The sequence below is a fragment of the Corallococcus sp. CA049B genome, assembly GCF_003611685.1.
In the GTDB taxonomy this organism is placed as follows: Bacteria; Myxococcota; Myxococcia; order Myxococcales; family Myxococcaceae; genus Corallococcus; species Corallococcus coralloides.
This window is the reverse complement of the sequence record NZ_RAWC01000027.1, coordinates 1-56,853: the sequence shown is the minus strand read 5'-3', so window position 1 is coordinate 56,853 and position 56,853 is coordinate 1. Positions and strand designations below refer to the sequence as shown.

At 70.1% G+C, this 56,853-nt stretch carries 47 protein-coding genes, 2 tRNA genes and 1 pseudogene (1 of these 50 only partly in view); 31 read left to right on the top strand and 19 right to left on the bottom strand.

Going from position 1 to position 56,853, the window contains the following annotated elements; translation table 11 throughout:
- On the bottom strand, positions 1–126 hold the 5' end (the start) of the coding sequence (locus tag D7W82_RS09210; RefSeq protein ID WP_120587885.1) for a hypothetical protein. Its footprint begins 216 nt before the window's first position; only the first 126 of its 342 coding nucleotides appear in the window; it begins with the start codon at positions 124–126; its stop codon lies off the left edge, out of view.
- Between the two features lie 449 nt (positions 127–575).
- Positions 576–902 (bottom strand): thioredoxin, encoded by a 327-nt coding sequence (gene trxA, locus D7W82_RS09205; RefSeq protein WP_014398183.1) that lies wholly within the window; start codon positions 900–902, stop codon positions 576–578.
- 175 nt (positions 903–1,077) lie between these two features.
- Between trxA and D7W82_RS09200 the strand changes: the two genes are divergently transcribed.
- The 7 genes from D7W82_RS09200 to D7W82_RS09170 all read left to right on the top strand — a co-directional run bounded on the left by D7W82_RS09200 (position 1,078) and on the right by D7W82_RS09170 (position 9,037).
- Positions 1,078–1,440, top strand: coding sequence for a hypothetical protein (locus D7W82_RS09200; protein WP_014398182.1), 363 nt, complete (start codon positions 1,078–1,080; stop codon positions 1,438–1,440).
- A 55-nt stretch (positions 1,441–1,495) separates the two neighbouring features.
- On the top strand, positions 1,496–2,308 hold the full coding sequence (locus tag D7W82_RS09195; protein WP_120617972.1) for an inner membrane protein YpjD: 813 nt from the start codon (positions 1,496–1,498) through the stop codon (positions 2,306–2,308).
- A gap of 2 nt (positions 2,309–2,310) precedes the next feature.
- A complete protein-coding gene (gene hemA / locus D7W82_RS09190; RefSeq protein WP_120617971.1) occupies positions 2,311–3,654 on the top strand; it encodes a glutamyl-tRNA reductase in 1,344 nt (447 codons plus the stop codon).
- A complete protein-coding gene (gene hemC / locus D7W82_RS09185) occupies positions 3,651–4,592 on the top strand; it encodes a hydroxymethylbilane synthase (RefSeq protein ID WP_120617970.1) in 942 nt (313 codons plus the stop codon). Before hemA ends, hemC begins: the two co-directional genes overlap by 4 nt.
- An 11-nt stretch (positions 4,593–4,603) precedes the next feature.
- Positions 4,604–5,365 (top strand): uroporphyrinogen-III synthase, encoded by a 762-nt coding sequence (locus D7W82_RS09180; protein WP_120617969.1) that lies wholly within the window; start codon positions 4,604–4,606, stop codon positions 5,363–5,365.
- 73 nt (positions 5,366–5,438) lie between these two features.
- The gene (locus D7W82_RS09175; RefSeq protein WP_120617968.1) at positions 5,439–7,202 is read left to right on the top strand and encodes an MYXO-CTERM sorting domain-containing protein; all 1,764 of its coding nucleotides are present in this window, start codon (positions 5,439–5,441) and stop codon (positions 7,200–7,202) included.
- Between the two features lie 77 nt (positions 7,203–7,279).
- On the top strand, positions 7,280–9,037 hold the full coding sequence (locus D7W82_RS09170; RefSeq protein ID WP_233587395.1) for a GspE/PulE family protein: 1,758 nt from the start codon (positions 7,280–7,282) through the stop codon (positions 9,035–9,037).
- A gap of 67 nt (positions 9,038–9,104) precedes the next feature.
- On the opposite strand, the gene D7W82_RS09165 is transcribed toward D7W82_RS09170, so the two are convergent.
- From D7W82_RS09165 to D7W82_RS09155, 3 genes are all read right to left on the bottom strand, one after another.
- Complete coding sequence (locus tag D7W82_RS09165; protein ID WP_171423498.1) at positions 9,105–10,637, bottom strand: hypothetical protein; 1,533 nt, start codon at positions 10,635–10,637, stop codon at positions 9,105–9,107.
- A gap of 101 nt (positions 10,638–10,738) precedes the next feature.
- Positions 10,739–12,721 carry a hypothetical protein gene (locus tag D7W82_RS09160; protein ID WP_120617965.1) on the bottom strand — a complete coding sequence of 661 codons (1,983 nt, stop codon included), beginning with the start codon at positions 12,719–12,721 and terminating at the stop codon, positions 10,739–10,741.
- Entirely contained in the window at positions 12,721–15,015 is a 2,295-nt protein-coding gene (locus D7W82_RS09155; RefSeq protein ID WP_233587393.1) for a bifunctional UDP-sugar hydrolase/5'-nucleotidase, read from the bottom strand. Before D7W82_RS09155 ends, D7W82_RS09160 begins: the two co-directional genes overlap by 1 nt.
- Positions 15,016–15,247: 232 nt before the next feature.
- On the opposite strand from D7W82_RS09155, the gene D7W82_RS09150 reads away from it, so the two are divergent.
- The 7 genes from D7W82_RS09150 to D7W82_RS09120 all read left to right on the top strand — a co-directional run bounded on the left by D7W82_RS09150 (position 15,248) and on the right by D7W82_RS09120 (position 23,921).
- A complete protein-coding gene (locus tag D7W82_RS09150) occupies positions 15,248–15,928 on the top strand; it encodes an NUDIX hydrolase (protein WP_120617963.1) in 681 nt (226 codons plus the stop codon).
- Between the two features lie 84 nt (positions 15,929–16,012).
- Positions 16,013–17,485, top strand: a complete 1,473-nt coding sequence (locus D7W82_RS09145) for an MFS transporter (RefSeq protein WP_120617962.1) — start codon at positions 16,013–16,015, stop codon at positions 17,483–17,485.
- Between the two features lie 101 nt (positions 17,486–17,586).
- Positions 17,587–19,161 carry a hypothetical protein gene (locus D7W82_RS09140; protein WP_120617961.1) on the top strand — a complete coding sequence of 525 codons (1,575 nt, stop codon included), beginning with the start codon at positions 17,587–17,589 and terminating at the stop codon, positions 19,159–19,161.
- Between the two features lie 45 nt (positions 19,162–19,206).
- Positions 19,207–19,974, top strand: a complete 768-nt coding sequence (locus D7W82_RS09135) for a hypothetical protein (protein WP_120617982.1) — start codon at positions 19,207–19,209, stop codon at positions 19,972–19,974.
- 131 nt (positions 19,975–20,105) lie between these two features.
- Positions 20,106–21,233, top strand: coding sequence for a pyruvate dehydrogenase (acetyl-transferring) E1 component subunit alpha (pdhA, locus tag D7W82_RS09130; protein ID WP_120617960.1), 1,128 nt, complete (start codon positions 20,106–20,108; stop codon positions 21,231–21,233).
- A gap of 54 nt (positions 21,234–21,287) precedes the next feature.
- Positions 21,288–22,274 carry a pyruvate dehydrogenase complex E1 component subunit beta gene (locus D7W82_RS09125; protein ID WP_014398167.1) on the top strand — a complete coding sequence of 329 codons (987 nt, stop codon included), beginning with the start codon at positions 21,288–21,290 and terminating at the stop codon, positions 22,272–22,274.
- Between the two features lie 6 nt (positions 22,275–22,280).
- Entirely contained in the window at positions 22,281–23,921 is a 1,641-nt protein-coding gene (locus D7W82_RS09120; RefSeq protein ID WP_120617959.1) for a pyruvate dehydrogenase complex dihydrolipoamide acetyltransferase, read from the top strand.
- 64 nt (positions 23,922–23,985) lie between these two features.
- On the opposite strand, the gene D7W82_RS09115 is transcribed toward D7W82_RS09120, so the two are convergent.
- A complete protein-coding gene (locus D7W82_RS09115) occupies positions 23,986–24,192 on the bottom strand; it encodes a hypothetical protein (protein WP_120617958.1) in 207 nt (68 codons plus the stop codon).
- A gap of 195 nt (positions 24,193–24,387) precedes the next feature.
- Here D7W82_RS09115 and D7W82_RS09110 point away from each other — a divergent pair, with 195 nt between their 5' ends.
- Together D7W82_RS09110 and D7W82_RS09105 are read left to right on the top strand one after the other, a co-directional pair.
- The gene (locus D7W82_RS09110) at positions 24,388–24,648 is read left to right on the top strand and encodes a DUF2795 domain-containing protein (RefSeq protein ID WP_233587392.1); all 261 of its coding nucleotides are present in this window, start codon (positions 24,388–24,390) and stop codon (positions 24,646–24,648) included.
- Positions 24,649–24,783: 135 nt separating this feature from the next.
- A complete protein-coding gene (locus D7W82_RS09105; protein ID WP_120617956.1) occupies positions 24,784–25,941 on the top strand; it encodes a sensor histidine kinase in 1,158 nt (385 codons plus the stop codon).
- On the opposite strand, the gene D7W82_RS09100 is transcribed toward D7W82_RS09105, so the two are convergent.
- On the bottom strand, positions 25,919–26,488 hold the full coding sequence (locus tag D7W82_RS09100; RefSeq protein WP_233587391.1) for a hypothetical protein: 570 nt from the start codon (positions 26,486–26,488) through the stop codon (positions 25,919–25,921). The genes D7W82_RS09105 and D7W82_RS09100 overlap by 23 nt on opposite strands.
- 72 nt (positions 26,489–26,560) lie before the next feature.
- Between D7W82_RS09100 and D7W82_RS09095 the strand changes: the two genes are divergently transcribed.
- Positions 26,561–27,529: a response regulator gene (locus D7W82_RS09095; RefSeq protein WP_171423492.1), complete on the top strand. Its 969-nt coding sequence runs from the start codon at positions 26,561–26,563 to the stop codon at positions 27,527–27,529.
- 133 nt (positions 27,530–27,662) lie between these two features.
- Here D7W82_RS09095 and D7W82_RS09090 read toward each other — a convergent pair.
- From D7W82_RS09090 to gltX, 4 genes are all read right to left on the bottom strand, one after another.
- Positions 27,663–27,734: transfer RNA gene (locus tag D7W82_RS09090), tRNA-Glu, on the bottom strand.
- Positions 27,735–27,814: 80 nt separating this feature from the next.
- Positions 27,815–27,885: transfer RNA gene (locus D7W82_RS09085), tRNA-Gln, on the bottom strand.
- A 68-nt stretch (positions 27,886–27,953) separates the two neighbouring features.
- Positions 27,954–28,364 carry a hypothetical protein gene (locus D7W82_RS09080; RefSeq protein ID WP_014398160.1) on the bottom strand — a complete coding sequence of 137 codons (411 nt, stop codon included), beginning with the start codon at positions 28,362–28,364 and terminating at the stop codon, positions 27,954–27,956.
- 46 nt (positions 28,365–28,410) lie between these two features.
- Positions 28,411–29,862 (bottom strand): glutamate--tRNA ligase, encoded by a 1,452-nt coding sequence (gltX, locus tag D7W82_RS09075; RefSeq protein WP_120617953.1) that lies wholly within the window; start codon positions 29,860–29,862, stop codon positions 28,411–28,413.
- 88 nt (positions 29,863–29,950) lie between these two features.
- Here gltX and D7W82_RS09070 point away from each other — a divergent pair, with 88 nt between their 5' ends.
- The 4 genes from D7W82_RS09070 to D7W82_RS09055 are packed head-to-tail and all read left to right on the top strand — an operon-like array spanning position 29,951 to position 33,122.
- A complete protein-coding gene (locus D7W82_RS09070; protein WP_120617952.1) occupies positions 29,951–30,532 on the top strand; it encodes a hypothetical protein in 582 nt (193 codons plus the stop codon).
- On the top strand, positions 30,532–31,431 hold the full coding sequence (locus D7W82_RS09065) for a myxosortase-dependent metalloprotease, MXAN_2677/MXAN_2678 family (protein ID WP_120617951.1): 900 nt from the start codon (positions 30,532–30,534) through the stop codon (positions 31,429–31,431). The genes D7W82_RS09070 and D7W82_RS09065 overlap by 1 nt, the downstream gene beginning before the upstream one ends.
- Positions 31,428–32,393, top strand: coding sequence for a myxosortase-dependent metalloprotease, MXAN_2677/MXAN_2678 family (locus D7W82_RS09060; protein ID WP_120617950.1), 966 nt, complete (start codon positions 31,428–31,430; stop codon positions 32,391–32,393). The genes D7W82_RS09065 and D7W82_RS09060 overlap by 4 nt, the downstream gene beginning before the upstream one ends.
- A 9-nt stretch (positions 32,394–32,402) precedes the next feature.
- Positions 32,403–33,122 (top strand): HAD family phosphatase, encoded by a 720-nt coding sequence (locus D7W82_RS09055; protein ID WP_120617949.1) that lies wholly within the window; start codon positions 32,403–32,405, stop codon positions 33,120–33,122.
- Between the two features lie 37 nt (positions 33,123–33,159).
- Here D7W82_RS09055 and D7W82_RS09050 read toward each other — a convergent pair whose 3' ends face one another.
- Positions 33,160–35,223 carry a TonB family protein gene (locus D7W82_RS09050; RefSeq protein WP_120617948.1) on the bottom strand — a complete coding sequence of 688 codons (2,064 nt, stop codon included), beginning with the start codon at positions 35,221–35,223 and terminating at the stop codon, positions 33,160–33,162.
- Between the two features lie 248 nt (positions 35,224–35,471).
- Between D7W82_RS09050 and D7W82_RS09045 the strand changes: the two genes are divergently transcribed.
- The 6 genes from D7W82_RS09045 to D7W82_RS09020 are packed head-to-tail and all read left to right on the top strand — an operon-like array spanning position 35,472 to position 42,709.
- Positions 35,472–36,035, top strand: coding sequence for a chemotaxis protein CheW (locus tag D7W82_RS09045; protein ID WP_120617947.1), 564 nt, complete (start codon positions 35,472–35,474; stop codon positions 36,033–36,035).
- Positions 36,032–37,507, top strand: a complete 1,476-nt coding sequence (locus D7W82_RS09040) for a protein-glutamate O-methyltransferase CheR (protein WP_120617946.1) — start codon at positions 36,032–36,034, stop codon at positions 37,505–37,507. Before D7W82_RS09045 ends, D7W82_RS09040 begins: the two co-directional genes overlap by 4 nt.
- Before the next feature lie 39 nt (positions 37,508–37,546).
- Positions 37,547–39,154 carry a methyl-accepting chemotaxis protein gene (locus tag D7W82_RS09035; protein WP_120617945.1) on the top strand — a complete coding sequence of 536 codons (1,608 nt, stop codon included), beginning with the start codon at positions 37,547–37,549 and terminating at the stop codon, positions 39,152–39,154.
- On the top strand, positions 39,151–39,564 hold the full coding sequence (locus tag D7W82_RS09030) for a two-component system response regulator (protein WP_014398150.1): 414 nt from the start codon (positions 39,151–39,153) through the stop codon (positions 39,562–39,564). The genes D7W82_RS09035 and D7W82_RS09030 overlap by 4 nt, the downstream gene beginning before the upstream one ends.
- 9 nt (positions 39,565–39,573) lie before the next feature.
- Positions 39,574–40,155 carry a chemotaxis protein CheW gene (locus D7W82_RS09025; RefSeq protein ID WP_014398149.1) on the top strand — a complete coding sequence of 194 codons (582 nt, stop codon included), beginning with the start codon at positions 39,574–39,576 and terminating at the stop codon, positions 40,153–40,155.
- Positions 40,156–40,171: 16 nt separating this feature from the next.
- A complete protein-coding gene (locus tag D7W82_RS09020) occupies positions 40,172–42,709 on the top strand; it encodes a response regulator (RefSeq protein WP_120617944.1) in 2,538 nt (845 codons plus the stop codon).
- A 92-nt stretch (positions 42,710–42,801) separates the two neighbouring features.
- On the opposite strand, the gene D7W82_RS09015 is transcribed toward D7W82_RS09020, so the two are convergent.
- From D7W82_RS09015 to D7W82_RS09005, 3 genes are all read right to left on the bottom strand, one after another.
- Positions 42,802–43,008 carry a hypothetical protein gene (locus D7W82_RS09015; protein ID WP_120574963.1) on the bottom strand — a complete coding sequence of 69 codons (207 nt, stop codon included), beginning with the start codon at positions 43,006–43,008 and terminating at the stop codon, positions 42,802–42,804.
- A complete protein-coding gene (locus tag D7W82_RS09010; RefSeq protein WP_120617943.1) occupies positions 43,005–43,631 on the bottom strand; it encodes a hypothetical protein in 627 nt (208 codons plus the stop codon). Before D7W82_RS09010 ends, D7W82_RS09015 begins: the two co-directional genes overlap by 4 nt.
- Positions 43,632–43,738: 107 nt before the next feature.
- Entirely contained in the window at positions 43,739–44,683 is a 945-nt protein-coding gene (locus D7W82_RS09005) for a histidine kinase dimerization/phospho-acceptor domain-containing protein (RefSeq protein ID WP_233587390.1), read from the bottom strand.
- Positions 44,684–44,963: 280 nt separating this feature from the next.
- Between D7W82_RS09005 and D7W82_RS09000 the strand changes: the two genes are divergently transcribed.
- The 3 genes from D7W82_RS09000 (at position 44,964) to D7W82_RS08990 (ending at position 50,273) form a co-directional block, all read left to right on the top strand.
- Complete coding sequence (locus tag D7W82_RS09000; RefSeq protein ID WP_199727713.1) at positions 44,964–47,039, top strand: alginate lyase family protein; 2,076 nt, start codon at positions 44,964–44,966, stop codon at positions 47,037–47,039.
- Positions 47,040–47,111: 72 nt separating this feature from the next.
- Positions 47,112–48,431: a nucleotide sugar dehydrogenase gene (locus D7W82_RS08995; protein WP_120617979.1), complete on the top strand. Its 1,320-nt coding sequence runs from the start codon at positions 47,112–47,114 to the stop codon at positions 48,429–48,431.
- A gap of 153 nt (positions 48,432–48,584) precedes the next feature.
- Positions 48,585–50,273: a TldD/PmbA family protein gene (locus D7W82_RS08990; RefSeq protein ID WP_120617978.1), complete on the top strand. Its 1,689-nt coding sequence runs from the start codon at positions 48,585–48,587 to the stop codon at positions 50,271–50,273.
- Here the strand turns inward: D7W82_RS08990 and D7W82_RS08985 are convergent.
- From D7W82_RS08985 to D7W82_RS08975, 3 genes are read right to left on the bottom strand one after another with little or no spacing between them, the layout of a single operon-like run.
- Positions 50,270–53,362 carry an alpha amylase C-terminal domain-containing protein gene (locus D7W82_RS08985; RefSeq protein ID WP_120617942.1) on the bottom strand — a complete coding sequence of 1,031 codons (3,093 nt, stop codon included), beginning with the start codon at positions 53,360–53,362 and terminating at the stop codon, positions 50,270–50,272. The genes D7W82_RS08990 and D7W82_RS08985 overlap by 4 nt on opposite strands.
- 38 nt (positions 53,363–53,400) lie before the next feature.
- Positions 53,401–54,378 carry a hypothetical protein gene (locus tag D7W82_RS08980; protein ID WP_120617941.1) on the bottom strand — a complete coding sequence of 326 codons (978 nt, stop codon included), beginning with the start codon at positions 54,376–54,378 and terminating at the stop codon, positions 53,401–53,403.
- Between the two features lie 11 nt (positions 54,379–54,389).
- Positions 54,390–55,325, bottom strand: a complete 936-nt coding sequence (locus D7W82_RS08975; RefSeq protein WP_120617940.1) for a metalloenzyme — start codon at positions 55,323–55,325, stop codon at positions 54,390–54,392.
- 32 nt (positions 55,326–55,357) lie between these two features.
- On the opposite strand from D7W82_RS08975, the gene D7W82_RS08970 reads away from it, so the two are divergent.
- Positions 55,358–56,443, top strand: coding sequence for a DUF4388 domain-containing protein (locus D7W82_RS08970; protein WP_120617939.1), 1,086 nt, complete (start codon positions 55,358–55,360; stop codon positions 56,441–56,443).
- Between the two features lie 40 nt (positions 56,444–56,483).
- Here the strand turns inward: D7W82_RS08970 and D7W82_RS08965 are convergent.
- A pseudogene (locus D7W82_RS08965) lies at positions 56,484–56,853 on the bottom strand (GTP-binding protein); the annotation flags it as partial.

Genomic DNA, 56,853 nt, shown 5'->3' with positions numbered 1-56,853 from the left:
CGGCATCCCCGTGTTCAGCGCGCGCAGCATGCCGCGGCCGATGGCATCACCCAGGGCCTCCGCCCACGACGTCAGGGCAGGGGTCAGCGGTGCTTGCGAGATCAATTCTTTACGAAGGCGTGCCATGAAAACTCCTGTAGAAACTCGCCAATCAAGACAGGCGTGTACTCGCGACTTGTGTCTGTTGTGGCGAACTCTGTCAACAAGACATGTTGGGGTCGTGTTTGACTCGTAATGCAATTTCAATGTCTGTTGAACAAAACATGACGGGAGGATCGTCCAGCCGTCCCGGGTGGGCGTTTGTCTCAAGGGCAGAGAAATGTCTGCGTCAGGGGGCGCAGTGCACCCGGTACGTGAAAGCCCTTACCGTCGCGGTGAGTTGTCTTTCTACAGACAGAGCGAACCGCCAGCCATGTCACGCCCGGGTGTCTGGTTGGGAGCGGATAAGCAGCGTCCCCTCTCACCCGGCGCGAACCCTGGCGATGAAGGCCAGGGGCACCATGGGTGGGAGGGGACGAGGGAGACGGACGTCAAAGCGGGCCCGTCACCGGGAGCACCTGGGGGAACACCTGGGCTCAGAGATTCTTCCGGACCACGTCCTCGATGCGCGACTTCGGCACCGCGCCGACAATCTGGTCCACGACCTTGCCGCCCTTGAAGAGCAACAGGGTGGGGATGGAGCGGATGCCATACTTCTGGGGCGTGTCCTGGTTCGCGTCGATGTCCATCTTCGCGAACGTCACCTGGCCCTTGTACTGGGCGGACAGCGCCTCCACGGAGGGCGCGATGGCGCGGCAGGGCGCGCACCAGGTGGCCCAGAAGTCCACGAGCACGGGTTGTTGCGAATCCAGGACCTGCTTCTGGAAGTCCGAATCACCGATGTTGATCACGTCGCCAGCCATGTCGTCACCTCGTGTCTACTGCTTGAGTAGGATACGTCCTGGAGCTTCGCGCCCGGCGGGTGCCTCGGGGGGCGGGAAGGCCGGGCCTCTTCCGGTGGAACGGATGCCGCATCTGCCCGGAGGTTGCACCCCATTTCCGGCCCGCCCGGCATGAGGGTGGTGTAGTCTGTGGGGCGTGACGAAGCTCTTCCTGTCCCAGGCCCAGCTCGAAGAATGGGCGCTGGAGGACAAAGCAGACCTGCGCGAGGGCCGCCTGGTGGTCGCCGCCGAGGGTGGGAGCGCCTGGCCGCTCACGCCCGCCGTCCACGTGGTGCAGCTGGTGTCGGGGGAGGACACGCACCAGCTGGTGTCCCGGGTGAAGACCGAGGAACAGCTCGGCCGGCTGGGGGCTGAGCAGATGGCCGACTCCATCCTGGTCGGGGACTCCGCATACGAAGTGGTTCCGGGTTATGTGGCGGAGGTGGGGGCGCCCGCCCCCGAGCGCAAGCCCAATTCGGAGACCGACCTGCTGGCGGCCTTCATTCTCAATAAAATGTAAAATGAGCTGAGGCAGGACTGAATGCCTCCTCGGCCGGGGTTATGAGCCTGCCTCCATGAGCCATACGCTCGTCTCGCTCGCCTGCCACGCCTACGGCCTGGCCGCGCTCGTCTACCTCGCCTTCCTGGTCCGCCAGTCCCAGGTGCTCGCCGTCACCGGCCGGGTGCTGGTGGGGAGCGGGCTGCTGATGCATTGCGTTGCGCTCATCGAACTGCTGAGCGCCCAGGGGGGCCGGTTGGTGGGCCCCGCGCAGGGCATGTCCACCTTCGCCTTCCTGCTGCTGGCGCTGTTCCTGGCGCTGGACGTGCGCTACCGCAAGCCCGTCATCGGCGCGTTCCTCACGCCCCTGGCGGTGGCGGTGCTGCTCATCGGCATGTTGATGCATGGCGGGTCCACGCCGCTGCCGGAGGCGGTGCGCCAGCCGCTGTTGCCGGTGCACGTCACCATCGCGCTGCTCGGGCTGACGGCCTTCGGCGTCGCGGCGGGGGTGGGCGTGATGTACCTGCTGATGGAGCGGGAGGTGAAGGCCAAGCACTTCGGGCTGCTCTTCTCCCGGCTGCCGTCCCTGGAGTTCCTGGACACGCTGAACCGGCGGCTCGTCGTGTGGGGCTTCATCGCGCTGTCGCTCACGCTGGCGACCGGCGCCCTGTTCACCACCACGCTGCGGGGGCTCGCCTGGGCGCTTGAAGCCAAGCACGTGGCGACCTTCGTCGCCTGGGGTGTCTTCGCCGCGCTCGTCAACGCGCGCATCTTCGCCGGCTGGCGCGGCCGGCGGGTGGCGCTGCTCACCATGGCCGGCTTCTGCCTGGTGCTGGTCTCCTTCCTGTCGTCCTACGATCTGTCCGCCGCTGGCCCGGGGATGCCGTAGCCATGGAATTCATCTGTATTGGCGTGTCACACCGCTCCGCGCCCCTGGGCGTCCGTGAGCGGCTGGCATTGCCCGAAGCCCGGCAGACGGAAGTGTTGCAGCGGCTGGCGCAGGCGCCCGTGGAGGCGCTCTGGGTGTCCACGTGCAACCGCGTGGAGGTGTACCTGGCGGCCCCCAGCGCGGACCTGGCGCGGGAGCGCGCGCGGGAGACGCTGCACTCGCTGGGCGGCGCGGAGGCGCTGGAGCACCTGTACGAGCACCAGGGCGAGGCGGCGCTCGTGCACCTGTTCCGGGTGGCGTCCAGCCTGGACTCCATGGTGCTGGGCGAGGCGCAGATTCTCGGGCAGGTGAAGGACGCCTTCGAGCGCGGCCAGGGCGCGGGCGCGGTGCGCGGGGAGTTGACGCGCGCGTGCGCGGCGGCGTTCGGCTGCGCCAAGCGCGTGCGCACGGAGACGGCGGTGGGCCGCGCGGCGACGTCCATGGCGTCCGCGGCGGTGCAGCTGGCGAGCAAGGTGTTCGACGGGCTCAAGGACAAGACCGTCCTGGTGGTGGGCGCGGGAGAGATGGGCGAGCTGGCGGCGCGGCACCTGAAGAACGCGGGCGCCGGGAAGCTCATCGTGACCAACCGCACGCTCGCCCGCGCGGAAGGACTGGTGGCGGAGGTGGGCGGCGTGGCGAGGCCCTACGAGGAGCTCTTCACGCTGCTCGCTGGCGCGGACGTGGTGGTGACGAGCACGGCGTCGCCGGTGCCCATCTTCACGCGCGACAACGTGGGCGCGCTGGGCAAGGCGCGCAAGGGCCGGCCGCTGTTCATGGTGGACCTGGCGGTGCCGCGAGACATCGACCCGGCGGTGGGGACGCTGGACTGGGTGCACGCGTACGACGTGGACGACATCCAGAAGTTCGTCGCGGACAACACCGCCGCGCGCGCGGAAGAGGCGCACAAGGCGGGCGGGCTGGTGGCGCAGGAGGTGGCGCGCTTCGCCCGGGAGCGCGCGCTGCGCGACGGCATGCCCGTGCTGGCGCGCCTGCGTCAGCGCGCGGAGGCCATCGCCCGCGCGGAGGTGGAGCGCACGCTGCTGGGGCTGGGCGACGGGCTCACCGACAAGCAGAAGAAGAGCATCGAAGCCATGGGGCGAGCCATCGTGAACAAGCTGTTGCATGAGCCCACCGCGCGCCTGCGCGCCGTGGGGCCACAGGGCGAAGGCAACCGGCTGGCTGGCGCCGCCGCGGAGCTGTTCGGCCTCACGGAGGCGGAGGCCGCCGCCATCGCTCCGGAGGAATCCGCCGCCCCCCCGCAGCAGGACGCGCGCAACACCGTGGTGGCCACCGGGAGCCGGCGATGAAGACGGTGCGCATCGCGACGCGGGAGAGCCCGCTGGCGCTGTGGCAGGCGAATCACGTGGCCTCGCTCCTCACCGAGCGCAACCCCGGCCTGGAGGTCACCCTGGTGAAGATGACCACCGAGGGCGACCGCTTCCTGTCCGCGCCGCTGTCCCAGGTGGGCGGCAAGGGCCTGTTCGTGAAGGAGATTGAGCAGGCGCTGCTGGATGGCCGCGCGGACGTGGCGGTGCACAGCCTCAAGGACATGACGTCGGTGTTTCCGGACGGGCTCATCCTGGCGGCGGTGCCGGCGCGCGAGGACCCACGCGACGCGTTCTGCAGCCCGGACGGGCACACGCTGGCGATGCTGCCCGCGGGCGCGAAGGTGGGCACGTCGTCGCTCCGGCGCAGCTGCATCCTGCGCGCGCGCCGGCCGGACCTGGAGATCGTCTCCCTGCGCGGCAACGTGCAGTCGCGCCTGCAGAAGACGCGCGACCTGCGGCTCGCGGGCGCCATGCTCGCGGCGGCGGGGCTCAAGCGCCTGGGATTGGACCACCACATCACCCAGGTGGTGCCGGTGGCGGAGAGCCTGCCGGCGGTGGGGCAGGGCGTGCTGGCCATCCAGTGCCGCGAGGCGGACGCGGACGTGCGCGCGCTGCTCCAGCCCCTGGAGGACGCCCTCACGCGCAACGCCGTGCGGGCCGAGCGCGCCTTCCTGGCGAAGCTGGAGGGCGGCTGCACCGTGCCCCTGGCCGGTCACGCCACGGTGGAGGACGGCCAGGTGTACCTGCGCGGCCTGGTGGGCCGGCCGGACGGTTCGCGGGTGGTGCGGGGCGAGGTGAAGGGCCCCGTACCGGAAGCGGAGCGGCTGGGCGAGGCGCTCGCGGATGAGCTCCTGTCGCGCGGGGCGGGAGACATCCTGCGCGATTTCGGCCGCCGCGAAGGCGCTCCCCGCGCCTAGAGTGCCAGCCCGTGGACCGGCGACTGGATGGCATCCGAATCTTGGTGACGCGCCCCCGTGAGCGGGCCGAGGAGCTGTGCTTCCTCCTGGAGGACGAGGGCGCGGAGGTCCTCAGCCTGCCGCTGTTGGAGCTGCATCCGCCGGAGGACCCGCGCCCGCTCGCGTCCGCCGCCGAGCACGTGCAGCGCTACCACTGGGTGGTGTTCGCCAGCCCCTCCGCAGTGGAGGCCTTCCTGGAGGCCCTGCGGCTCGCGGGCACCTTGGACCGGCTGTCGCGCGTGAAGCTGGCCGCCGTGGGGCCGCGCACCGCGAGGGCCGTGGAGGGCTACGGCCTGAAGGTGGAGGCCGAACCCCACGAGGGCACCGGCGCCGCGCTCTTCACCGCCCTGCGCGACGTGCTGGGGCCGGAGGACGACGTGCTCCTGCCCGCGGCGGAGGAGGGGCGGCGGGAGCTGGAGGACGGCCTGCGCGACCTGGGCGTGCGCGTCACCCGCGTGACGGCCTACCGCAGCGCGCCGGCCCCCGTCGAGCCGGAGGCGCTGGCCCAACTGGCCGCGTCCCCGCCCCAGGTGGTGCTCTTCGCGTCGCCGCGCACCGCGGAGGCCTTCGTGGAGGGGGTGGGCCGTGAGCCGCTGGCCTCCGCGAAGGTGGTGGCCATTGGCCCCACCACGGCGACCGCGCTGACACAGCTGGGCATCCCCGTGGCCGCCGTCGCGGAGCGCCCCACGCCCGAGGCGCTGGTGGATGCCACCGTTCGCGCCGTTCACGGGTAGACTGTCCGCCCGGTGACGTCCGGGCGCCCAGGCGGCGCGCCCCGTGCGGACGTGACGTGAAGAGGTGCGGGTGATGAAGCGTGGGACGCAGCGGAGTGTCTTCCTCCTTGGACTGCTGGCGCTGGCCGCGACGGCGCACGCCCAGGATCAGCTGGGCTACCAGTACCTGGACCACTGGGTGCTCAACAACAGCCAGGACCCGTTCCCGTACTACGTGGACGCGCGCAACACCCAGCCCGGGGGCAATGACCTGTCCCTGGTGGAAGACGCGGTGAAGAAGGCCTTCCAGGCCTGGCAGGACGTGGACTGCGCGTGGCCCGCCTTCACGTACAAGGGCCGCTCCAACATCGTCCCCATCCCGAACGTGAATGACCGGCTGGACGGCTTCAGCGTCGCCGCCGTCTGGGTCACGGATCCGAACAGCACCGAGTTCTCGGACGTGCTCAACGCCAGCAACAGCGTGGTGGCCGCGGTGCCGCTGACGCACGGCGGCCTCGTCTACCAGTGCGACATCTTCCTCAACGCCGTGAGCTACAAGTTCACCACGCTCTCCCCCACGCCGGCGGGCTTCATCGACATCCAGTCGGCGGTGATGCGCGGGGTGGGCCAGTGCCTGGGCCTGGGCAGCACGTACTTCTACTCGGACGCGGTGATGTACATCACGCTGGACACCGGCACCCAGCGCCGCGCCCTGACGTCGTATGACCGGGGCGCGTTCTGCCAGCGCTATCCCCAGACGGGCGCGGTGGGCTCGCCCTGTGACACCGCCGCGTGCGGCGCGGGGCTCACCTGCGTCACCGCCCAGTCCACCACCAGCGGCGTCTCGCAGAAGATCTGCTCCAAGCCGTGCCCGGTCGGTACGCCCGGGGCCTGCCCGGACCCCTACCAGTGCCGCGCGTCCACCCTCATCCCCGGCTCGCAGTTCGCCTGTCTGCCGGAGGCCTTCGGGTCGACCACGAAGGTGGGCAACCCCTGCTCGAGCGCCAGCACCTGCGGCGCGCCGGAGTCGCGCTGCCTCACGGAGGCGGACAAGACCACCGCCTTCCCTGGGTGGACGGACGGCTACTGCACGGAGTCCTGCATCGCGAACGCGGACTGCCCCATCGGCTCCACGTGCACCACCGTGGGCGCCGTGGGCAAGCGCTGTCTGAAGAACTGCCGCCCGGGCAAGGGCGACTGTCGCGAGGGCTATACCTGCAACACGCTGCCCGACAACGGAGGCGACGTGTGCGTCGCTGACTGCGCCACCAACAGCGACTGCGGCAGCAACCATGCCTGCCGCTCGTGCGACCACGCCTGCATCCAGCAGAAGACGGGCACGCGCACCGTCGGCGACCCGTGCCTCCAGGACTCGGAGTGCGGCACCAACCAGACCTGCCTCAAGCTCAACGGCAACCCGCAGGGCGTGTGCACGGAGCCGTGCTCGGTGTCCACCTGCTCGTGCAGCCCCGGCAGCACCTGCCGCCCGGCGGGCACCGGCGAGGACCGCTTCTGCTTCCGCGACTGCGGCGCGAACACCTGCGCCTCGCCGCTCCAGTGCGTGCCGTTCGCGGAAGGGACCGCCTGCATCGCCGCCTGCCGCAGCAACCAGGACTGCCCCAATGGCCTGTACTGCGGCAATGGCGGCCAGTGCTACGACCCGTATGCCCAGACGGACGGCGGCACCTGCACCCTGTGCAGTGATGGTGGCACGCCGCCGCCCCCGCCGGTGGACGGTGGGGGTGGCTCGACGAACGACCCCGGCGGCTGCGGCTGCCAGAGCGGCCCCTCCTCCGCGGCATTCCTCGTGGGGCTCGGGGTGTTGCTCCTGGCCACCCGCAGAAGGAGGAACGTGTGACCCAGGCGGCTCCCCCCGGAAGCAGCGGCCCCTCTCGCGGCGCCACGGACTTCACCCTGGGCTTCCTCCTGGAGGCCATGGTCGCCCAGCGCCTGCTGACACCCCAGCAGGCGCAGGAGGTGCTGGCGCGGGAGCCCGCCGCGCGCGCCCGCGTCCTCAAGGCGCAGGGCGGGACGGGCAAGGACGCGGCCCGGTATGACGTGTCGCCCGTGGAGGTGGTCGCGGCCTTCCAGATTCCGGCGCCGGGGGGGCGGGGCGTGCTGGACGAGGACCGCGTCACGGAGGCCGCCGCGCGCGCCGCGGGGCTGGCCTACCGGAAGCTGGATCCGCTGAAGATGGACATGGCGCTGGCCACCCGCACGGTGTCCCGGCCCTACGCGCAGAAGCACGTGCTGCTGCCCCTGGAGCGCACCGAACAGGGGCGGCTGCGCGTGGCGGTGGCCAACCCCTTCGACCGCGAGCTCTTCGAGTCCTTCCACCGCCTCACCGGCGAGCCGGTGGAGCCCGTGCTGTCCGCGAAGACGGACATCCTCCGCTCCATCGCGGACATCTACGGCTTCAAGAAGACGCTGGCCAAGGCCGCGGACGACTTTGGCGGCGCGAACGCGCAGATCGCCAACTTCGAGCAGCTGGTGTCGCTCAGCGGCACGCAGGAGCTGGAGGCGTCAGACAGGCCGGTGGTGCAGGCGGTGGACTACCTCTTGCGCTACGCCTTCGACAATCGCGCGTCGGACATCCACATCGAGCCCAAGCGCGCCACCGCCGTGGTGCGCCTGCGCATCGACGGTGTGCTGCACCCCGTCTACACGCTGCCCGCGCAGGTGCACCCGCCCGTCGTGTCGCGCGTGAAGATGCTGGCGCGCATCGACATTTCAGAGAAGCGCCGCCCCCAGGACGGCCGCATCAAGACGGAGCGCGACGGCCGCGAGGTGGAGCTCCGCGTCTCCACGCTGCCCACCGCCTTCGGGGAGAAGGTGGTCATCCGTATCTTCGACCCGGAGACGCTGGTGCAGGACATCGCCCAGCTGGGCTTCGACCCGGACGAGAAGGGCCACTTCGAGTCGTGGATTGATCAACCCCACGGCCTCATCCTGGTGACGGGCCCCACGGGCAGCGGCAAGACGACGACGCTCTACTCCGCGCTCAAGGCGGTGGCGGGACCGGACGTCAACGTCACCACGATTGAAGACCCCATCGAAATGGTGTGGGACACCTTCAACCAGGTGCAGGTGCAGCCCAAGGTGGGCCTGGATTTCGCGGGGGCGCTGCGCCACATCCTGCGCCAGGACCCGGACGTCATCATGGTGGGCGAAATCCGCGACGCGGAGACGGCGGAGAACGCCATCCAGGCCGCGCTCACCGGCCACCTGGTGCTCTCCACGCTGCACACCAACGACGCGCTGGGCGCGGTGGCGCGCATGAAGGACCTGGGCGTGCCGGCCTTCCTCCTGGCGCAGAGCCTGCTGGGCGTCATGGCCCAGCGCCTCTTGCGCCGCGTCTGCGTGCACTGCGCGGAGGAGGCGGTGCTCACGCCGGACGAGCTGCTGGCCCTGGAGGTGCCGCTGCCGCTGCTGCCCGGCGGCGTGAAGCTGTCCAAGGGCGCGGGGTGCGTGCGCTGCCGAGGCACCGGCTTCTCCGGCCGCACCGGCGTCTTCGAAATCGTCTCCACCAACCGCGAGGTGCGCGAGCTCATTGCCCGCGAGGCGCCCTACGAGCACCTGGCGCAGGCGGCGCGCCGCGGTGGCATGCGCACGCTGCGCGAGGCCGCCGTGCGCAAGCTGGCGCAGGGCCTCACCGCCTTCGACGAGGTGGTGCGGATGACCTCCGCCTTCTAGAAACACGAAGGGCCCGCCGTGAAGCACGGCGGGCCCCGCGAAGCTGCCCGAAGAGGGCAGGGCGGCTTTAGAAGCGCGCCTGCAGCAGCGTGTTGAAGCCCAGCGCGTGCGGCTTCTCGAAGTTCGGCTGCGCGATGCCCGTCACGTCGTCCTCGAACGTGGTCCGGTTGGTGTCGTACGTGTAGTAGACCTCACCCACGGCCGCGACCGTCTCCGACAGATCCCACCGGAAGGTGGCCTTGGCGGACCAGATGAGCTCCGCCTCGCAGGCGCTGGTGCCGCCGCAGGTGCTGGGCAGGATGCTCAGCTGGTTGGCGTCACGCACCACGACCGTGCGCGTGCCGGTGAGGCTGGGGGGCGGGTTGCTGCCGCCCACGAGCGGAACCGGGCTGCGGAAGGACGCCGGCTGCTGCGCGCCGATGATGAAGCCCGGCGTCAGGTGCAGCCGCTCGATGTTGTAGTCCACGCCCACCGCGCCGAAGACTTCAGGCTTCAGCACCGTGCCCGTGGGGAAGTCCTGGAACGGGGGGAAGCCCGGCACGTCGAACTGGATGAAGGACAGGCTGCGCACCAGCGCCAGCGCGTTGAAGCGGAACCGGTTCAGCTTCGCGCGGCCCTGGAAGGCGAGCGCCACGGCCCCCTGGGGCTTGGTGGCGCCGAACTTGTCCGGGTCCTGCAGGGTCTGCGTGAGGTAGCTGCCCTCCAGAGAGAGGGAGTACGACAGGCCACCCGGGTACTGCTCCGGCGCGAAGAAGCGCTGGTAGATTTCCGGGTCGTTCTTGTAGAGTCGGAAGTCCACGCTCGTGCCCACCGGCACGCCCACGTGGTAGACGACCTGGCCGGACACGCCGGCCGAGTTGACGCCCGCCTCGATGGACTGGTTCGCCAGTCCCGGGACGATGCCCTTCTGGAAGTAGCCGCCGCCGGCCTCCACGCGCAGCGTCTCCAGGATGTCCCAGCCCGCGCCGGCCATCACGCCGTAGAGCGTCTCCTGCTCCAGGATGAGGTCGTTGAGCACCAGCGCCGTCTTGCCGCCCACGTACGCGTACCAGCGGTCGCGCGTCACCTGGAACTTGGCGCCCGGCACACCCGTCGCGGAGGCGCGGTTGGTGAAGATGGAGCTGCCGCCCCAGGAGATGCGGTACGCGTAGCCCAGACGGAAGCGGTCCGCGGACACCGGGAAGCCGGTGAGCGAGATGCCTTCCTTCTCACCCCAGCCCGGCGGCTGGTAGTTCAGGCGCACGTAGCTGGAGTTGTCGAAGATGTCGACACCGCCGGACGGGCGCTCCAGCACCAGCAGCGTGAGGGCCGCCTCCGTGGTGAGGCCCTCGAAGAACGCCGGCATGCGCTTGTAGAGCACGACGTTCGACAGCGACTCGAAGCCGGAGAACCGGGTGTTGAAGTTGTCGTAGAACTGCGTGTTCTGGTTGCCCGCGCCAAAGCGCGCGTTCGGGCTGTTGGGAGTGGTTTCTCCCGCGCCCGCCAGCACGTTGTCGTCCGCGAAGACGAACGACAAACGGGTGTCCACGAAGTCCCCGGCCCAAGCGGGCGCGGAAAGGGTTGTCAGGCCCGCCAGGGCCAGCGTCTGCAACGTTTTCAAATTCCCTCCAGGAAGCGGTCCGGGGGAGACCGCTCCTCCCAGCGCCCCGGCATACCGCCGGGGCGCGCAATGCGACTGCTCAAATCAAAGGTGAATGGCGACTACGGGCACGGCTTGATGGGCTTCGGGCACTCCATCCCGGGCCCGGGATAACAGCACAGGTCGTCCTGGTCTCTCGGCAGGACGTTCCAGCGCGGACGCGCCGGACCCACGTGCTTCAGGTGACCCACGACGTCGAAGGTGGCCGCCCGCAGCTGCTTGCACTGGAGCGCCTTCGCCGCGTCGGCGTCGTTCTCGTTGCAGTCCGGGTTCAGGTCCGGAACCGCGTCCTTGATCTGCAGGCTGATGCGCGAGCGCGTGTCCGGCGCGACCTTGCACGCGGCATTGGCCGTGGCGGCGGCGTCGCGCACCAGCGCGACCGTCACCTCGGAGCCCTTCAGGGTGTACTCGTAGCGGGTGTTCGCCGCGATGAGCGTGTCCGTCTGGTCCGCCGTCACGCTCACCGGGCCGAAGCGCGCGTGCACCGGCTGGTCGCAGATGATGGTCATCCGGTAGCCCTGGGGCAGCGCCTTGTCCGGCCGCACGGGCGTGGTGCCCACATTGACGTTCATGATGCGGTTGGGGACGGACTCGTCCATGCCCATGGACGCGGGACCGGTGGCGTTCATCTCCACCACGAACTGACCGAAGCTCGTGTACGTCGTCTTCTCCGCGCAGATGGTGCCGGCGTACTCGCCAATGCCCAGCGTGCAATCGATGACGCACTGGCGCTCCGGGAGGTCCGGATCATCCGGCGGCTCCTCGAAGCAGTTCTTCCACGTGCGCGCCGCGCCGCTGCCCGACGGGCAGAACATGGGCATGTCGTTGTTGCCGTTGGCGTCGCAGTTGCGGAACACCTTGGGGAACTTCACCCGGCGCAGCTTCACCAGCGAAGACTCCAGGCTCTCCATCTTGTAGTTCTTGTAGCTGTAGCCGCACAGGATGTCGTCCAGGTACGGCGAGCCGCTGTAGCCGCACAGCCGGCCGTTGACCTCCACGGGCGGCACCTGGTCCAGGTACTTGTTCCACTGGTCCTGCGGCAAGAGGCGCACGTTCTCCCGCAGCGTCCACGCGGGGAAGCTCATCTGCGTGGTGTTGGTGAACTCCGCCACCGTGCCGGACAGCGTCCAGAGCAGGTCGCCCGAGTCCAGCCCCTCCGGGAAGGAGTAGTTGTAGATGTAGATGCTGTTGAAGCGGCCCGGGTTGAAGCCGTCCGGCTCCGCGGTCTGGATGTTCGCGCCCGTGACGCTCTTCTCCGCCACGCGGCAGGCCGTCATGTCCGTGACGTAGAAGCCGCTGGAGTCCGTGCCCGTCACCAGCAGCATCATCTGCTTGCCGTTGTTGGGGTCGGACGGGTCGCAGTTCTGCGTCAGCGGCTCGCCGGACTCCGGGTTGCGGCCCACGCGCATGAACTGCTTGACGAAGACGCTCGTCTCCGAGCCGCCCTCGGGCAGGTTGATGGTGGAGAGGGCGGGCTCCTCGAACCGGATGCCCGGGGACAGGCCGGTCGCGAGGGTGCGCGTGGCCGGCTCCTGGGGCAGCTGGGACAGGTCGCCCACGACGCCGCCGTCCGCGTAGACGAGCTCCAGGTCCTGGTCCTGCACCCAGACGTGCGTCTCGCCGTACAGGTGGGCCACGCGCACGCTGCCGCTGCCCTTGCCGTTGGTGAGCTGCGTCCAGCGCTGGCCGTACTCACCGGTGAGGTCGCCCGGGATGACCCGGAAGGACACCGGCCCGTTGAAGGACGTCATCTCTCCGCCCGTGCCGTCCAGCGCGGTGATGGACAGACCGATGTCCACGTCCGCGCGGGGCAGGGTGTAGGGGCAGTCCGTGGTGCCGCGCACCTCCAGCGGCACCGCGGCCTGGTCGTTGCCGTACTTCGCGGCGCAGGCGTTCACCACCGGCAGCAGCGTCGCGGCGGTCCCCCCGGTGGTGATGCTCGTCACCTCCACGCGGAAGGAGGTGAGTCCGGTGGGCGCCTCGGACTCCTTCGTGTAGCAGCCGGCCGCCAGGGCCAGCGTGGACAGCAGGAAGAGTCGCTTCATCACTTCACCCTCCGCCCGATGCGGCCATCCTCGATGGCGCTCGCGATGGGCATGGCTGTGGGCTTCTCACAGAACGAACGCAGCTGGCTCGTCACGTTGCCGCAGGTGGGGTTGCCCCCCGTCAGCAGGTCCCGGCAGGTGCAGCGGCCGGTGTAGGGGCCCTGCGGCAGCGCGCACTGCTCCAGGGCCGCCTGCTTCGTCGTGTCCGGCAGACCGCACCGGGCCATGGCCGCCGGCTGCTCGCTGGCGTCGTCGGTCACCTTGAGCAGGTCCCGGCACGAGCAGCTGCCCACGGTCTTGTCGAGCCCTTCCTCGAAGGCCTTGGACACCTTGCAGGAGTTCAGCGTCTTCTCATCCACCGTCCACTGGCCGTTGACCAGCGAGCCGCAGCGCGTGCCGTTGCTGGACGTCTCCCGGCCGTTGAGCAGGTCGTCGCAGTTGCAGAAGCCCTGCATGTAGCCGATGAGCGAGTCGCGCAGGCTGATGCCCGTCTCGATGCGCGTGGTGTTGCGCTTGAGCACCGTGAAGCCGGAGCCGCCCTTGGCGATGTAGTCGTTCACCGCGACCTTGTAGGTGCCGTTGGTGTCCAGCGGCTTGCCGTTGATCTCGATGTCGATGCCCGGGTGCGCCCAGCAGCGCGAACCCGCGGTGTCCTCCAGGCACTGCCAGGGCGCGTGGCCCTCGCGGCCCTCCTGGGGGCAGTCCGTGGCCACCGTGGCCGGGGTGCACGCGACGCGCAGGTCGTTGAGCTGCACCTGGGCGCAGTCCATGGTGAAGCGGGCGCCGGAGATCTGCGCCTGGCTCACGCACCCGCGCTCCGCGGAGCGCTCGGTGACGAAGTCGAACATCTCCTGCATCTCCACGCCGGACAGGTACATGATGTTGATGGTGTTCTCGAAGGGGAACACGTTGAACATCGCCTCCTGCGTCACCACGCCCGCGTAGAGGTTGTCGCGGATGCCCAGGGAGTTGGTGAGCGCCATCTCCGCCTCCACGCGGTTGCGCTTGCGCATGGAGTCCGCGGCGATGTTGCCCAGCGGGCTGTCACCGCCGTTGGAGTTGTTGCGCCGCTGCACGTCGAGGGGGGCGTAGGAGAAGATGGAGGTGAGCTGCAGCTTCACGTCCATGCCCAGCAGGTACGGGATGAGCAGGTCCGTCGCCTGCGCGTCCTCCTGACGGCCGCACTCCGCGATGGCCTCGCGCACGCCCGGCGCGTTGATGAACTCGCCCGGGTCCCAGAAGATGTTGTCGTCGAAGCGGTACTTGCGCATCGCCTCGTTGCACCAGAGGCCGTCCACCGGGAACGCGTGGTAGTCCTGGCTGACGACCTCGGCGCCCTCGGCCTCGCCCCGCTGGTTCGGCATCTTCACGACCAGCTCCAGGCGGCCCACGTACTTGGCGAACGCGCCCGAGTGCGACAGCACGACCTTGCGGCCGGAGGGGTCCGTCACCAGCTGCGGCGGGTTGAGCACCACGTGCAGGTGGCCGCCCAAAATCACGTCCATGCCGCTGACGCCCGCGATGTGCACGCGCACCACCGACTTGTCGTTGCCTTCCGGCCCGAACCACTCCAGCACCTTCCACGCGTCGTGCGAGCGGTTGATGTAGGGCTTCGCGCGGCCGTACTCATAGTAGGCCTCGTAGCCCTGGATGAGGTCCTGGTCCTCGGTGAGGCCCAGGTGGCTGACGATGACAATCAGGTCCGTCACCGGGCGCAAGAGCTCCACGTAGCCGCGCGCCGCCTCGTTCTGCTCCAGCGGCGTCACCTGCAGGCTGTTGCCGCCCTCCACGATGGAGTTGAGCGAGGAGATGTTCGCCATGCCGATGACGCCCACCCGCAGGCCCTTCACCGTCCGGATGGTGTAGGGGCTGGTCACCATGGAGGCGCCGTTGGTGCCGGTCGTCTTCGGGTCGTCCCAGTAGTAGTTGGCGGCCAGCAGCGGGAAGTTGGCGAAGTTGCGCGCCTTCTGGACGAAGTTGAGGGCGCCCGCGTCGAACTCGTGGTTGCCCACCACGGCGGCGTCCAGACGGGACTCGGAGAGGAAGCGGAACTCCGCCTCGCCCGTGTTCACGTTGAAGATGGGCGCGCCCTGGAAGCAGTCACCGGAGTCCAGGTGCAGGACGCGGTCACCCTTGGCGCGCTCGCGCTTGAGGATGGAGGCGATGCGCGTGGCACCGCCAAAGGGACCGGCCTCCGGGATGAGCTCCAGGTCCTGGTCCGTCTTCAGCGGCGTGAAGTCGTACGGGACGAGCCGCGAGTGGATGTCAGAGGTATGGAGGAGGGTAAGCCGCACCTCCTGACCTTCAAGGTGGTAATCCTGGCCTTCCAGCACCGGCATGCACGAGGCGAGGGCCAGGGCGCAGGCGCAGAAGAGGCCGAGCAGTGCGCGACACATTCGTGGCGGATCCGTGATTCGTAGGGAGTGACGACTTGAGGACGGCGCAACCTACGGGATCAAGGGTGCACGGGCAAGCAACGCCACCGTGGCACCTCCACCTACCAGGACACCAGGAGAGCAGGCAGACATGCGTCCCAGCAGTTCCAATGTGACTGACATCGAGATCATCGAGGATTTCTCCGCCACGGCGCGTTGTGACGAAGGTTTCCTCCGGGTGCGTCGGCTGCGCTGCCGCAACCGGCGCGCGGATGGCTCGTCGTCTCCGGTGTACCGGGTGGACGTGGTGGACCGGCCCCGGTTGGACGCGGTGTCGGTGCTCATCTACCGCCGCGCCCCGGATGGAAACGTGGAAGTCCTGACGCGCATGAATTTGCGGCCCGCGGCCTACTTCCGCCGCGAGCAGACCGCGTCCATGACCGTGCCTGACACGGTGAGCCATCTGCGCGTGGAGGAGATCGTCGCGGGCCTGCTGGAGCCCGCCGACAAGGGCGAGGAGGGGCTTCGCCGCCGCGCGGCGGAGGAGGTGAAGGAGGAGGCGGGCTACACGGTGCGGCCGGAGGACATCCAGCTGCTGGGCGGCGCGTTCTTCCTCGCGCCGGGCATCCTGTCGGAGAAGGTCTTCCCGGCCGCGGTGGACGTCACCGGCGTGGCGCAGGGCGAGGTGGAGGGAGACGGCTCTCCCCTGGAGGAGGGCATCCACCTGCAGTGGCGGCCGCTCTTGGCGGTGCTGGACGCGTGCCGCCGGGGTGACATCGCGGACGCGAAGACGGAGGTGTCCCTCACGCGGCTGCTCGCCCGGCTTTCCTGAACGCCGCTTGCTGTTTCCGGGCCGAGGACGGACGGGGTAGGGTGCTGCCCCGTTCCGCTTCCTTTAGCAGGCGAGGTTCGTCGCATGTCGTCGCTGCCCCCGTGGCTGGCCCAGCTGCTCCCCATCGTCATCCTGCTCGGGGCCATTGGCCTGGTGCTCTCACGGCTGCCGAAGGTGGAGCTGGGGCACACCGATGCGTTCCGCCGCCGCCGCTTCTTCAACTGGTTCCCCCTGGGCCTGACGTACGCGTTCCTCTACATGGGGCGCTACAACGTCAACGTGGCGACCAGCGCCATGGGCGCGCAGACGTCCAACGCGGACTTCGCCACCATCTTCTTCTGGGGGACGCTGACCTACGGCGCGGCCTTCCTCCTCAACGGCCCGCTGACGGACAAGCTGGGCGGCCGCTTCACCATCCTGCTGTCCGCGGGCGGCAGCGCGGTGGCGAACATCGCCATGGGCGGCCTGGTGTACGCGGTGCTGAAGAACGGCTGGGCCCCGCCGGGCGGCGTCGTGGCGTGGCTCGCGTTCCTCTACAGCGTGAACATGTACTTCCAGAGCTTCGGCGCGGTCTCCATCGTCAAGGTGAACGCGTCGTGGTTCCACGTGCGCGAGCGCGGCCAGCTGGGCGGCGTGTTCGGCATCCTCATCTCGCTGGGCCTGTACTTCGCGTTCGACTGGTGCCGCTTCATCGCGGACGCGGCGCCGGTGTGGTGGGTGTTCTTCGTGCCCGCGGCGCTGCTCGCGGGCTTCCTGGTGCTGGACTTCTTCGTCATCCGTGACACGCCGTCGCAGACGGGCCACCCGGACTTCGACACGGCGGACGCGTCCAGCGGGGAGGCGGGCCCGGCGCTCACCGTGCCGCAGCTGTTCGGCAAGCTCTTGAGCAACCGCGTCATCCTCATCATCCTGGGCGTGGAGTTCTGCAGCGGCTTCCTGCGCAACGCGGTGATGCAGTGGTTCCCCAAGTACGCCAAGGCCATTGGAGAGTCCGGCGGCTTCGTGGCCTCCAACTGGGGCATGCTGTCGTGCGTCGCCGGCATCCTGGGCGGCATGTTCGCGGGCGTCATCAGCGACCGCATCTTCGACTCGCGCCGCGGCCCCGTGTCCGCGGTGCTCTACGCGGGCCTGCTCCTGGGCGCTATTGGCGCGGTGTTCCTGCTGGGAACGGCGGGCGCCGGCTGGTCCGTGGTGTTCATGTCCCTGTGCGTCATCGGTGTGCACGGCATGCTGTCCGGCACGGCCACCATGGACTTCGGCGGCAAGAAGAACGCGGGCATCGTGGTGGGCATCATCGACGGCGCGGTGTACGCGGGCACGGCCATCCACGCGCTCGTCTACGGGGCCATCCTGCCCACCGGCGACGCCATGAAGGACCCCGCCAACTGGAAGCCGTGGCCCCTGGCCATGCTGCCGCTGGCCGTCGTGGGCCTGGTGCTGGCGTCGCGGGTGTGGAATGCGAAGCCCCAGCCCAGGGCGGCGCCCCTGCCGGTGGGCGACGTCGTCCCGGGCGCCCTGCCGGGCGCCTCCTCTTCTCGTACGGGTACCAACGGTTGAGGCGCCATGGGAGTGCGTCCGGGTGTGTCACCCCGGACGCTTTCCCATCCTTCGGTGAGGGTGGCTCCCGTGTGACAGGCCTGTGACGTAGACTGGAGTTTGTGTCCCAGGCCCCCGAAGCACTCCACAGCCGGTTCGACGTCCACGACCGCAAGCAGTTCGAGATCAAGCTCGAGTACCAGCCCACGGGCGCGGACGAGACGCGCTACCTGGTGGAGGCCTACCTCTTCCTGCCGTCGAGCCTGAACATCGACGCGGAGACGTACCCTCGCGCGGACTTCTACGCGGACATCCACAACTACGTGCGCTTCAAGACGCCGGTGATGGGGCTGGGCGAGCTCCTGTCGTCGGAGGGCTCGCCGCTGGTGAAGCTGGAGGCGTGGCAGCGCGCGGGCGTGGCGCCGGAGTCGGACGTCGTCTACCAGGCGAAGCTCTTCTCGTGCGTGCTGCGCGGCGCGCTGCGCCGCTTCGCCACCACGGTGGAGACGCGCTGTGACGCGAAGACGGGCGAGGCGGGAAGGGTGGACCTGGAGTCGGTGGTGCGGCATGCGGGGGACTCCGTGCCCGTGGTGCTGGAGCGCTTCCGCGCGTGGCTGCGCGCCACCGGTGAGGCGAAGCTCCAGGAGAAGACGCGCGCGTCGCTGCGGCTGGTGGACGAGTACGTGAGCCTGCTGGTGGAGCAGTTCTTCCGCCGCGCGGTGGCGGACATGGACGCGCTGCCGCGCACGGGGCCGTGGCTGCCGTTGCGCAAGGGTTTGATGGAGGCGGTGCTGCGCGAGGAGTCCTATCGCAAGGAGCACCGGCTGCGCTCCGTGTTGAGCCCCACCGGGGACAACGAGGAGTACATGCAGCGGCTGGGCTTCCTGAAGAAGTTCTGCATGAACGTGCTCTTCCTGTCCTCGCGCCGCCGTCAGCGGCGGCAGGGCTGGGAGGAGGTGCTCTTCGCCATCGCGGCGGGCGTGGCCATGGCCTTCGCCACGTCGGTGGCGCTCTGGGCGCAGGTCCGCTTCACGCAGGTGAGCCTCAACTTCTTCCTGGTGGCCGTGGTCGGCTACATGATGAAGGACCGCATCAAGGAAGGGCTGCGGCGCATGTTCAGCCGCGTGGCCGCCACACACCTCTACGACCGCACCACGGACCTGGTGGACCCCGTCACGGCGCGCGCCATCGGCACGTGCGAGGAGCGCGTGGACTACGGCGCGGCGGTGAAGGTGCCGCAGGCGGTGTCGTCGCTGCGGCTGCAGGACGACTTCCTCACCGTGTCGCAGGGCGAATTGTCGGAAGCCGTCATCCGCTACCAGAAGCGCATCGTGCTGGACGCGCGCCTCCTGCCCCGCTCCGAGCGCGGCCTCACGGGCGTCACGGACATCCTGCGCCTGCACGTGGGGCGCTTCCTGCGCGACATGGACGAGCCGGAGTTCGCGCTGGAGTACGTGGACCTGGAGGACTTCTCCGTGGGCCACATCCGGGGCGCGAAGCGCTACCCGGTGGACCTGGTCTTCCGCTTCACGGTGATGGAAGACGGCGTGCGTCACGAATCCGCGCAGCTGGTCCGCCTGGTGTTGGATCGCAACGGCATCCAGCGCATGCAGAACTTCGTCCAGGCTCCGGTGGGGGCCTCGGAGCCCGCGGGGCCGGTGCCCATCCAGCCGGCCGCGTGGCGCCAGGGCGCGTGATTTGATGGGCCGCCCCGCGCCGGGGGCATGTATCTTCCGGCGTCCATGGCTTTTGAAGATCTCAAGCAACGCGTGCGGCCGGATTGGCGCGAGGCACTCCGGAGCATCCTGGAGAAGGCCCGCTCGCTCGGCCCCCAGGCTGTCCTGGCGTTCGACCTGGACTCCACCCTCTTCGACAACCGGCCCCGCCAGGCGCGCATCCTGCGCGAGTACGGCGACGCCCGGTCCCTGCACCTGCTCTCCGTGTGCGAGCCGCGCCACTGGGACACCGGCTGGGACATGCGCGCCGCCATGCGCGCGTGCGGCATGGAGGACGCGGAGGTGGAGCATCGCTACGCGGACGCGCGCGCCTTCTGGCAGGAGCGCTTCTTCACGAGCGCCTACTGCGTCTCCGACGAGGCGATTGATGGCGCGGCCGCCTTCACCCAGGCGGTGGCCGCCACGGGCGCGCAGGTCGTCTACCTGACAGGCCGCCATGAAGCGATGCGTGAGGGCACCGTGGCCTGCCTCGCGCGCTGCGAGATGGTGACGCCCCCCGGCACGGACGGGCGCGTGCACCTGGTCATGAAGCCCACGCTCGCGGAGAACGACGACGCCTTCAAACGCGACGCGCACGCGCGCCTGGGCCGCATGGGCACCGTGGTGGCGGCGTTCGACAATGAGCCCACGCACGCCAATGACTACCGCCACCGCTTCCCAGAAGCGACGGTCATCCATCTGGCCACGGACCACTCGGGACGGGCCGTGGAATTGATGGATGGCATCGTGTCGGTGCCGCATTTCTCCATGGAGGACGTGACGCACCGCGCCTGAAAGAAAGGCACGGTGGAAGACGGTTTCTGAAAGGCTTTGGAAGTCCCTTGGCCGCGCGCTAAGAGGCGCACGGCGTTCGCCGCCCTTCCCCCTCGGGTCTTCAGGGGCGGCCCAGACGGAGGCATGCCGCGGTGGCCAGCGCGTACTCGAAGGACCTGTTGTTGACGATGTACCGGAAGATGTACCTCCTGCGCCGCTTCGAGGAGCGGGCCGGCCAGCAGTACACGCTGGGGAAGATCGCCGGCTTCTGCCACCTCTACATCGGCCAGGAGGCCGTGGCGGTGGGCTGCAACGAGGCCATCCGCCCGGATGACTACATGCTGTCCGCCTACCGCGACCACGGCCAGCCGCTGGCGCGTGGCAGCGACGCCGGGATGATCATGGCGGAGCTGTTCGGCCGGGGCTCCGGCTACAGCAAGGGCAAGGGCGGCTCGATGCACATCTTCGACATCGAGCACCACTTCTACGGCGGCTACGGCATCGTCGGCGGGCAGATTCCGCTCGCGGCGGGCATGGCCTTCGCCAGCCGCTACCGCAACGAAGACCGCGTCACGGTGTGCTTCTTCGGCGACGCGGCCGCCAACCAGGGCTCGTTCCACGAGACCTTCAACATGGCGCAGAAGTGGAAGCTGCCGGTCATCTACATCTGCGAGAACAACCGCTACGGCATGGGCACAGCCATCGCGCGCACGTCCGCGGTGCCGGAGATCCACAAGCGCGCCTCCGCGTACGGCATGCGCGGCGAAGCGGTGGACGGCATGGACGTCCTCAAGATGTACGAGGCGGTGAAGGACGCCGCCGAGTACTGCCGCGCGGGCAAGGGCCCCGTGCTGATGGAGGCGAACACGTACCGCTTCCGCGGCCACTCGATGGCGGACCCCGCGAACTACCGCACCAAGCAGGAGGTGGAGGACGAGCGCAAGAACGACCCCATCCCGAAGCTGCGCGAGTTCGCGATGAAGCAGGGCTTCAAGCTCACGGACGCGGACTTCGAGGCCATCGAGGAAGAGGAGAAGCGCGCGGTGGACGCGGCGGTGAAGTTCGCCGACGAGTCGCCCGAGCCCAGCGTGGACGAGCTGTGGCGCGACACCATCGTGGAGCCGGGCGAGGAGGATGTGCGCCCGCGCGAGCGCGTGCTGGGCGTGAAGGTGACGAACTGGCCGAAGTACCCGTCGGGCCAGGAGCTGAAGGTCACCTGGGACCTGGAGCCCCGCGCCGAGGCCGAGCTGGCGGACAAGAAGGCGGGCCTGACCCGCTAGCGCCCCCGTTCCCTTAAGCCACTACCCTTTCGAGATTCGAGTTCGGAGCCGACGATGCCCGAGTTGATGTATCGCGAAGCGTTGAACCAGGCGCTCGCCGAAGAGATGGAGCGCGACGCCAATGTGTTCCTCATTGGCGAGGAAGTGGGCCGCTACAACGGCGCGTTCAAGGTGTCGCAGGGCCTGCTGGACAAGTTCGGGAGCGCGCGCATCATCGACGCGCCCATCAGCGAGCTGGGCTTCACGGGTCTCTCCGTGGGCGCGGCGGCGGTGGGCCTGCGTCCGGTGGTGGAGATGATGACCTGGAACTTCGCCATCCTGGCGATGGACCAGATCGTCAACAACGCGGCCAAGCTGCGCCACATGAGCGGCGGCCAGCTGCGCTGCCCCATCGTGTTCCGCGGCCCGGGCGGCGCGGGCGGCCGGCTCTCCAGCCAGCACAGCCAGGCGCTGGAGGCCAACTACGCGCACTTCCCCGGCCTGAAGGTGATCGCCCCGGCGACCCCGGCGGACGCCAAGGGCATGCTCAAGAGCGCCATCCGGGACGAGAACCCGGTGGTCATGTTCGAGGGCGAGCGCCTCTACGCCATCAAGGGCGAGGTCCCGGAGGGCGAGCACATCGTCCCGCTGGGCAAGGCGGACGTGAAGCGTGAGGGCACGGACGTCACGCTGATCACCTGGAGCCGGATGTACTACTTCTGCATGGAGGCCGCGGAGGCCCTGGCGAAGGAAGGCATCAGCGTGGAGGTGCTGGACCTTCGCACCCTGCGGCCCCTGGACGAGGAGGCCATCCTCGCGAGCGTGCGCAAGACGAACCGCGCGGTCATCTGCGAGGAGGGCTGGGCGCTGGCCGGTGTCGGCGCGTCCGTGGTGGACCTCATCCAGTCCCAGGCGTTCGACGACCTGGACGCGCCGGTCGTGCGCGTCACCGGGTTGGATGTGAACATGTCCTATGCGGCGAACCTGGAGAACGCGACCCAACCGGACGCGCCCAAGATCATCGCCGCCATCAAGAAGGTCCTGTACCGCGAGGGAGCCTGAACGCGTATGGCGACGCCCATCCAGATGCCCAGCCTCTCCCCGACGATGAAGGAGGGGAAGATCGTCAAATGGCTGAAGAAGGTGGGAGACAAGATCTCCTCCGGAGACGCCATCGCCGAGGTTGAGACGGACAAGTCCAACCTCGAGGTGGAAGCCTTCGACGACGGCTACCTCATTGAAATCGCCGTGCCCGAGGGCGAGGTCGCCACGGTGGGTTCGCCCATCGGCTTCCTCGGCGCCAAGGGTGAGAAGGCCACCGGTGGTGCGCCTTCGGCTCCGGTGCCCCAGAAGGCGGAGGCCCCCAAGGCCGCCGCTCCTGCTGCCCCGAAGCCTCCCGAGCAGGCCCCGGCTCCCGCCGCCAGCGGCGCGGGCGAGGGGATTGCCATCCTGATGCCCTCCCTCTCCCCGACGATGACGGAGGGGAAGATCGTCAAGTGGCTGAAGAAGGAGGGGGACAAGGTCTCCTCCGGGGACGCCATCGCCGAGGTGGAGACGGACAAGTCCAACCTCGAGGTGGAGGCGTACGACGACGGCACGCTCGCGCGCATCACCGTGCAGGCGGGCGACATGGCCAAGGTCGGAGCGCCCATCGCGTTCCTCACGCCCAAGGGCGCCAAGGCCGGGGCCTCCGCTCCGGCGGCCGCGCCCCAGGCTCCGGCGGCTCCCAAGGCCGCTGGCGCCGCGGCTCCGTCCGCGCCCGCCGGGGGACAGGTCGTTCCGCTGCGCCGCGAGCCCCAGGCTCCGGCCTCCGGCGCTGGCGGCCGGCTGCGCGCCAGCCCGCTGGCGAAGCGCATGGCCCAGGAGCGCGGGCTGGACATCAGCCAGGTGCGCGGCACGGGCCCGCTGGGCCGCGTGGTGAAGCGCGACGTGGAGCAGGCGCTGGGCCAGGGCCTGGCGAAGGCTCCCGCGCAGGCGCCGGCGGCGAAGAAGGCCGGGGCCCCGCCGGAGGTTCGCGCCTTCGGCACGCGTCCGGAGCCGCAGGCGGTGCCCATGTCCTCCATGCGCAAGGTCATTGGCCAGCGCATGTCGGAAGTGAAGCCCGGCGTGCCGCACTTCTACCTCACGGTGGAGGTGGAGATGGACGCCGCGGTGAAGATCCGCGAGGAGGCCAAGGCGCTGGACCTCAAGGTGTCCGTCAACGACATCATCGTGAAGGCGGCGGCCATCGCGCTGCGCCGCTCACCGAAGATGAACGTGTCGCTCCAGGGCGACCAGGTGCTGCACTACGGCACCGTGGACGTGGGCATCGCCGTCGCCATCGAGGATGGGCTCATCACCCCCATCATCCGCGACGCGGACCTCAAGGGCCTGCAGGCCATCTCCGCCGAGTCCCGCGACATGGCGGAGCGCGCCCGCAAGCGCGCCCTGAAGCCGGCCGAGTACAACGGCGGCTCGCTCACGGTGAGCAACCTGGGCATGTACGGCATCGACCAGTTCATCGCCGTCATCAACCCGCCCCAGTCCGCCATCATCGCGGTGGGCGCGGTGGCGGAGAAGGCCGTGGTGCGTGACGGCCAGCTGGCGGTGCGCAAGATGATGACGGTGACGCTGTCGGGTGACCACCGCGTCATCGACGGGGCCACCGGCGCGGAGTACCTCCGCGAGCTGAAGGGGCTCCTGGAGCACCCCTCGCGGCTGCTGTTCTAGCGGTCGAGCGGTCCGCCGGCTTCCGCCCCCGTGTGACACGCACGGGGGCGGGGCCTGGCCTGGACTACTCCCGCGTCGGCTCGTCCGACTCGACGTCCTTCTCCAGCTTGCGCTGGGCCTCCGTGACGTCCGCCTGTTCCGCGCGGCGCGTGCCCGTCTCCAGCTCCTCCTCGTGCTCCTGGCTGCGGCCCTGGATGCCGGGCCACGGCTCCGGACGCGTCGCTTCCACGTGCTTCACCGGCTTCACGTCCTCGTTCTTCTTGTTCGCCATGGTGCGTTACTCCTCCCCGAAGTCGGGGGCGTGGGTAGGACTTCCGTGGCGGTACGGTGGGATGCCCACGCTGGCGTGGCCACCCGGTGGGATGGAGGGGCAGAGCGCCTGCCTGCCTGACTCCCTTCGGACGGCGAAAAAAGGTCGGCAGGCGGCGCGGTTCGCTGCTTAACTTCTCACTCAATGAACGACGACATGACTCGCGAGCGCCTGGGACTTGGACTGCGGGAGGTGGAGCCGTCACCGGTTCCCCTGACTCCGGCGGTGTCCCTGGCGCACTCGCTGCAGCAGGCGCTGCGCGGCGCGGTGTATCCGCTCACCGCGGAGCAGTTGGTCTGGGTCGCGCGCGAGAACGAAGCGCCCTCCCACGTGGTGTCGCTGTTGGGCACGCTGCCGCGGGGCCGTTTCCCGTCGGTGGACACGGTGGCTCTCGCGCTCGGGGACGCCTCCACCTGAGGCCGTGTGCTGTACGTGACGTTCGCTTTCGGCCTGGGTACAAGGTACCCCCAGGCGCGCTGACGGACGTGCGCGTTATCCTCGGCGCGACCAGCCTGTCTTCCGGATGAGGAAGCCATGGTCTGGAGGAGCTCCATGAACGCCTCGGACCTGCCCGCCGTGCTGTACGTGGACGACGACGCCCTCAACCTGAGGGTGTTCGACGCCAACTTCGGGCAGCGGTTTCGCATCTTCCGGTGCTCGTCCCCCAACGAGGCCCTGGCGCTCTTGGAGCAGCGGCGCTCGGAGATTGGCGTGGTGCTGTCCGACCAGCGCATGCCGGGGATGACGGGCGTGGAGCTGTTGGAGCGCGCCCGCACCATCGCGCCGGACGCCCGGCGCATGCTGGTGACGGCGTACGCGGACATGCAGGCCGTCATCGACGCGGTGAACCGCGGCCAGGTGACGCGCTACTTCGTCAAGCCGTGGGACCGCGCGGAGCTGCTGGCGGCGCTGGAGGACGCGCTCAAGATTGCCCGGCTGGAGCTGCGCATCCGCGAAGTGGAAGGCCGGATGATGAAGTCCGAGCGTCTGGCCACGCTGGGGCAGGTGACGGCGGGCATCGCGCACGAGCTGATGGGCCCGGTGGGCTACCTCACGCAGAACGTGTCGTCGCTCCAGCGCGACATGGAGCGGGTGGTGCAGTACGTGTCGCGGCACCTGGCCACGGATCCGGACGCGGAGGTGTCCTCCACCATCGAGGACCTGCCTTCGCTCATCAAGGACCTGTCCGAGGGCGCCACCCACCTGCGCGGGGTGGCGCTGGGCCTGCGCGCTCAGGCGCGCGGCGAGGACATGGAGGCCACCGCGGAGGTGGCGGAGGTCGTCTCCTTCGCGGTGAAGCTGGCGCGAGCGGAGGTGCGCGACCGGGCGCGGCTCACCAGCAACGGCGAGCCCATCCGCATCGTCTTCGGCCCGGTGAAGCTGTGCCAGGTGCTGCTCAACCTCATCGTCAACGCGGCGCAGGCCATGGAGGGCACGGGCCGTCCGGGCCGCATCGACGTGCGGTGGGCGGCGCGCGACGAGGACGTGGTGCTGACCGTGTCGGACAACGGCTGCGGCATCCCCGTGGCGCTCCAGGAGAAGGTGTTCCAGCCGCTGTTCACCACGAAGCCCGTGGGCATCGGCACGGGGCTGGGCCTGTCCATCTGCCGCGAGCTGGTGATGCAGTTCGGCGGTCAGCTGCGCCTGGCGTCCACGCCGGGCGAGGGCACCGAAATCGAGCTCACCTTCAAGCGAGCCCCGCTCCCTTGAGCCCGAAGGCGTTGTGCAAGAGCCGCCACACCCGGTAGAGGGTGTCGCTCTCCTGTTCCCGCACGTCCCGCACCAGGAGTGCGCGCCGGGGCGCGGTTTCCGGGCCGTACTCCACCACCAGTGCGTATCCGCCCCTCGGAGGCTGGACGATGTGCACCGCGCGCACGTCGTCGAAGGGGAGCACCTCCGTGCGCGCCGCGCCCGGGGCCCACGCGAGCGTCTCCAGCCGCAGCGACTCCGTCTTGAAGTGCAGCACGAAGCGCCGCCGCCGCAGCCGCGCCTCCAACATCAGCGCGCCACCCACCAGGCCCCCCGCCAGCACGAGCAGGGTCGCGGCGCCCGGCGTCCGGGCCGTGTCCAGGACGAGCAGCAGGAAGCCCACCCCCGTGCACACGGCGGCCAGGACCACGAGGAGCGTGGGCAACAGCCGCAGCGTCCAGGCAGGGGGTAGGGATTCCCCCACCAGCCGGCCCCCGTCGTAGAAGAGCCGCACGTCGCCCAGCCGCGGTGGCACCCGGTTCTCCCGCAGCGCGTCTTCGAAGCTCACCGGGAGAGCATAGTGGGCGCGCCTGTTTCCCACCCTCGAAGTTGGACGAGAGCTGTGCGATCCTCCCAATTCATGGATCTCCCGTTCGAGACCGGTGAAGGTGAAGGGGAAGGGCGGGGGCCGCTCGCCTCGAAGGTGCTGCTGGTGGATGACGAGCCGGTGGTGCTCGACATCTGCGTGCGCCTGTTGGGGCGGGAGGCGGACCTCATCACCTCCCCCGTGGGCAGCGCGGAGGAGGCGCTCGTCCTCTTGAAGGACCAGCGCTTCGACGTGCTGGTGACGGACAAGAACCTGCCCGGCATGGGCGGGGTGGAGCTCATCGCGGAAGCGCGGCGGATGCAGCCCGCGCTGGAGGCGGTGATGATCACCGCCTACGCCAGCTCCGAGTCCGTCATCGCCGCGTTCGCCGCCGGTGCCAGCGACTACATCGTGAAGCCCTTCGATGACCTGCGCGTGCTGCGCGCCAAGGTGCGCGCCGCGCTGGAGCGCCGCTCGGAGCGGGTGCGCACGCGCGACGGCGCCCGGGAGATGGCCCGGCAGGCCGCCGCGCTGCTGGACGCGGGGCGGGATGCTCCGGAGCCCGCGCACGAGGCGCTGGAGACGGAGCTGCGCAACTACGAGCAGGCGGTGCGCCTGGGCCACGGCGGCAACGTCGCGGTGGTGGGCAGCGCCGAGGCCGTGAAGGTGCTGCGCGACGCGGCCTTCGAGGTGGTGGAGCTGCCGCCGTACTCGCCCCAGCTGGAGAGCGCGGACGTGGTGGTGGTGGAGACCGGCGACCCCCAGTGGCACACGCTGGCGGAGCGGCTCCAGGGCCGCTCCCCGGACGTGGTGCTCCTGGCCGGCGCGGACGCAGACCTGAGCGACCTCTTGGAGGCCATCACCCTGCGCATGGACCTGGTGGGCTACGGCCAGTCCAACGCCGTCCGCGTCCTGCCGGAGAAGGTGCGAATGCTGCTGATGCGCCGGGGCATCCAGCGCGCCCAGCAGCGGCTCACCGCCGCGCTGGACGCCTTCCGCCAGAGCATCGCGACCCCGAACTGAGCCGAATCCTCCGGGCCGCGTCCAGAAGCCTGGGCGCGGCACCGCCGGAGCTCTATCCGAGAGGGCAGGGCAGAGCGCCTTGGCCCGCAAAGCGAAACGCCCACCTTCGTTTCCGAAGGTGGGCGTCTCTGAGTGACCCTGCCGGGATTCGAACCCGAGTTTGAGCCGTGAGAGGGCTCCGTCCTAACCACTAGACGACAGGGCCAGCTGCTTCCCTACAACCGCTTCGTTTCTGCTGCTGCTTCCTACATTCTCCGTTTTGCTTCGTCAACCGGAGATTTTCAGCTGGGGAACTAGGATTCGAACCTAGATAAGCAGAGTCAGAGTCTGCTGTCCTGCCGTTAGACGATTCCCCAAGGCGCTGCGTGCTGCGGGCTGCGTTGTTGCGGGCGCTTCTACTACCGACTTCTGCTGCTGACTTCAACTACTTCGTTTTCCTGACCGGCTTGCCTTCGTTCTTCTTCGCCGGCTTCGCCGCCCCCTGCAGCGGGACGACGTAGATGCGAACCTCTTCGTTCGCTTCGTAAATATTCAGCCCCTCGAAGTTCTTCCCGGAGGGGTTGGAGATGTGCACGGCCTTGACGCCCGGCTGGTTGACGATCGACCGCCTCGGGTAGCTCGAGGTCGGGTAGACGTTCTTGTAGTAGTCGAGCGTCGCTTCGAAGTCTCGCGAAGCCCGGTACCTGTTCTCGCCCACCTTCTGGGCACCATCCGGAATCTGTGCGCCGTTCACCAGCTCGGCGCCGGAAGCCGTTGCCCAGAGGGCCAGCAGCACCGCCCCGAGCGGGCGCGCCTTATAGAAATGCGGTCTCAGGCTGTCAAGCGGTCGCGTCATCGCCGGCCAAGATAGGGCCCGGCGATGCTCGCGTCCACCGTCAATCTCACGTCCCGCGAGCGAGCGCCGCGTCGATGCGCTTGAGGGCCTCGTCGCGCCCCACGAGCAGCAGCGTCTCCCCGATGCCGGGGCTGGTGGTGTTGCCGGTGATGGCCACGCGCAGGGGCTGGGCCACCTTGCCCATGCCCACCTGAGCCGCCTCGCTCACCGTCTTCACCACGCCGTCCAGCGGCTCCACCGTCCAGGCGGGCAGGGCGGCCAGCTTCTCCCGGGCCTGGCGCAGCAGGTGGAGCGAGTCCCCGCTCAGGTGCTTGGCGGCGGCCTTCTCATCCAGGGTGACGCCGCTCTTGAAGTAGATGGACGCGGTGTTCGCCATCTCCTCCAGGGTGCGCGAGCGCTCGCGCAGCGCGAGCACCAGCGGCTCCAGGCGAGAATCGCCCTTCGCCTGGAAGCCGCGGGCCTCCAGGAAGGGGACCAGCCGCTCCGCGACCACGGCCGGGGGCAGCAGCTTGAACCACTGCTGGTTGAGCCACTGGAGCTTCTCCGGGTTCCACACGCCGGAGGTGCTGCCCACGCCGTCGAAGTCGAACCACTCCACCATCTGCTCGCGGCTGATGACCTCGTCGTTGCCGTGGCTCCAGCCCAGGCGGGTGACGAAGTTGAGCAGGGCCTCCGGCATGATGCCCGTGCGCTTGTGCAGCATCACGTCCGCTTCCGGATGCTTGCGCTTGGAGAGCTTCTCGCGGTCCGGCCCCAGGATGAGCGGCAGGTGCGCGAACTCCGGCGGGGTCCACCCCAGCGCCTGGTAGAGCATCAGCTGCGGGAAGGTGGAGTTGATGTGCTCCTGGCCGCGCGACACCAGGGTGATGTCCATCAGGTGGTCGTCGATGACGCAGCCGTAGTTGTAGAGCGGGATGCCGTCCGCCCGCATCATCACCCAGTCATCCAGGTCCGAGTGCGGCTTGGTGATGGTGCCCAGCACCTTGTCGTTGAACGACACGGTGCCCTCGCCGGAGGGCATGCGGAAGCGGATGACGGCGTCCCCCAGCTGCTTGCCGGGGGGCGGGGCCTTCAGGTCGTGGCAGGTGCCCTCGTACTTGTAGGAGCCCTGGCCCTTCTCCTTCTCCACGGCCTCGCGGCGCTGGGCGATCTCCTCGCGGGTGCAGTAGCACCGGAAGGCCTTGCCCTGCGCGATGAGCTGGTCGGCGTGCGCGCGGTACGTGTCCAGGCGCTGGGTCTGGAAGTAGGGACCGTACTTCGGGTCCTCCTTGCCGGGGCCCTCATCCCAGTCCAGGCCCAGCCAGTTGAGGCCATCCAGGATGGCCTGGACGGACTCGGGCGTGGAGCGCTCCTGGTCCGTATCTTCCATGCGCAGGATGAAGGTTCCGCCGTAGCGCTTCGCGTAGAGGTAGTTGAAGAGCGCGGTACGGGCGCCTCCGATGTGGAGGTATCCAGTAGGTGACGGAGCGAAGCGGACGCGGGGTTTTGACGGAGCCATGGGCAGGCGCGCGATAGCAGGACGGGTGCACGAGGGTCAACGCAAGCCGCCCGCTTGGGGTTAGGCTGCGCGGCCAAGGAGACTATCCATGTCGATTCGACACGCGGTTCGCACGGTGGTGCTGGCCACCCTGCTCGGAGGGCTGCCGGTGGGGGCCACCACGATGCTGCGGACGGACCTGCCGCAGATGGCGCAGACGTCCGACGCGGTGGTGCAGGGTGTCGTCCGGCGCGTGCAGAGCCGCTGGAGCGGGGACAAGCGCCGCATCGTCACCGACGTGGAGATTCAAGTGACGGAGGCCCTCAAGGGGCAGCCCGGCGGCACGGTGATCGTCACCCAGCCGGGAGGCCGGGTGGGGGACATTGGCCAGGTGGTGGGTGGCCTGGCGTCCTTCTCCGAGGGCGAGGAGGTCGTCGTCTTCCTGGAGAAGCGCGGCGCGGCCGCGTTCCAGCTGTCCGGCATGGCGCAGGGCAAGTACCAGGTGAAGCGCACCGGCCCGGGCGCGATGGCGGTGCCGGCGTCCACCGGGGACGCGGTGCTGATTGATCCGAAGACGCGCCAGGAGACAGCCTCCAACGCGAAGCCGGTGACGCTGGAGGAGCTGAAGGCCTCCGTGCGCGCGGCGGTCCAGGCGCAGCAGGCGGCGCCCTCGAAGAAGGGGGCGAAGTGATGGGCGCGCTCGCGTCGTGGGTGGTGCTGGCGGCGGTGATGGGGCAGAGCTCCGCGCCGTACGTGCGCAGCCGCGTGTCCCCCGGGGATGAGGCCACGCAGTGCCTGTACTGGACGCAGTCCAAGGTCACCTGGCAGCAGAGCACCGTGGGCAACCCGAAGGCGACGAACCACACGGAGTTCGACGCCATCACCCGCTCGTTCCAGAGCTGGCAGGACATCTTCGCCAGCTGCGGCAACCTGACGCTGGCCGAGGGCTCGCGCGTGAACTCCCGGACGGTGGGCTACAACCGCTCCGGCGACAACATCAACCTCATCCTCTTCCGGGGCCGCTCCTGTCGCGAGGTCGTGGACGCCAAGGACGCCTGCTTCACCCAGGACACGTGCGCGAACACGTACGACTGCTGGGATGACAGCGACGGCACCATCGCCATCACGCTCACCACGTACGACGAGCGCACGGGCGTCGTCTACGACTCGGACATCTCCTTCAACGCCGCGCGCTTCAACTTCACCACCGGCAACGGCGGCCCGTGCGGCATCGTGGCCACGCCGGACTGCGTGGACACGGACGTGCAGAACACGGCCACCCATGAGGTGGGCCACTTCGTGGGCCTGGACCACACGCTGGCGACGGGCTCCACGATGAACCCCAGCGCCCCTCCGGGCGAGACGTCCAAGCGCGACATCGACCCTGGTTCGCGCAGCTTCGTGTGCGCCGCGTACCCCAAGGGCAGCGCGAGCCAGCCCTGCTTCCCGGTGCCGGGCGGCGGGAACGGCGACGGGGACGGTGACGGGGAGGGTGACGACGGCTGCACCGCGGCGACCGGCGGACTGGCGGTGCTGCCGCTCCTGGCCGCGGCCTCGCTGCTGGCGCGCCGCCGGCGGGGTGGACGGTGAGCCATCGCCTGCTGCTCCTGGGAGTGCTGATGTGCGCGGGAGCGGCGGGCGCGCAGCAGGACTTCAAGCGCACGCTCGTGCCGGGCCGGCCGCTGTGTCTGGTCTGGCCGGGGCGTGACTACGTCTACCACCTGGACGCGGCCGGAAGCACGCGCACGCCCGGGGACACGGAGGTCGCCGCCATCGAGGCGGCCTTCGACGCGTGGCGGGCGCTGTCCTCGACGTGCAGCGACTTCCGCTTCATCCGGGGCGAGGACTGGTCGCGCTCCGTCGACGTCGGCTACGACGAGGAGCACCCCTTCGACAACTACAACGTCGTCACCTTCCGCGAGCGCAACTGCCAGGACGTCGCCCCGCCGGACGACGAGTGCTGGGAGAAGGAGACGTGCGGCAACATCTACCAGTGCTGGGCGCACGGGGGCGCGACCATCGGGCTCACCACGTCGTCGTTCAGCTTCAAGGACGGGCGCGTGGTGGACTCGGACATCGAGCTCAACGCGGCGGAGACGGAGTATGGCCCCAGCTTCCTCTTCACCACCGTGAACGGGCCGCCGTGCTCGGGCCCCCCGTCCACCGGCTGCGTCGCCACGGATGTGCAGAACACGATGACGCATGAGATTGGCCACGTCGTCGGGCTGGACCACGTCTTCTCCGCGGGCTCGACCATGGAGGCCACCGCCTCCCAGGGCGAGACATCCAAGCGTGTCATCGACGCGGGCTCCGCGGCCGGCTTCTGCTCGGCGTATCCGCGCGGCCTGCCGCCCACGCAGTGCCGGATTCCGGAGGACCCGGGCCTGAAGCTCGTGGCGGACGGGAAGGGCACCGGCTGCGGCGCTTCCGCGGGAGGGCCGGGCCTGGCCGCCGTGCTGCTCTGGAGCGTGGCGCTGATGTGCGGGGGCAGGCGGTCAACGGCCCCCCGGGCCGGTCTCCCTGGCGCTGCCACGGGCGGACCGCGCGGTTAGACTCTGACCGTGGCCGTCGCCTTCTTCGACCTGGACAGGACGCTGCTCGCCGCCAACTCCGCGTCGCTCTGGGTGCGCCGCGAGCTGGCGCTGGGCCACATCTCCCGCTGGGAAGCCCTGCGCGCCAGCATGCTGCTCGCCCGTTATCACCTGGGCTTCGTGGCCATGCAGGACGTGCTCCTGCGCGCCACGGCGCTGCTCACGGGCTCCGACGCGAAGGCCCTGGAGGCGCGCTCCGCGGACTTCTACGCGGAGGCCGTGCGCGGGCAGTACCGGCCCGGAGCCCTGGTCGCGCTGGAGGCCCACCGCGAGGCCGGAGACCGGCTGGTGCTCTTGACGTCCTCCTCGGGCTACCTGTCCGACCTGGTGGCGCGCGAGCTGCGCCTGGACGGCGTGCTGTGCAACCGCTTCGAGGTCGACGCGGCGGGGCTGCACACCGGGCGCCCGCTGGGGGCCGTGTGTTTCGGCGAGGGCAAGCGCTTCTACGCGGAGGCCACCGCGAAGCAGGCGGGGGTGCCGCTGTCCGCGTGCGCCTTCTACACGGACTCGTACTCGGACCTGCCGGTGCTGGAGGTGGTGGGGCGCCCGGTGGTGGTGAACCCGGACCACCGGCTGCGCCGCGCGGCCCGGCGGCGGGGCTGGCCGGTGGTGGACTGGGGTGTGCCTCCTGGAGGCGCCACCCCGTCCGTCCCTCCGTCGCCGCCGCTCGTGCCCTCCACCGGCCCTTGATGAGAAGGGGGCCGCGGTGGAGGTGCGCCGCGCTTTTTCAGCGGCGCGGGGAGACGAGCCGCATGGTGAACGTGTAGTCCACGTTCGCCGGGCGGCCCTGGTACTGGATGGGCTTGTAGACGCGCGACTGGAGCGAGTCGAGCACCGCCTTGTCCATGTGCTGCACCATCTTCAGGATGCGGCAGTTCTCCACGCGCCCCTTGTTGGTGATGGTGCAGCGGACCGCCACGAGCCCCTCCGCCTTGGTGGCGAGCGCCTCGCGCGTGTAGGCGATGTCCCGGCCCTCTTCGATCAGCGTCGGCCGCTCCATGGCGTCGTTGAAGGGGATGACGGCGTTCGGGTTGACGGGCGCGAGCGCGCCAGTCGTGAGCGACGGCACCGCCAGGCTGCCCGCCGCGCTGACCGGCGCCGCGGCGGAGGCGCCCACCGCGCCCATCGCCTTGTCCGTCGTCGTGGCGGGGACCGCCGCGGGGGTGGCCGGGTTCGCGGCCTGCATCATCACCGGCGCCGCGAGTCCGCCCGGCGTCACCGGGGCCACGTTCTCGAAGTCCTCGGGGGTGGAGGCGGTGGCCAGGTCCACGCGGCTCGGGCGCTCACCGCCGCCCCGGCGCCGGGTCAGCTTCTGTGACAGCACCACCTCACCGGAGCCGCCGGTGATGATGGTCTCCGTCTGGTAGCCCTCGAGCGCGAAGGTCAGCTCCGCGGTGATGCTGCCATCGCTGCCCAGGGGCAGCTCCATCACGAAGGGCGTCACGCCCTTCTCCTTGCCCTTGTAATAGACGCGCGCGCCGGACGGCTGGCTCATCAGCCGGAAGCGCACCTTGCCCGCCGCGGGCGCCGCCGTGGGGGCTTCCGCCACCGGGGCCTGCGCGGTGGGGGCCGTGGCCTGGGCCGCCGGCTGCGCGGGCTTCTCCTCCGGGCTGCCGCCGCGCAGGAAGAACAGCGTGATGCCCACCAGGCCCGCGACCATCACGCCGCCCAGCGCGCCCATCATGAGCGTGCGCTGGCGGGCGCGCTGCACGTCCGCGGGCACCTCCACGCTGATGTCCACCGCGAGCCCGCCATCCGCGGGCTCCGCGTTGCCCACGTTGGCGAACAGCGGGGACGCGTAGGGGCCCGTCGTCGGCGGCGAGGGGTAGGGGCCCGTCGTCGAGGCGCCGCCCAGCCGGCGGAACACGCCGCTGTTGCCGCCCGCGGCCATGTGCGCCTCGCGCAGGCCCTCCAGCAACTCGTCCATCGTCTGGAAGCGCCGCGCCGGGTCCTTCTCCAGACAGCGGCGCACCACCATCTCGATTTCCGGCGGCACCGCGAGATCCGGGCGCACGGACTGGAAGGTGGGGGGCGGCTCCTTGTAGTGGGCGAAGATGAGCTCGATGTGGTCGCGCGCGATGAAGGGCGGCCGGCCCATCAGCATCTGGAACAGCATGATGCCCAGCGAGTACACGTCGCTGCGCGCGTCCGCCACGTTGCGCGCCTGCTCCGGCGCCATGTACTGCGGCGAGCCCAGGAACGTGCCGTTCTGGGTGATTTCGGGGCTGACGGGCCCCTCCTGCTGCGGCGCCACGGACTTCACGAGGCCGAAGTCCAGGACCTTCACCAGGTCCTGATCCGCCTCATTGAGGATCATGATGTTCGCGGGCTTCAGGTCGCGGTGGACGACGCCCAGCGCGTGCGCCTCGCGCAGCGAGCGGCACACCTGCTGCGCCACCGACACCGCGCGCGCCCAGGGCAGCGGGCCCGCCTGGCCCAGCACCTGCTGGAGCGTGCGACCCTCCAGGTACTCCATCGCGATGTAGTAGATGCCGTCGTCCGTCTGCCCGTAGTCGATGACGGTGACGGTGTTCGGGTGCCGCAGCTTCGACGTCAGTGACGCCTCGCGCAGGAAGCGCTTCTGGAAGCCGGGGTCTCGGCTGCTCGGGAAGTTGGGGTTGAGCACCTTGAGTGCGACCACCCGCTCCAGCGGCGCTTGGAGGGCGCGGTATACCTTGCCCATTCCACCCACGCCCAGGGGTTCCAGAATGCTGAAACGGCCGTTCAACGTCCGGCCGATGAGCGGATCCGTTCCCGGGGCCTCAGGGCTCGGGGAATCGCTCTTGATCATTCGTGTCCCCTAGAAGCTGCGTGCAACATGGTTTCTCCGGCAAAAGCAGCAGCTCCGTATCCAAGCACAACTCGCCGGTGCGGCGCACGCCAAGGGGGTCCGGAATCCACCACGTCGGGGCAAGCGCGACCCCGGTCGCAGGGGGGGATGTGAGTCGCGACCTTCGGGTAAGCCCGCATTGCTTTGGGCACCGCTCCCGGATTACGGTTTTTCTTCCTGCCCGCCATCCGGTGGGCCGAGTTCTTCAGATGGCCGAAACCCCCAGAGTCCCCGTCCCTCCGCAGGCGCGCCGGCTCTCCGTGCAACAGCGCCTGAGCGCGCTGGAGGCGGAGCAGAACCAGTTGCGCCAGGAACTCGTCACCTTGCAGGGCGAAGTCCGCCTGCCAGGCCTCTACCTGACCGTGGAGGCAGGCGACACGACCGCGCTCGTGCCCGCCAGGCAGGTGCAGGAGGTGGTGCGGCTGGTGGCGCTGGATCCGCTGCCCGGCGCGCCGGTGCACGTGTCCGGTTCGTTCGTCTACCGCGGCAGCCCGGCGGTGGTCGTGGACGTGGCGCGCCTGATGGGCGTCAAGCGCACGCCGGATCTGGACTCGCTGCTGGTGGTGGTGGACGCGGGCCGCATGGTGGCGCTGCTGGTGGACCGGGTGAAGGACCTGGTGGAGACGCCGGTGCTGGTGGACGGCTCGCAGAGCGGCGAGGAGAAGCTGCCCTGGGACGGCACCGGGCTGATGGCCGGGCTGTGCCGCACGCCGGAAGGCCTGCGCCCGCTGCTGCGCACGAGCGCGCTGCTGAACGGCACGGAGGGCCTGTGAGCGACGGGCTTCTCGACGACGCCACGCTCGCGAAGGTCGAGGAGGTGCTCCAGGGCGCCTGCGGCCTGACGCTCGCGAGCAGCCTGCGTCGCTCGCTGGAGCCCGCGCTGGCCCGCGCGGCGCTGACGCGCCAGCTGTCCGAGGCGGCCTTCCTGCGTCAGCTGCTCATCCGCGAGCCGACGGCGGTGGAGGCGTTCATCGAGCACGCCGTCATCGGCGAGACCTACTTCTTCCGCCACCCGGAGCACCTGCGCGCGCTGGCCTCGCGGGCGAAGGCGCACCAGGGCGGCCCGTTCCATGTCTGGAGCGCGGGCTGCGCGAGCGGCGAGGAGCCCTACAGCATCGCCATGGCGCTGATGTCCGCGGGGCTGGGCAACGGCGGGCGCTTCCGCGTGCTGGCGACGGACGTGTCCGGCCGGGCCCTGCAGCGCGCGAAGGCCGGCATGTACAGCCCGTGGTCGCTGCGGCGCATCGAGCCGGACCTGGAGAAGCGCTTCCTGGTGCCGCACCCGGGCGCGTCGGGAAACGACACGCAGCACAGCGTCTCCCCGGAGGTCGTGCGCACGGTGGACTTCCGCCGCCACAACCTGGCCACGGACGCGGTGCCGTCCCTGGGCTTCCACGCCATCTTCTGCCGCAACGTCCTCATCTACTTCACGCCGGAGCTGGTGCGCGCGGTGCTGAGCCGGCTGCTGAGCGCGCTCGCGCCGGGGGGGCTGCTCTTCGTGTCGCCCGCGGAGGTGCCGCTCACCAACGAGATGGGGCTGGAGACGCTGGACGTGGACGGCACCCCCGTCCTGCGCGTGCCCCTGGAGCAGCCGTGGAGCGGGGGCGAGTCCGCGACCGTGGCCCCTCCGCGTCGCGACGCGACCGCGGCCTTCACCGCCGCCGCGCTCGGCCGGCAGACGCCGGTGCCGGGCAGCCTGCGGCTTTCGCCCCGCCGCCCCACGCCCGCGCCCATGCCGGCCTACGTGGCACGGCCGTCCATCCTGGCTCCCACTTCGGCTCCGGCGACGGACGCCCCGAGGGCCCAGGCGGCCACGCCCGCGGCTCGGGCGGCCAAGGACGCGGGCCTGCTGACGCGGGCGCTGGAGGCGGCGCACGCGGGCCACTTCGAGGAGGCGGAGGCGCTGGCGCGCGAGGCGGCGCGGGCGCTGTCTCCGGAGGCGTACCTGCTCCTGGCGATGGTGGCCGAATCGCGCAACGACCTGGACGCGGCGGTGGAAGCGGTGCGCAAGGCGTTGTACCTGGAGCCGCAGCTGGCGCTGGGACATGCGACGCTGGTGGCGCTCTACAGCCGGTTGGACCGGCGCGAGGACGCGGAGCGCGCGCGGCAGAACGCGCTGCGCGCCCTGGACGGATTGGATGACGAGCACCCGCTGCGAGGCGTGGAGACGACGATGACGGCGGGAGGCTTGCGGCAGGCGCTGGCCCCCCGTCCTTCGCAGATGGGCTGGCAGGGCGCGCGCTGACATCATGGAACGCGCCGGTACACGTGAGGTGGGGACAACGTGGAAGCGAAAGGTTTGAAGGTGGCGTCGCCTCAAGGGGCGGATTCGACCAGGCTCAGCCTGCGGACGAAGATCCTCGGGGGCACGGGCATCTTCGGCATCGTGCTGGTCGGCATCCTGACCGTCGCGTTCTGGATGCAGATGAGCGACAGCCTGCTGGATGAGCTCACCAAGCGCGCGCGCGCGGTGGGCATCGGCATGGCGTTCGCCGTGTCCCCGTCCGCGGCGGCGAATGACGCGGCGATGCTCCAGGCGGGCACCGACGCCGCCCTCAAGAGCGTGGCGGACCTCGCGTACATCGTGATCCGCGACGCGAGCGGCAAGGTGCTGGCGCGCTCCGCGGGTGAGCACTTCGCCACCGCCGCCGCCGTGGAGCCCGCGGACGGAGACGGGGTGGTGGACCGCCTGTTGACGGTGGGCACGCTGCCCGTGGTGGAGACGACGGCGCCCATCCTCTTCGGCCCGCCGGGCGGCACGCTCAAGCGCGTGGGCACCGTGCAGCTGGCGCTGGACCGCGAGGCGCTGGCGGACTCGCTGTCCTCCAGCACCTGGCGCACCGCGGGCCTGGGCCTGCTGGTGCTGGTGCTGGGCCTGATGGCGGCGGCCGGCATGGCCAGCCTCTTCATCGTGCCCCTGGAGCGGCTGGCCCGCGCGGCGGTGGGCATCGCGGCGGGGGACCTGCGCCAGCAGATCGACACCACCGGCACGGACGAGATTGGCGAACTGGCGCGCAGCTTCGCCACCATGGCGGACGCGCTGGTGCACCTGCTGCACGACCTGCGCGGCGCGGCCACGGACCTGGAGCACGAGGCCGCGGGCGTGCTGGCCACGTCCACGCAGCAGTCCGCGATGGCGCACCAGCAGGCGTCCGCCATCAACGAGACGAGCACCACGGTGGCGGAGATCGCCCAGACCTCCAAGCAGGCCACGTCCTACGCGGACGCGGTCATCGCTCAGACGCAGAAGTCGGAGTCGCTCAGCGCCCAGGGACAGAAGGTCGTCACGGAGAGCGTGGAGGGCATGGAGAAGCTGGGCGAACAGGTGAAGGCCATTGCCCTGTCCATCACCGACCTGAACGAGCGCACGCTGCAGATCAGCGACATCATCGGGCAGGTGAAGGACGTGGCGGAGCAGTCCAACCTGCTGGCCCTCAACGCCTCCATCGAGGCGGCGAAGGCGGGCGAGCACGGGCGCGGCTTCGCGGTGGTCGCCACGGAGATGCGCACGCTGGCGGAGCAGTCCCGCATGGCGGCCGAGCAGGTGCGCGTCCTCCTGGGTGAGGTGCAGAAGGGCACCCGCGTGGCCGTCACGACGACGGACGAGGGGAGCCGGCGCGCCCAGGCGGCGATGGAGCTTGCGCGCGGCGCGGGCTCCACCATCCTGGGCCTGTCGGAGGTCATCCGCGAGTCGTCCGGGGCGGCGCGACAGATCGCGGGCAACACGCGGCAGCAGACCATTGGCGTGGAGCAGATCGCCACGGCGATGGGCGAACTGACGTCCGCCATGAGTGATTCAGTGGAGGGCACCCGGCGCATCGAGCAGGTGGCCGGCAACCTCTCCATCTTGTCGAAGCGCTTCTCTGAACTTGTAGGCAGGTACCAGCTATGAACAGCAACGTGACGGGTGGGGCACGCAAGGCGGCGAAGGTGCTCATCGTGGAGGACACGAAGACCATCACCAACCTCCTGCAGGTCTACCTGATGGGGTGGGGGCTGGACTTCCTGGACGCGCCCAACGGCGCGGTGGGACTGAAGCGGGCGCGCGAGCAGAAGCCCGACCTCATCATCTCCGACGTGCAGATGCCGGAGATGGACGGCTTCGCGCTGTGCGCGGCCATCCGGGGCGACCCGAAGCTGCACGACACGCCCTTCATGCTGCTCACGTCGCTGAAGGACGACGCGAGCCGCCAGAAGGGGAAACTGGTCGGCGCGAGCGCGTTCCTCAACAAGCCGGTGTCCGTGGACGACCTGCGCTCCAAGGTGCGGGACATCCTCAAGCTGCCGGCCACGAAGTACTAACGGGCATCCATGTCAACCGACGACCGCAAGCTGCAGCCCATCGACTTCGACGAGCTGAAGGCCTCGCTCGACGCGGCCCAGATGCTGCTTGAAGGCGCCACCGTGGTGAGCGCCCACAGGCGGCGCGAGGTGCTGCATCAGCGCGCGGTGGCGCTGGCCAACTCGCGCCACGAGACGCGCCAGGAGGTCGTCACGGTGCTCGCCTTCCAGGTGGGCGGCGAGCGCTACGCGGTGAAGATCGACTACGTGGACCACGTGCTGGAGTCGCGCGGGATGTGCTCGCTTCCGGGGGCGCCGCGCCACGTGCTGGGGGCGCTCCTGTCGCGCTCGCGCATCGTGCCGGTGCTGGACTTGCGGCAGCTGCTGGGGCTGGAGGGCGGGGGCATGTCCGACCTGAGCAAGGTCGTGGTGGTGGAAGTGGAGGACGAGGCGTTCGGGCTGGCGGCGGAGGTCGTGGACGGACGGCTGGAGTTGCCGCGCGCGGAGCTGTCCCAGCCGCCGCCGGGGCCGTTCCTGTTCCTGACTCCGGACCGGCTCACGGTGCTGGACCTCACACAGCTGGGCAACCCGGCGGCCGCACGGCGCGGCTAGAGGGGACTGGGGTTTCATGGATCCGCAGTTGCTGCGCAGCATCTGGCCGGTGTTCGCCGCGGAGACGCGCGAGCAGATTCAGGCCATCGGGTCGAAGGTGCTGGGGCTGGAGCAGCCGGCCAGCGCCCGCGACGCGGACCTGCTGCCGTCGCTCAAGCGCGTGGTGCACAGCCTCAAGGGCTCCGCGGCGAGCCTGGGGCTGGACGACATCGAACGCATCGTCCACGCCATTGAAGACGGGCTGTCCCACGTCGACGTGGATCAGCCCATCTCCCGGGGCGCCGTGGAGGCGATGCTTCGGGGCCTCTCCGCCATCGAGAACGCCCTCAACCGGGGCGACGCGGGTGAACAGCCCGTGGTGGACGGCGTGGCTTCGCTGCTCAAGGCCCTGGGCCACGAGGAGCCGGCCGCCCCCGGGTCCGACGACGCCGCCATCAACGGCCCGTTGGGCGAGGACGGGCTGAAGGCGCTGGTGGCGCTGGAGGCGGCGCTGAGCACGCTGGTGTCCCCCAAGGTGGAGGACCGGGCGGGCGCGGTGCGCGCGGCGGTGGACCAGGCGCACGCCCTGCGCCAGAGCGCGGAGGCCGTCCAGGCGGACGCGGTGGCCTCGCTGGCGGAGGCCGCGGCGCTGGGCTTCACGCGCATGGAGGAGGGTGGGGACGCGGCGGGACAGGCGGCGTCCGAGGTGGCGGGCGCGCTGGTGGACCTGCGCATGGCGCTGAGCGTGGCGGAGGACGCTGCCGCGGTCCCGGAGCCCGAGCCCGTGAAGCTGGCCCCGGCCCCCGTCGCGAAGCCCGTGGCGCGCGCGAGCACCCCGGCTCCCGAGGGCCGCGCCGGGACGGTGGACCGCGCGGTGCGCGTGTCGGTGAAGACGCTGGACTCGCTGGCGCTCCAGGTGGAGCACCTGGTGTCCGGGCGGGCGCAGCAGGGCCGGCGCACGGAGGGCTTCCGGTCGCTGACGGATCAGGCGCATGAGGTGCTGCTGCACCTGGAGCGCGCCGCGTCGCAGCTGGCCATGTCCGGCGGCGGATCCGCGCTGGAGCCGCTGCGCACGGGCCTGGGCCTGATGCGCACGATGCAGAAGCGCCTGCTGGAGCAGGCGAAGGAGGCGCACCGCGACGGCGAGCAGCAGGCGCTGGTGGGCCAGGTCATCCGCGACGACCTGCGCGACCTGCGCATGGTGCCGGCTTCGCAGGTGCTGGAGCCCCTGCGCCGCACGGTGCGCGAGACGGCCTCGCGGCTGGGCAAGGAGGTGGCGCTGGAGCTGGGCGGCACCGACGTGCGGCTCGACCGGCGCATCGTGGACGCGCTGAAGGATCCGCTGGTGCACCTGGTGCGCAACGCCATCGACCACGGGCTGGAGATGCCCGCGGCGCGCAAGGCGGCGGGCAAGTCGGAGACGGGCCGGCTGGTGGTGCGGGTGGAGGCGCGGGGCACGCGCATTGGCGTCATCGTGGAGGATGACGGCGGGGGCCTGGATCCGCTGCGCGTGCGCGCGACGGCGGTGCGCCGGGGCCTGATGACCCAGGAGGCGGCGGACAAGCTGTCGGACACGCAGGCCGCGCGGCTCATCTTCCAGCCGGGCTTCTCCACGCGCGACGAGGTGACGTCCACGTCGGGTCGTGGAGTCGGCCTGGACGTGGTGCTGGCCACCGCGCAGCGGCTGCAGGGCAGCGTGGACGTGGAGTTCACGCCCGGCAAGGGCACGCGCTTCATCGTGGACCTGCCGCTGACGCTCGCGGCGGCGCTGGGCCTGCTGGTGCGCACCGGCACCACCGTCACCGCGATTCCCTCCGACACCGTGAAGCGCGTGCTGCGGCTGGACGCGGACGACGTGGGCACGGTGGCGGGGCGCGTGGTGGCGCGGCTGGACGGCGAGCAGCTCACGTTCCTGTCGCTGTCGGAGGCCATCGGCCTGCCGCGCATGCCGCTCGCGCTGGAGTCGGGCCGGCGGCAGACCGCGGTGCTGCTGTCGCTGGGCGAGGAGCGCGTGCTGTACGCCATCGACGAGGTGGTGGGGCAGCAGGAGCTGGTGGTCCGCTCGCTGGGCAAGCACCTGCGGGACGTCACGCACCTGGCGGGCGCGGCGGTGCTGGACGACGGCCGCGTGGTGCCGGTGCTCAACGCGCCGGAGCTGCTGCGCGCGGCCAAGCCGGACACGCGCACCTCCAGCGGCGAATCCAAGCTGCCGCGCATCCTGGTGTGCGACGACTCGCTCACCACGCGCTTCGCCATGAAGTCCCTGCTGGAGATCGCCGGCTACCCGGTGGTGACGGCGTCGGACGGCGAGGAGGCGTGGCAGGTGCTGGAGCGCGTGCACTGCCACCTGGTGGTCAGCGACTGGCAGATGCCCCGGCTGGACGGCGTGGGACTGGCGCGGCGGATCAAGGGCCACCCCATGTTCCGGCGCACGCCCATCATCCTGGTGACGTCGCTGGACAGCAACGAGGACCGCGCGGCCGGTCTGGAGGCGGGCGCGGACGGCTACCTCGTCAAGCGCGAGGTGGAGCGCGGCAAGCTCCTGGAGCTCGTGCGCCAGCTGCTGCCGGGCTGAAGGCCGGGCAGGGTGGCCTGGAGACGACGACGCCCCGTCCTTCGCTCAAGAGCGAGGGACAGGGCGTCTGTTCTTTTCAGCCGCGCGGCGCTTCAGCGCGGGCGGACCCACGCCTTGGGCCAGTCGTCGAACTCGGTGACCTCCTGGTCGTCGACGAGCAGCGTGTACATGGACTCCTCGGGGAAGTCGCCGATGCGCAGGCGCAGCTCCTTGCCCTCCGCCTTGGTGCGCAGCGGGTGGAGCGGGTCCGACGTCTTCACCCACTCCAGCTTCTGCTTCATCAGTTGATCAGCGTTCATAGCTTTGCCTGTGGCTTGGCGTAGATGTTGTCCACGGCCTGGTTGGTACGCTGCGAGCTGTTGATGATCTTGTCGTACGCCTGCGCCTCGCTCAAGCCGCCCTTCTTGGCCTCACCGACGAGCTGCTCGAACGAGGGGCCGTCCAGCCGGCCGTACTTGAAGAAGTCGCGCGCCTTGAGCAGCGCGGATTCGAACGTGCCCATGAACTGACGCGCGTCCACGCGGGCCTTGTGGCGGATGGCGTGCGCGGCCTTCGCGCGGTCCTCCAGCGATGCGCCCTGTGCCGCCAGCTTCGCGTCGTTCGCGGGGATGCCGGCGACCTGCTGCTTGTACCAGGCGCGGATCTCACTGTTGGTCGTGGGCTTCTTCGCGGCGCCCGCGTCCGTGCCGTTCACCTTCGCCGCCCCTTCCGGGTTGCGCGGGCGCGTGCGCGACGGGCTGCCGGGGGACACGTCGGAAGGCGGCCGGTTGGCCGTCGGAGGCGCGGAGTTCGACCGGGTGGGCTTCGTCGGCGTCGAGGACGGCGACGTCGTCGTGTTGGGCTTCGCGTCCAGGGAGTTGCCGCGACGCGGCTGCGGCGTCGACTGCGTGGAGCGCACGCTCGAGCTTCGGTTGAGCTTCATGGGGAGGCTCTCGGGGTCAGGAAGGAAAACCGCTTTCCCTTTTATCGCACTGGCGGGTAGGCGAGTTGCGACCTCCGCCTACCTTTCATGCGCTGGCCCGATGTCCCCTAGCGGTGGGCGGGTACAGGAAAGGCGTCATCCCCTGGCAGCACCAGGGTGAGCTCCAGCCGGGGCTCCACCGCCACGGCCAGCGTGCCTCCCAGGCGCTCCGCGAGCTGCTGGAGCATGGCCTGCGCCCGCGCCGTCAGGGCCGCGCCAGGGCAGGCCCGGACGCGCAGCAGCCACTGGGAGGCCTCCTGGGCCGGGCCCAGGTGGACGTCCACGGCCACGGCGCCAGCGGTGCCCCTGGCCAGCGTGCGGGCGAGCAGCTCCCAGTCCGCCCGGGCTCCCCGCACCGGCACGGTCCGTTCCGCGGGCAGCGTCAGCGTGGCGGCGGCGCGGCCTCGCGTGGGCGCGAAGGCGTGCGTCAGGACAGGGCGCAGGTCATCCAGGCCCGGCACGGGGGGGGCCAGGCGCCGGTCGATGAGCTCCTTCTGATCCGCGGCGACCTTGGCGATCCGCTCCAGGTAGCGCTGCGCCTGCGGGCCCAGCGGTCCGCCGGTGCCCTTGATCATCATGTCCACGTAACCCTTGATGACCATCAGCGGCGTGCGCAGGTCGTGCGCCGCGCGTGAGCGCCGCTTGTCCTGCGCCGCCACGGTGCGCTCCAGGCGCTGCTTCGCTTCCAGCAGCCGGGCCTGACGTGCACCCTGGGCCACCTCGCGTGCGTGCGCCGCGAGCAGCGCCGGGGCGAACGCGCTGAAGCGCTTCACCACGCTCCGCTGCGACGTCGTCTGTGGCGCGGGCCATAGCTCCAAGAGGGTGGGCCGCTTCGAAGCCTCCGCGCGACGGGCGGGGACGTTCCCCACCTTCATCACGCACACGCGTCCTTCATAGAGGGCCGCGCCGGTCGCGCCGGTCAGCCGCAAGGACGCCTTGAGGAGAGCCTCCAGGCCCGCGCGCGTTCCTCCGCGCAGCGCCTGCTCGGCCACCGCCGTCAGCGTCGTTTCCATCCTGGCATCGAGGTCGTCCTCGATGCGCCGCCCCATCCAAGCCCCAGCCCGCACGCGCCAAGGAATGGCCATGCCCGTCAAGAGGCGCAATGGCTCCACCAGGGAGCACTTCCGTTCCGCACCAGGCAGCAATCCTTTACCCACGGTGATCGGTACGGGCGGACATTTTTACCGCCATTCGGGCAGGCCCCTCACGCCAAACCCTTGCTCTTGCTGGGAAAAGGCTTTGGCCAGCCGCTTGCTATCACCTGCCCACGTCAGGCTGGGCGGGAAGGGGCGGATGGGTACTCTCGATTACTACGCGACGATGGCTCGGATGGCGCCTGGGGCGCTCGCGAAGAGCGCGGTCCGCCGGGTCCAGAAGGTCGCACGGCAGGCGCTGTACCGCCGCCGCGAGCAGGTGGACGAAGCGCAGCTGCTGGAGTCGTTCGGCGCCACGCGCGCCGAGGAGCTGGTGACGCTCGCGCTGGATCACCGCACGTCGCGGGCCTGGTGCGAGCTGTCGCAGCGCGAGTCCGCTCGCGCCGCCATCCAGAAGCTCCCGGGCGCGAAGGCGCGCACGCTGGAGCGCGCCGCGAAGGCGCTCCGTCAGGAGTGGGACGTCTTCGGCACGCAGGTGGCCTTCGGTGAATGCAAGCCGGTGGACTGGTCCCTGGAGCCGGTGAGCGGCCGGCACTATCCGGTGGACCCCGTGGAGCGCATGCCGCTGCACGTGACGGGCATGGATCCGAAGTACCCGTGGGTGATGGCCCGGCTGGACAGCGCGCTGGCCCTGGCCCAGGGCGCGTGGGTGGCGGACACCGAAGCGGAGCGCTCGCGCTTCGCCACGGCCTTCGTCGCGCAGACGCTGGACTTCCTTCAGGCGAACCCCGTGGGCATGGGCGTCCACTGGACGTGCCCCATGGAGATTGCCCTGCGCGCTGCCAACCTCGCGCAGGCGCTGGTGATGTTCGCGGACGCGCCAGCGGTGCGCCGTCCGGAGTTCCTGGTGCCCGTGCTGGGCGCGCTCGCGGAGCACTGCGCCTGGGTGGAGGCCCACCAGGAGGACACCAGCGCGGTGCCCAACAACCACCTCGTCTCCAACTACGTGGGGCTCGCGGTGGTGGGGCTGCTCTTCCCGGAGCTGCCCAGCGCGCCTCGACAGGTGGCGCTCGCGGCCAACGGCCTGCGCGCGCAGATGGAGGCGCAGGTCCACCCCGAGGGCACGTCCTTCGAGGGCTCCATTCCCTACCACCGCCTGTCGGTGGAGCTCTTCACCCTGGCCTATCTCGTCGCTCGCGGCGCGGGCGTGTCCCTGGGCCCCGCGTATGAGTCGCGTCTGCGATTGATGTTCGTCGCGGCCCGCGCGTGGTCTTCAGAGTCCGGCCTGGCGCCCCAGATTGGCGACAACGACAGCGGCCGTGTGTTCCCGTTCCAGGAGCGCGAGGACGGAGATCACAGCTACCTCGCGGGGCTGGGCGCGGCGCTCTTCAACGATGCGGGGCTGGGCGGCGGCGTGTTCCCGGACGAGGCGGCGTGGCTCCTGGGCGACGCGGGCCTGGTGCGCTTCAACGCGCTGTCCGTGGCTCCCGCGCCCGCGTCGGTAAGCTTTTCGGAAGGTGGCTTCCACATCTTGCGCGGTGAGGGTGCCGTGCTCACCGTCTCGGCCGGAAAACAGGGGCAGCGGGGCGTCGGAGGACACAGCCACAACGACAAGCTCTCCTTCGAGCTTCACCTCGCCGGCCGCCCTGTCATCGTCGATTCAGGCACGGGTTCGTACACGCGGGATCCGGCCCTGCGCAACGCGATGCGGAGCACCGCGGCGCACAACACGCTTCAGGTGGATGGGGCGGAGCAGGCCCCGTTGGATCCGGCGCGGCTGTTCGCGCTGCCGGAGGATGCCCGGGCTCGCGTCGTGGCCTTCCAGCCCGGCGCGAAGCATGACCGGCTGGTGGTGCGCCATGACGGCTACCGCCACCTGCCGGCCCCGGTAGGGATTGAGAGGACCTTCTTCCTCGACCGGCACGTGCGCGCGCTGGCCGTGGGGGACCGGCTCGTCGGAACGGGCCGTCATGAGGTGGTCGGACGTTTGCACCTGCCGGATGCGCAGGCGCGGTGGTGCCAGCCCGCGGCGGAAGTGGTGGCGCGGGCGGGGCGCGTGCAGGAGGGCCCGGAGGCCTTCGATGCACGGGCCCTGGAGATTGGTCCGGCGGATGCACCCGCGGGTTGGGTGCTCTTCGGGCAGGGGTTGGAGACCCTGCTCGTGCCGTCTCGCTACTCGCCCGCGTATGGGCGCGTGGTGCCGGCGGTGTCGGTGGAGTTCCGGAGGCAGCTGACGCCTCCGGCATGGTTGGGGTGGGTGTTCGTCTTCAGGTGATTGGTGTGGGTCGGGACGTGTGAGCCGGCGAGGCCGCACGTCAACTGCTGGGGAGTAACGACAATGCGCGTGATGGTTGGCAACCCGTTGCTGGGTCGGATTCAGAATCGGGAAGCGAAGGTGGGCGTGGTGGGTCTCGGGTACGTCGGTCTTCCGCTGGGCATGGCCTTCGCGGAAGCGGGCTTCCCGGTCACGGGGCTGGACGTCGACCAGCGCAAGATCGACAAGATCGCCAAGGGTGAGAGCTACATCAAGCACATCCCCAGCGCGCCGCTGGCGGAGCTCACCAACGCCGGCAAGCTCAAGGCGACCAACGACTTCGCGAAGTCGCGCGAGCTGGACTGCGTGGTCATCTGCGTGCCCACGCCGCTGACGGCGTCGCGTGAGCCGGACATGACCTTCATCATCCAGACGGGCGAGGCCCTGGCGCCGTACGTGCGCCCCGGCCAGCTCTTCATCCTGGAGTCCACCACCTACCCGGGCACCACGGAGGAGGTGCTGAAGCCGCTGCTGGAGAAGAACGGCCTCAAGGCGGGCGTGGACTTCTTCCTGGCCTTCAGCCCCGAGCGCGAGGACCCGGGCAACAAGGGCTTCAATACGAAGACGATTCCGAAGGTCGTGGGCGGCTACTCGCCCGCGTGCCTCGAGGTGGCGGTCGCCCTCTACGGCAGCGCGCTGAAGGAAGTGGTGCCGGTGTCGTCCACGCGCGTGGCGGAGCTGGCCAAGCTGCTGGAGAACATCTACCGCTGCGTGAACATCGCCATGGTCAACGAGATGAAGATGCTCTGCGACCGCATGAACGTGGACGTGTGGGAGGTCATCCAGGCCGCCAGCACCAAGCCCTTCGGCTTCCAGCCCTTCTACCCGGGCCCCGGCCTGGGCGGGCACTGCATCCCCATTGACCCGTTCTACCTGACGTGGAAGGCGCGCGAGTTCGAGTTCCACACCAAGTTCATTGAGCTGGCCGGTGAGGTGAACTGGCAGATGCCCTACTACGTGGTGCAGCGCACGATGGAGGCGCTCAACCAGAACAAGAAGGTGCTCAACGGCGCGAAGGTCCTCTGCATCGGCGCGGCGTACAAGAAGGACATCGACGACCACCGCGAGTCCCCGTCGCTGCGCGTGATGACGCTCCTCAAGGAGAAGGGCGCGGAGATCGCCTACCACGACCCGTTCGTGAAGGAGCTGCACAAGGGCCACGGCTTCAACATGGAGATGAAGTCCGTCCCGCTCGACCCGGAGACGCTTGGCCAGTACGACGCGGTGATGATCCTCACGGACCACTCGCACATCGACTACAACGAGCTGGTCCAGCGCTCGAACATCGTCGTCGACACGCGCAACGCGACCAAGGCCGTCACCCAGGGCCGCGAGAAGATCGTCAAGGCTTAAGGCCCGTAGCGAACCGAGCATGCGGGCAGGAGGGTCCTCGCTTCACGCAAGAGCGTGAGGGGAGGGCCCTCGCCGTGTTTCTGGCTACAGTGCGTGGCCGTGCCTGGCTCCTCCCGTCCCCTGTTCCCGCTGTTCCTGGCCGCGTCCTTCCTGATGGGCGCGGCGCCTGCTCCCGACCCTCGCGCCCCGTTGCTGGACGCGATGAGCGCGGAGCTCCAGCGCAACCAGCAGCAGCTCAAGGTAAGCGGCCATGAAGCGCCGTACTTCCTGAGCTACGGCGTGAAGGACTACGAGTCGCGGTTGATCATCGCGCGCTATGGAGCGCTGTTCCAGGACGACGACTACCGCGAGCGCAAGCTGGGCGTGGACGTGCGCGTGGGCAGCTACGACTACGACAGCTCCGTGGCGGACTCGCTCGACTTCGGCTTCAGCACCAGCAAGGGCTCCAGCTTCACCGCGCGCAAGGACGGGCCGCAGGACGACTCGCCGCTCGCGCTGCGCACGGCGCTGTGGCTCGTCACCGACGAGAAGTACAAGGCCGCCCTCTTCCAGTACCTGAAGAAGAAGGGCGAGGACGTCTACTCGGTGGAGGACCCCAAGCGCCCCGCGTCCTTCTCCAGGGAGACGCCGGCCACCTACGTGCAGCCGCCGGTGGCGTTCCCGTTCGACCGGCAGAAGTGGCGCAAGCTGGCGCGCGACGTGTCCGAGCGCTTCAACGCGCACCCTGAGCTGTTCGATTCGGAGGTCCGCATCACCGCGGACAAGGTCACCCGGCTGTTCGTGTCCTCGGAAGGCACGCGCCTCATCACGGAGGAGACGCTGTACGCGTTCCATGTCTCCGCGGTGACGCGCGCGCCGGACGGGCAGCTGCTCGACAACTCGCGCAGCTTCTACCTGCCCACGGAAGCAGGGATGCCCGACGAAGCGCGGGTGCACGCGGCGGCGCAAAAGGTCATCGATGAATTGCTCGCGCTGCGACAGGCGCCGGCCATCACCCCGTACGCGGGCCCGGCCATCCTGGCGCCAGAGGCCGCGGGCGTGCTCTTCCACGAGACGCTGGGCCACCGGCTGGAAGCAGACCGGCAGGATGGCGACACCGACGGCAAGACGTTCAAGGGACAGGAGGGCAAACAGATCCTCCCGGCCTTCCTGTCGCTGCGGGATGATCCGTCCCGGCGCGAGGTGAACGGCGAGCCGCTCAACGGCTTCTACCTCTACGACGAGGAGGGCGTGAAGGCTCAGCCGGTGATCCTGGTGGAGAAGGGCGTGCTCAAGGGCTACCTGATGAGCCGTCACCCGGTGGAGGGCTTCCCCAAATCCAACGGCCACGGGCGCGGCCAGGGCACGCTCCAGCCGGTGGCGCGCATGGCGAACCTGATTGTCGACAGCACGAAGCAGGTGAGCGACGCGGAGCTGAAGAAGCTGCTCATCGCGGAGGCGAAGCGGCAGGGCAAGCCGTACGGGCTCATCATCCGCGACATCACCGGCGGCAACACCAACACGTCCAGCTACGGCTACCAGGCCTTCAAGGGCGTGCCGCGCATGGTGTACCGCGTGGACGTGAAGACCGGAGAGGAGACGCTGGTGCGCGGGGTGGAAATCGTGGGCACGCCGCTGTCGTCGGTGAACCGCATCCTCGCCACGGGCCAGCGCCTGGGCGTGTTCAACGGCTTCTGCGGCGCGGAGAGCGGCAACGTGCCCGTGTCCACCGTGGCGCCCGCGGTGCTGCTCCAGGAGCTGGAGCTTCAGCGCGCCATGGAGGGCAAGGACCGGCCGCCGCTCTTGCCTGGCCCGGCCGCCCCGGTGAAGGGAGCGGCCGGACCGGAGGCGAAGAAGGACTAGCCGACCTTCTTCATCACCACGTAGCCGCCGGCGGGGATGTTCACCGGGGTGTTCCCGCCGTTCAGCGTGGCGCCGTAGTTGCCGAAGTTGCCGCCGCCGTACACCGCGGCGTCGCTGTTCAGCACTTCCTTCCACTGGCCCGGGGGCAGCGGCAGCGAGTAGCCCTCCAGGTTCTTCTTGTTGAGGCTGCCCACCACGAGGAACTCCTCGTTGCCCGACTTGCGCGTGAAGGCCATCACGCTGTCGTCGTTGTGGGTGTAGACGCGCTTGACCTCGGCCGCGGCGCTGAATGCGTCGCTGCTGTTCCTGAGGCCGATGGAGTCCTTGTAGAAGCTGAAGGACTGCCGGCGGGTGACGTCCAGCATCGCGTCCCTGCGCTCGGAGGCGGGCAGGGCTGCCACCTCCGCGAACAGCTTCTTGTCGTCCGCGGAGAAGGCCTTGTACGCGCTGTCCTTCGCGCGCGCGTCCGGGGACAGCGTGAAGAGGCGCTCGTAGGTGGCCTTGGTGGTGTCGTTGAACGTCACCTTGCCGAAGTCCACGTCCTTGCCGATGTCCTGCCAGCTCCAGTCGCTGTCCCAGGTGGACGGGTTGCCCCACTTGAAGGGGTTCTGGGCGCCGAACTCGTCACCCTGGAAGAACATGGGGATGCCGGGGCCGGCCATGCCGATGCCGGCGGCGAAGCGGGCGGCGCCGCGCGACCAGTTGTCCGGGAAGTCGGTGGGGTTGGCGCCCTCCGCGGTGTCCAGGGTGCGCTCCGCGTTCCCCACCTCGTCGTGGTTGGAGATGATGGACAGCGCGTGCTTCCAGCCGTCCAGGCCGCGCGGGTTCGTCATCAGGTTCACGAACCCGTCCACGTCCGTCTTCATCCCGCGCGCGGCGGCCTGGATGAGGCCCGGCTTGCTGTTGTCGCGCACCAGCTTGTGCTGGAACTCCGTGTACCACTGGGCGTCGAAGCCGCCGCCCGTGCCGTCCGGCTTCGCCGGGCGCGAGATGTCCGGCTCATAGTCGAACTGCTCCGCCACGGTCCACGCGTTGGGGTTGAGGAAGTGCACCTGGCGGTTGATCTCCCGGAGCATCTCCCAGCCGTCCTTGCCGCCCGTGCCCTTGATGGGCTCCGTGAAGTCGAAGCGCAGGCCGTCGAACTTCAGCTCGGCGATCTGCTGCACGGCGTGGTCCACGAAGAGCTGCTTCACCTGCGGCGTGTTGTACGCGGGCACGGCGCCCCACGGGGTGTCGCGCTGCTCGAACTGGCCGGGCTCCTTGGCCCAGTTGAAGTAGGGGTTGCTGGGGCCGCCCACGTTCCACAGGCCGTTGTGGTCGCCGAAGACGTGGTTGTAGACGACGTCCGACACCACGTTCAGGCCCTTGCCGTGGGCCGCGTCGATGAAGCGCTTGAGGGCCTCATCGCCCTCCACCCACTGACCGTTCTCGTCCTCGAAGCCGAAGGAGCTCTCCGTGGCCAGGCTGTTGACGCCCAGGTAGCCCCAGTTGCGCGGGCCCTCCACCTCGTTGGTGGGCAACAGCTCCAGCGTGGTGACGCCCAGCTCCTTGAAGTAATCCAGCTTCTTGATCATGTCCTCCATGGTGGAGCGGTTGGCGTTGCCCGCCTCGCCCAGGAAGCTGCCCACGTGGAGCTGGTACACCACCCACTTGGACGGATCCTTCTCACGCGGGACGTCGTCGTTCTTGAACTGGAACGTCGTGGGGTCGGTGAGGATGGAGCCGCGGAAGTCCACGCCGCTGCCCTTGGTGATGAGGTTGCTCCAGGGGTCGTTCTCCGCGGACGCCCGGCGCTCCACGTCGGACAGCTTGCCGTCGTTGTTCACGTCGTCGCGCAGGTGCAGCTTGCCCTGCGCGTCCTTGTCGAACACCTGGAACTCGTAGCGCAGGCCGACGAGCTTGTCCGGGTCGTTGATGAGCGCCGTCCACGCGCCGGCCTGGTTCGTCATCTTGATGCGGCCGTCGTCGGAGACGTTGCGCGACCAGAAGTCGTTGAGCTTCCCGCCGTGCAGCTTGTCGATGAGGGTGTCGTCGAACTTGCCCAGGCGCTCCTGGAGCTGCTGCTTGTTGAGCGGGTTGCCGTCGCCATCCTTGAGGACGAGGTACGCGCTGTCCGCGTCCTCCGCGCTGTCGATGTCGAAGCGCATCAGGCCGGTGGCGCCGGGGAAGTAGCGGTCCACCTCCTTGCCGCGCGTGGGGTCCAGGTAGAGCCGGTCCAGGCCGCGCTGCTCGCCCATCATCCGGCGCGCGTAGGGGTCCGGCCTGTCGCTGACGGCGCCCGTGGAGTCCACCACCTCGTAGACGTAGGCCTTGCCCTCCATCTTCGCCCACGCGCCCTTGGCCTGCGTGGTCCAGTTGCCGCCCTCGTCGCGCGTCATGGGGATGCGCTGCTCGCGGCCCTCCTTGTCCGTCACCTTCACCTGCACGGCCCGCGCGTCCGGCGCCCAGAACTTGAAGTTCACGTCCTGGCCGGACTTCTGCGCGCCCATCGTGTGGTACGTCGTGGGCGAGTAGGACGCGGTGGGCTTGGAGAGGTCCAGCTTGAGGTTGCCCTCGCCCATCACCGCCCACTGGTCCTTGCCGGACGGGCCGTCCACGCTGACGCCCCACTCCCAGTTGTGGGCCAGGCCGTCGTCCGCCACCTTCACCGTGGCCTCGTACTTGCCGTTGCCCAGCGGCTTCATGGGGATGCCGCCGGAGGACCACTGCGCGTTGTAGCGGCCGTCCGCGTCCCAGCTGCCCTTGAGCTTCGGGTTGGTGAGCGCCGCGTGCGGGCCCGCGTCGTACGTGAAGGTGATGGTGCGGGGGGTGGGGCTCGCCACCGTCGCGCCGTTCTTCACCGCGGACGTGGGCGCGGCGCCCAGCAGCGCGCTCGCGTTGGAGGAGCGGGCCAGGTTGCCGGTGCCGGCCACCGGGGCGCGGGCGCCCGCCGCTGGCGTGGATTCGAAGCCAGACTGATTCCGCTTCGCGGCGGCGGCCTTCGCGGCGGCGGCCTTCTGGCGCTCCGCCAGCGTGGCGGCGTTGGGAGTGGTGCTACCCGTGGCGGGGGGCGAGGAGAGTTTCGGGCGGTTGATTTTGGAATCAGTCACGGGGCAATCCTCCGGCGGCCCACGCATAGCGGGCTTGCTCAACTTGTCGGGCTTGGGGCCCCCGGAGTTGTGTCCGGTGGCGTGGAAGTGGGCGAATGTGGGGCGGGTGACGGTGCAGGCTGGGGATTCCCAGGAACTCCGCGTACTTCCGGGGGCGGAAGGGCCTTGGGGAGGGTCAGCCGGCCCCCCTTGAAGCCGCGCAGGTACACGTAGCGGCGGAAGTCGCGGAGGAAGGCGTCCACGGGCAGGCCGATGGCCTTCTGGAAGCCTCCGGTGAAGTCGTGGCCCCCGCGCATGGCGGCGAGCACGCCGCGGACGCGCTTCTCGCCGTAGCGCTCCATGAGGAAGGTGAAGGCGTGGTGGGCGGCGCCGTAGACGGTGGCGTTCTCGGTCTCGTAGAGCGACTCGGCGCGGGCGAGCGGATCCGCCTGGGGGTACTGGTGGAGGAAGCGGGCCAGGTCCTCCAGGCTGGGGACGCGGTAGCCCTGGCCAGCGGTGTACGAGGCCATGCCCTCGCTGAACCACAGCGGGATGCCCTTCTTCGTCCAGTCCGACACGGTGGCGGACGCCTGCCACATGAGGCTGTGGGTGAGCTCGTGCAGGAGCAGCTCGTCCACCTGCTTCTGGGTGGCGCCTGCGCGCGTCCAGGTGCGGGGGCTCTGGACCTCCACCTGCTCGTAGCGGGCCCAGGCGCGCAGGAAGTCGTAGCCGGAGCGGCGGGCGGCGCGCTCCAGGGCGGCGTGGTTCGGGTGGATGACCAGGGTGACGGGCTCCTGGAAGGCGCCCCAGCGGGCCAGCTGGGGCGCGGCGTTCTCCACGGCGCGGCGGACCATGTCCGCGGATTGGGCGTCCTTCGCGGAGTGCTCGAAGAGGAACTCACCGCCGGGCAGCGCCAGCGTGGCGGCGGGGCTGGGGGCTTTCTGCACGGAGGCGCACGCGGAAAGGAGCAGCGTCGTCCCGAGCAAGGCGAGCAGGGCGGGCAGCTGGCTCCATCGTCCGGTACCGCCCACCCGCATCCAGCGTCCCTCTAGTTGGCCCCGAGCCAGCGGATCACCGCGCGGCCCACGTCCGCGACGGTGGAGAAGGACGCTACCTCCGGGGCGGAGGGGCCGAAGTAGAGCATGGGCACGGCGTGCACGGTGTGTCCTCGAACCGACAGGTCCTCCACGTTGCCGTGGTCACTGCACACCAGCACCCGTGCATCCGCGGGCCGGGTGGCGGCCACGGCGCGCAGGAAGGCGTCGAAGGTGTCGAGCGCCAGGCGGGCGGCCGTGAAGTCCTGGGCGTGGCCGGCCTCGTCGGCGAGGTAGTGCTCGAAGAAGGTGAAGTCCGCCTGGCCCGCGATGCGCCAGAAGAGGGCCGCGGCTTCGCCGGGCGTGCGGTGGGGCACGTCCAGTCCGTGCGCGCGAGCGGCGGCGCCGGTGATGTCGTGGGTGAGGCCATCGCCGGCCCGCGCGTCGTCCAGCGTGCGCAGCGCTTCGCCTCCGGCGGCGAAGGCGAGCTTCGCGGCCGAGGGGCGCACCTTGCGCGCGGCGCGCTCCGGCAGGGTGAACTCCGGCGGGGACGTGGACGGGCGCCGGGGGACGCCGAGCGCGTCCAGGTACGGTGCGGGGTACGCGTTGGCGAAGGTGGCGGTGCGGCCCGCGGCCTTGAGGCGCCGCACGATGGAGCGCTCCGCGAGGAGGTCTCTCAGGGCGGGGTTGGGGTAGCCCAGCACGTGGCCGCCCACGAGGACGGGGGCGGGGTCCCCGGTGAGGATGGCCGTCTGGTTGGAGGCGGACTGGGGCCGGCCGGGCACGCCGAAGGTGGGGTCCACCGGGAGGCCCACGCCGCCATGGGGCAGGACGGGGACGGGGGCGTCCTGGAACCAGGCCAGGAGGTGGTCCCGGTCCGCGAGCGGGTTCACGGCCGGGTCCTTCCGTCCGATGCCCACCCCGTCGATGAACAGGACCGCGACGCGCACGGCCCGGGACTGTATCCTCGAATCCGACACGCATGGCCATCCACGGCGACCTCTTCAGCTACCCGCTCCCCGAGTTCCTTCAATGGTTGGACAGCTCCCGCAAGACGGGGACGCTCCAGCTGTCGTGGGAGGCAGGCGAGCGCAAGTTGTTCCTCCTGTCCGGCCAGGTGGGCGCCACCGCGAGCGAAGGCCTGCGCGGCCGGGTGGCCCGCCTGCTGTCGCTGCCGAAGCTGGCGACGGGTACGCGCGTGCTGGCGGCGTTCGACGAACTGGCGCGCACGCCGGACGTGGACGCGGCCTTCGACGCGCACGGCGTGCAGGCGCGGTGGGTGCGCGACCTGGGCCGCGAGGAGCTGTTCGCGGCGATGACGGACCTGACCATCGCGGGGCAGGGCACCTTCCACTGGACGGAGGACGCGGACCGCACCGGTGAGGACTGGGTGCCGTCCGACATGAGCATCCGCGAGCTGCTCTTCGAGTCCCTGCGCTGGGTGGACGAGCAGGGGGACGTGGACAAGGCGCTGCCCATCGACGCGCTGAGCGTGAAGGCGCTGGCGCCGCCCAGCCCCAGCCAGCCCTTGATGCACCGGATCATCCTGGCGCTGACGACGACGCCGCAGAACCTGGGGCGGCTGCGGCTGTCCATGGGCGTGTCGCGCTCGTCGGTGACGCGCCGGGTGCACGAGCTGTTGCGCGCGAAGCTGGTGGAGGTGGACGGCGCGCCGCAGGTGGAGGCCGACCCCGTGGCGGAGATGCTGGAGAAGGGCGCGGTGCTGATGCGCGAGGGCCAGTACGACGCGGCCGGCATCGTCTGCGCGTCCCTGCTGGCCAGCGACCCCGCGGACCGGCGCGTGCGCGAGTTCGCGCGCCTGGTGCAGCGCGAGCACGTGGCCGCGCTCTACGCGGACCTGCCGCCGCTGGTGGTGCCGCGGCTGATCCAGTCCCCGCAGGCGATGGTGATGCTCAAGCCGGAGGAGCGGCAGATCGCCGGGCTCGTCAGCGGGACGTGGGACGTGTCCACGCTGGTGCTGGCCAGCCCCGCACGCGAGCTGGAGACGCTCAAGACGCTGGCGAAGCTGCACCGGATGGGGCTGCTGGAGCTCACGCTCCCGCGCTGAAGCCAATGGGGCACGGCCCGGAAGCCGTGCCCCGCGCGAATCACCCGGCGGTCGGAAGCCCCACGGCGTTGAGCCGCACGAAGACCTGCATGAGGACGTAGAGCGCGAACGCCGCGTCGTCCACGCGCAGCTGCGGCAGCGTGGACAGGCCCTGCAGGCGCAGCAGGTCCGAACCATCCACGTGCAGCAGGAAGGCCTGCTGGGCCAGGGAGCCTTCACCCGCGAACGCCATGGCGCGGCGGACGGCGTCGGTGCAGGCGGTGACGCAGGTGGTGTAGTCCCCGGCGGTGAAGGCGGCCTCCGCGGCCCGGGCGTGGTCGAAGAGGTCCCCCGGCGCCAGCGCGCTCGTGGGCCCCAGCAGCTTGCTGCCCGGGGCCGGGGCCATGGCCACGGCGGCGGGCTCCACACGC

Bases quoted from the DNA above. Each gene is read 5' to 3' on its own strand.
- D7W82_RS09160 (WP_120617965.1), bottom strand. From the start codon at position 12,721: ATGAAGCGACTCTTCCTGCTGTCCACGCTGGCCCTGGCGGCCGGCTGC.
- D7W82_RS08995 (WP_120617979.1), top strand. From the start codon at position 47,112: ATGGTTGGCAACCCGTTGCTGGGTCGGATTCAGAATCGGGAAGCGAAG.
- D7W82_RS09105 (WP_120617956.1), top strand. From the start codon at position 24,784: ATGAACGCCTCGGACCTGCCCGCCGTGCTGTACGTGGACGACGACGCC.
- D7W82_RS09195 (WP_120617972.1), top strand. From the start codon at position 1,496: ATGAGCCATACGCTCGTCTCGCTCGCCTGCCACGCCTACGGCCTGGCC.
- D7W82_RS09065 (WP_120617951.1), top strand. From the start codon at position 30,532: ATGGGCGCGCTCGCGTCGTGGGTGGTGCTGGCGGCGGTGATGGGGCAG.
- D7W82_RS09115 (WP_120617958.1), bottom strand. From the start codon at position 24,192: ATGGCGAACAAGAAGAACGAGGACGTGAAGCCGGTGAAGCACGTGGAA.
- D7W82_RS08990 (WP_120617978.1), top strand. From the start codon at position 48,585: ATGGGCGCGGCGCCTGCTCCCGACCCTCGCGCCCCGTTGCTGGACGCG.
- D7W82_RS09110 (WP_233587392.1), top strand. From the start codon at position 24,388: ATGACTCGCGAGCGCCTGGGACTTGGACTGCGGGAGGTGGAGCCGTCA.
- D7W82_RS09095 (WP_171423492.1), top strand. From the start codon at position 26,561: ATGGATCTCCCGTTCGAGACCGGTGAAGGTGAAGGGGAAGGGCGGGGG.
- D7W82_RS09010 (WP_120617943.1), bottom strand. From the start codon at position 43,631: ATGAAGCTCAACCGAAGCTCGAGCGTGCGCTCCACGCAGTCGACGCCG.
- D7W82_RS09070 (WP_120617952.1), top strand. From the start codon at position 29,951: ATGTCGATTCGACACGCGGTTCGCACGGTGGTGCTGGCCACCCTGCTC.
- D7W82_RS09020 (WP_120617944.1), top strand. From the start codon at position 40,172: ATGGATCCGCAGTTGCTGCGCAGCATCTGGCCGGTGTTCGCCGCGGAG.
- D7W82_RS09150 (WP_120617963.1), top strand. From the start codon at position 15,248: ATGCGTCCCAGCAGTTCCAATGTGACTGACATCGAGATCATCGAGGAT.
- D7W82_RS08980 (WP_120617941.1), bottom strand. From the start codon at position 54,378: ATGCGGGTGGGCGGTACCGGACGATGGAGCCAGCTGCCCGCCCTGCTC.
- D7W82_RS09015 (WP_120574963.1), bottom strand. From the start codon at position 43,008: ATGAACGCTGATCAACTGATGAAGCAGAAGCTGGAGTGGGTGAAGACG.
- hemC (WP_120617970.1), top strand. From the start codon at position 3,651: ATGAAGACGGTGCGCATCGCGACGCGGGAGAGCCCGCTGGCGCTGTGG.
- gltX (WP_120617953.1), bottom strand. From the start codon at position 29,862: ATGGCTCCGTCAAAACCCCGCGTCCGCTTCGCTCCGTCACCTACTGGA.
- D7W82_RS09025 (WP_014398149.1), top strand. From the start codon at position 39,574: ATGTCAACCGACGACCGCAAGCTGCAGCCCATCGACTTCGACGAGCTG.
- D7W82_RS09030 (WP_014398150.1), top strand. From the start codon at position 39,151: ATGAACAGCAACGTGACGGGTGGGGCACGCAAGGCGGCGAAGGTGCTC.
- D7W82_RS09005 (WP_233587390.1), bottom strand. From the start codon at position 44,683: ATGGAAACGACGCTGACGGCGGTGGCCGAGCAGGCGCTGCGCGGAGGA.
- D7W82_RS09045 (WP_120617947.1), top strand. From the start codon at position 35,472: ATGGCCGAAACCCCCAGAGTCCCCGTCCCTCCGCAGGCGCGCCGGCTC.
- D7W82_RS09125 (WP_014398167.1), top strand. From the start codon at position 21,288: ATGCCCGAGTTGATGTATCGCGAAGCGTTGAACCAGGCGCTCGCCGAA.
- trxA (WP_014398183.1), bottom strand. From the start codon at position 902: ATGGCTGGCGACGTGATCAACATCGGTGATTCGGACTTCCAGAAGCAG.
- D7W82_RS09175 (WP_120617968.1), top strand. From the start codon at position 5,439: ATGAAGCGTGGGACGCAGCGGAGTGTCTTCCTCCTTGGACTGCTGGCG.
- D7W82_RS09145 (WP_120617962.1), top strand. From the start codon at position 16,013: ATGTCGTCGCTGCCCCCGTGGCTGGCCCAGCTGCTCCCCATCGTCATC.
- D7W82_RS09000 (WP_199727713.1), top strand. From the start codon at position 44,964: ATGGGTACTCTCGATTACTACGCGACGATGGCTCGGATGGCGCCTGGG.
- D7W82_RS09170 (WP_233587395.1), top strand. From the start codon at position 7,280: ATGGTCGCCCAGCGCCTGCTGACACCCCAGCAGGCGCAGGAGGTGCTG.
- D7W82_RS08970 (WP_120617939.1), top strand. From the start codon at position 55,358: ATGGCCATCCACGGCGACCTCTTCAGCTACCCGCTCCCCGAGTTCCTT.
- D7W82_RS09120 (WP_120617959.1), top strand. From the start codon at position 22,281: ATGGCGACGCCCATCCAGATGCCCAGCCTCTCCCCGACGATGAAGGAG.
- D7W82_RS09135 (WP_120617982.1), top strand. From the start codon at position 19,207: ATGGCTTTTGAAGATCTCAAGCAACGCGTGCGGCCGGATTGGCGCGAG.
- D7W82_RS09080 (WP_014398160.1), bottom strand. From the start codon at position 28,364: ATGACGCGACCGCTTGACAGCCTGAGACCGCATTTCTATAAGGCGCGC.
- D7W82_RS09050 (WP_120617948.1), bottom strand. From the start codon at position 35,223: ATGATCAAGAGCGATTCCCCGAGCCCTGAGGCCCCGGGAACGGATCCG.
- hemA (WP_120617971.1), top strand. From the start codon at position 2,311: ATGGAATTCATCTGTATTGGCGTGTCACACCGCTCCGCGCCCCTGGGC.